This window comes from Azospirillum brasilense, from assembly GCF_003349955.1.
Taxonomy (GTDB): Bacteria; Pseudomonadota; Alphaproteobacteria; order Azospirillales; family Azospirillaceae; genus Azospirillum; species Azospirillum brasilense_B.
In genome coordinates this window covers 56,751-111,665 of sequence record NZ_QLKQ01000010.1, presented here as the reverse complement: position 1 = coordinate 111,665, position 54,915 = coordinate 56,751, and the positions used below count along the sequence as shown (strand labels likewise).

Genomic DNA, 54,915 nt, shown 5'->3' with positions numbered 1-54,915 from the left:
GCGGTCGGGGAGGCGGTCGGCTGACGGGCGATGCGCCGCGAGTTTGGTCTTACGCGCCCAGCACGCTGCGGTCGTTCTTGGCGACCAGCGCCTGGAAATAGGGGCCGAGCTTGGCGTCGTCGAGGCCGAAGGCCTGCTGGAAGCGCGCGATCAGGTCACGCTCGCCCTGTTCGGCCTGGCCGTCGGCCATGGCGCTGTCGATCATGTTCAGCAGGATGCACAGCCGCTGCTGTTCGCTCAGGTTCGGCGTGGCGGCGGCCAGGAAAGCGTCGGGCGGGGTGCTGCGCGCGTATTTGAAGCAGCGGTCCAGCTCCTCGCGCGTGGCGCTGCGGCCCATCACCGACAGCAGATGGCCGACCTCCTCCGGGTCCAGCTCCCCGTCCGCGCCCATGCAATAGATCAGCGAGACGACGAGCGTCCGGCGGGGGGTGAGATCCAGCGGTGCCGATCCCTTGAACATGTCGAAAAGGCCCATGGTGCTACCTCTGTGGTGACGAACGCCGCACATATGGGAGCGCCGGTCCGGGCGACAAGATGGGGCTGCAGGACAGGGTTGCGGCTACAGCAGGCCTTGGGCTTTGAAGCTGACAAGCTTGCCCTTGCCGACGATGAGGTGGTCGTGCACCGCGATGCCCAGGCTGTGGGCGGCGCGCAGGATCTCCTTGGTCATCTCCACGTCGGCGCGGCTGGGGGTGGGGTCGCCGGACGGGTGGTTGTGCACCAGGATGATGGCGCTGGCCGACAGCTCCAGCGCCCGCCGCACCACCTCGCGCGGGTAGACCGGGGTGTGGTCGACCGTGCCGGTTTGCTGCACCTCGTCGGCGATCAGCTTGTTCTTGCGGTCGAGGAAGAGCAGGCGGAACTGCTCCATCGGCTGGTGCGCCATGGCGGCGGTGCAGTAGTCGAGCAGCGACTGCCAGTTGGCCAGCACGGGCCGGTCCATCACCCGCTGCCGCATCCCGCGCAGCGCCGCCGCCCCGACCACCCGCAGCGTCGCGACGGCCTTGTCGGAGGCCAGCGAGACCTCCCCCACGCAATAGCCGCGCAGGCGGGGCGGCGGGGCGTTGACGACGCTCCAGAGGTCGCCGAAATCGCGGATCAGCGCCTTGGCCAGTGGCTTCACGTCGCGGCGCGGGTTGACCGCGAACAGGATCATCTCCAGCAGCTCGTAATCCTGGAGCGCGTCCGGTCCGCCGTCCAGGAAGCGGCTGTAGAGCCGCTGGCGGTGACCCTTGTGGTGGGCCTCCTCCACGGCGGCGTCAGGGGGAGAAACGTTAGGGGGAGAGACGTCAGGGGGCGGCTCCAGCCCGGGAAGCCCCTGAGCCTCCTCCGCTTCCCCCGACCGCTTTGCGTTTTTCCGTCCCGCCATCCCGACGCCACCATACGAATGTGTGCGTCGGGACTATACCTCTTCCGCGCGAAAATCACAGCCGCGGGAAACGTCAGACGGCCGCGGTCGCTTCCTCGGCCGGGACAGAGTAGGGGGGCTTGTGGAAGCCGGCGGGGGACAGGGTGAAGATCTCGCAGCCGTCCTTGGTCACGCCGATGGAATGCTCGAACTGGGCGGACAGCGACTTGTCCTTGGTCACCGCGGTCCAGCCGTCGCCGAGGATCTTCACGTCGTAGCGGCCGGCGTTGATCATCGGCTCGATGGTGAAGATCATGCCCTCGCGCAGGACGGCGCCGGTGCCGGGGTTGCCGAAATGCAGGACCGACGGCGGCTCGTGGAAGACGCGGCCCAGCCCGTGGCCGCAGAAGTCGCGGACGACCGAGTAGCGGTGGCCTTCCGCGAAGGTCTGGATGGCGTGGCCGATGTCGCCCAGCGTGGCGCCCGGCTTCACCTGCGCGATGCCGATCATCAGCGCGTCGTAGGTGACGTCGACCAGCTTCTTCGCCTTCACGCCGACGTCGCCGCACAGGTACATGCGGCTGCTGTCGCCGTACCAGCCGTCCAGGATGGGGGTGACGTCGATGTTCAGGATGTCGCCGTTCTGCAGCCGCTTGTCGCCGGGGATGCCGTGGCAGACCACATGGTTGACGGAGATGCAGTTGGCCTTCGGAAAACCGCGGTAGCCGAGCGGGGCCGGGACGCCGCCATGGTCGCGGATGTATTGCTCCAGCAGCCGGTCCAGCTCGCCGGTGGTGACGCCCGGCTGGACGTAGGGCGTGATGAAATCGAGCGTGGCCGCGGCCAGCCGTCCGGCCTTGCGCATGCCCTCGAAATCCTCCGGCCCATGAATCCGGATGCGATGGGAATCGAGGTCGTCGTGGTCCAAGAGAATCGTCCCTTACAGATCAGGTCCCAGGAAAACCCGCCGGCAGGCCCGGCGGCGAACAAAGAGCGGGGTCAATCCGTGCGGATCAGCCCATGCAGATTGGCAGCGGCCGTTCCAGTTCGATCGCCTGCGGGGTGATCCTACAGGACCAGCACACGGCTTCCACCCCCGATTCGAGCGCGAGGCGCAATCCGGCGGCGTAGGCGGGGTCGATGTCGGCGGCGACTCGGAAGTGGGTGCAGTCGGCGCGCTGCACAAGATAGACCATGACCGCCCGCGCGCCCTGGCGGACCATCCCGGCCATCTCCACCAGATGCTTGGCCCCGCGGGCGGTCACGCAGTCCGGGAACTCCGCGGCCCGCCCGTCGCCCCGCGCGGGGCGGCGCAGATGCACGTTCTTGACCTCGACATAGGCCGGCGGCCGGGCCTCGTCCTCCAGCAGGATGTCGATGCGGGAGTTGCTGCCGTATTTCACCTCGCGGCGCAGCCGGGCGTAGCCGGCCAGTTCCGGGATGGTGCCGGCGGCGATGGCGGCGGCGACCAGCCCGTTGGGATGCGACGTGTTGACGCCGACGAGGCAGGGCGCCTCCGGGTCGTCCAGCGCCTCGACCAGCTCCAGCGTGTGGGCGAGCTTGCGTTTTGGGTTGTCCGACCGCGACAGCCAGACGGCGGAGCCGGGGGCGTCCACCCCGATCATGCTGCCCGAATTCGGCACATGGGCGGTGACCATGGCGCCGTCGAGGTCCACGTCGGCGAGGAACCGCTTGTAGCGGCGGACGAGGCGGCCTTGCAGGAGGGGGGTGGGGAAGCGCATCTTGGGCCCTAGGTTAAAGCGCGCCCCCGCCGTCCGGCAAGCCCGCCGGTCCCGCCACCCCGCCTCAATCGAGAACGGAGCCGACTCCGCATGTCCACGCCCGCCACCTCCAACCCGACTGCCCCCAACCCGACCGCCGCCAACCCGACCGCCGCCGTCCTCGTCATCGGCAACGAGATCCTGTCGGGCCGCACCAAGGACGCCAACCTGCCGCACATCGCGGAAAAGCTGGCCGGCATCGGCGTCCGTCTGCGCGAGGCGCGCGTCGTTCCGGACGTGGAGGAGGAGATCATCACGGCGCTGGACGCCCTGCGCGGCCGCTACGGCTACGTCTTCACCACGGGGGGCATCGGGCCGACCCACGACGACATCACCTCGGCCTGCGTCGCCAGGGCCTTCGGCGTGCCGCTGGAGCGCAACGCCGAGGCGGTGGCCCGGCTGGAGCGCCATTACGGCGACCCGTCGAAGCTGAACGAGGCGCGGCTGCGCATGGCCAACATCCCGGTGGGGGCCTCGTTGATCGACAACCCGATCAGCGCCGCGCCGGGCTTCCGCATCGGCAACGTCTTCGTCATGGCGGGGGTGCCCAACATCATGCAGGCGATGCTCGACGGTGTCCTGCCGCAGTTGGAGGGCGGGCCGGACCTGCACGCCCGCACGGTGGCCTGCGAACTGGCCGAGGGGCAGATCGCCGCCGATCTCGGCGCCTTGCAGGACCGCTACGCCGACCTGGAGATCGGCAGCTACCCCTATTTCCGCAACGGCTTCTTCGGCGTCAGCCTCGTGCTGCGCGGCACCGACGAGACCCGCGTGACGGCGGCGACGGAGGAGCTGGCGGGCATCGTCCTGCGCTTGGGCGGTACGCCGAACGTCACGGTCGGAACCAAAGGCTAGGCAAGTCTCTAGGACGCCAAGCCGTCCTTGGTCATATTGTCGCTGCCATGGGTAATTCTATGTTGAGGACTGGGACGTGACGGTCATGAAAAGTCGTGCCATGAAACCCTTCGAAAAAGCGGCGATCCTGTTCTTGCTGAAGCATCTGGCCTCCGGCGTGGCCGGGGCTGTTGTCTTGGCGACCGGGCTTTTGATTCTCGACGTCGCCAATCTGGCGACTCTGATCGGAAACAGCGATCACGGCATCGTTGCCGCGATCATGCTGTACGCCAGCCTCATCCTGACCTTCGGCAGCGTGGCGATGGGCATCGGCATCATGACCCTGAACGAGGACACGCGGCCCTGACTCCTGGCGGATGGGCATCCGCCTAGACGCGGGCCGTTCAGAACGGCCCGAAGCTGTCATAAGCCCAGACCAGCGCCACGATGGCGGCGATCCAGACCGCCGCGTAGGGCAGCCAAGTGTTGCGGTTGCGGCGCAAAGCCGCCGGCACGATCAGCACGGCGACCATCAGCACACTCACGACACCCAACCAGTTGATCGATTCCAAGCTCACCTCCCTTGAACGCCAAGGTTGCGGGGATTTTTGCGTGTCCGGCGCTTTAAACGCGCTCAATCCTTGACCAAACGCCCGCTGATTGTCTAAGTCAATCCAGCGGAGCGGCGGGCTGCATACGATGATATGCAACTCCGGCGGGCGGGGGCAACCCGTCTACCAAGCCGATCCGCGACGGTGCGCGGGCGTGGCGGAATCGGTAGACGCAAAGGACTTAAAATCCTTCGCCAACGGCATGCGGGTTCGAGTCCCGCCGCCCGCACCACTTTGAATTATGATGATGTTTGTATTCGGCTCGATCTTGCGGCGAGGCGGGGTTAAGGCATCAGGACCCACCCAGGACCCACGAGAAGGCCCGGCTGCGAGGGCTGGCTGAGCCGCTGCCATATGACCGCGCTGTTTGTCGCGTGATCAAGCCGCCGCCTATGTCGGCGTCAGCCCAGGAAAGTTCGCCGAAGAGGCCGAGGCCGGTATCTGGCCGGCTGGAGAACAGCGCGGTGGGCGAGTTCTCTGGGATCGTTCTCTTCTCGACATCGCTCGAGACAGGCGCAGCGGGAACCAGCCGGCGCGAGGCCGGGTGTTCAGCGCCTGCAGGTCTGGCCAGGACTCGCACAGGACAGGCGGCATGCCGCGGGCGACCAACTCGCCGCAGAGACGATCACGCGCGGCGTCCAGCGCCGGGTGAGCGGGCCAGTGCCCAGCGACAGGGTTTCGACGAGGCGGAAGTCGGGCGCGACGGTGCGCGCCTGGAACATGGCGCTCACGGTGGATTCCTTGGGGCTGGTGGTGTTGAAGGGGATTGAGGGGCGGTGGATCAGGTCGTGAATGGGGTCCGAGCGAGGTCTGCGGAGTGTCGGTGCCGCATCTGGCGCCAAAGCCGGTTGCGCCTTGCGGTCCAGATATCATTCATCATAATATTCGCACGGGAAAAAATAACTCTTTAATGGAGTATCTTTAAAATGCCAATTACAGTTAGAGACGGCGGGAAAAATAACGTTGTGTGCATTAGTGAAGGTGATATGCAGAGCGGAAGTGCGTTTATAGAAATTCACGGTGATAACAATTATGTCTCCGTTGGGACGGCTCATGCGTGGGGAGGCGCGCATATTATTGTTCAGAACGATGCGCGCATAAGCATTGGAGCTGAGTGTGTGCTTAGTAGCCTCTTGGTATTCGCCGGCCAAGGCGCTGAGGTGGAGATTGGAGCAAAAACAGGCTTTAGCGGCCCCACATCCCTCCTGGCCCACGAACCAGCAAAAATCAGCATCGGCGAGGAATGTCTGTTTGGATCGGAAACACATGTTCTCGCGTCCGATATGCATTCAATTATCGACTGCGCGAGCGGGCAGCGCATCAACCCAGCACGCGACATCATCATAAGTAAAAAGGTGTGGATTGGATTTCGCTCCATTGTACTCAAAGGCGCGCAAATCGGGGAAGGCTCAATTATTGGGGCAAGCGCTATCGTAAGTGGAAATATTCCGGCCTACTGCTCGGCAGCTGGAAATCCGGCACGGGTTATTCGGGAGGGGGTGACGTGGGATAAGGCGCTGTTGCCGGTTGGATGAAAGCAGCAGCAATTTACCCGCATCTTCGGCTCTGACCTTGCCGCTGCAGCCAGGACGAACCCGCCGGACAGCGTCGGCCCGACTTTGGCGAACAGGGGCGGCAGCAGGTCGGTTCCGGCGATCTGGTCGACGATGCCGGCAACGACAACGAATCCGAGCAGGATCACCCTCTTGGATTTTAGGACGTTCGTGGTCATGCCCTTCCTTCGGGAATGAATAAGCTGCCGGGCGGCGTTGGGTAATCGATCGGTGGGTGTGTGCGTTGGTGGCTGCTCGTGGATGCCGTGCTGGGCTTCGAGGCCGGTGCCGGGCGAAAGCGCGGCCGATGATGAGGGTTCCGTGCTGGCGACGCGTGGGCAGCCACGGGTGGCGCTGCAACATCCGCTGCTTCCATTCCCCTTCAGGACCCACCGTAGCGGCATTTCCATCATAGGTCGGGAAAGCACGGGAAAGAAGGAAGGTGGGCAATGCATTGAAGAACATACGCTATCAGCGTCTCGCGCAAATTATGGAAAAGTCGCGGACATTCGTATGTGTCAGACGTAAAGTCCCTCACCCCACGGTGTGCGGGTTCGAGTCCGGCCGCACGCACCATGTTTCCGAGGGCGGGGCGCAGGCCGCTGCCCTTGCCCAGGGCGTGAGACAGATTGTCCCGGCACCTCCCCCCTGTTCGTCCAGCCCTGACCATGATGTATGCTCGCCCAGGTCGCAAAAAGGAATGATTGCGCACTTGTCGGGGGAGGGAGGCCATGGTTCGAGGGACGGTGCTGGCGGGATTGGCGCTGCTGTTGGCATCCTGCCAGACGGCAGGATACAACACTGGAGAGCGAGTGGAGATCGACTGCGACCGCTCGCCGATCCAATCCAGTTGGAGCAATGTCTACACGCCGACCTGGGGGAAATGTTACCGCGTAACGGCCGATCGGGCCGACGTTATGAGCACGGCTCATATTCGGCATTTCCAGATTCCCGGTGGGCACGCCGACGTCGTCCATCATGTGGCCGGGCACAACACCTTCATGACCCAGGGTGATCTGCGAAGCGCCGTCCGCATATACAACAACGTGGCGATGAACGGCACGGATTGGAAAGAGCCGCGGAACGAGGTTCTGGGCGGCCAGGAATACGAAACACAGACATTCCTGCTGAGTGGCAAGTCCTGCATGGCCTTTCGCGCCAAGGCCGCCCCGGCGGCCACCCTGCCTGGCTACCGAAGCGCAACCTACGGCTACGCCTGCGCCAACCGGCTGGATCGGGATTTGTGGGAGCGGCTACTGCCGTCCTTCAGCTATGATGTCGCCCGTGCGGAAAACGCTCCGGTGAAACCGATTCCCCCGGCGTCGGCGAAGCGGAACTGAGCGTTTGGTTTCTCAGCATGGCGGTGGCAAAACCGCCCGTCGTTCCCCCCACGCCATGTGGGCGGTCAGCATCAACGCGTTCCGCGCGCCGTTCCGCGCAGCCCGCCGATGCGCTTCTTGATCGCGGCCGTGTCGGGGGCAAGGAGAGGCGAGCCAACGGCAGCGGGTTCTTCGCAGGTATGTTCCCACACCGTCCGGCCTTGTATCTGCGGCCGGTGATCAGGTTGCGATGCCGGCTGTGCAAGTGGCAATGTCGATGCTTGATGTTGTTCATAAGAAAAAGGTTTGGAAAGATCCGCAACAATCGAATGGCGGCCTTTCCTGTCGCGGTCATCCGGTGGCTGCTTCTGATATTCACTCGCAATAGCAGGATGCCGCGTGATGTGAATGGGCGCGAATTCTCCAAATTCCGGCACTCAACCGGTTGCCAGCGGCCCATAATTCGGGCATGGTCTTTTGCGAAACCCGATAAACCGACAAACGAACCGCATGGAGGCAGGACGTGAAGGGCGATCCGCAGGTCATCACCCATTTGAACAAGATCCTGACCAACGAGCTGACGGCGATCAACCAGTACTTCCTGCATGCCCGCATGCTGAAGAACTGGGGTCTGAAGCGCATTGCGCACAAGATCTACGTGGAATCCATCGACGAGATGAAGCACGCCGACAAGATGATCGAGCGCATCCTGTTCCTGGAAGGTCTTCCCAACCTTCAGGATCTGGGCAAGCTGATGATCGGTGAGGATGTGCCGGAAATGCTCGGCAACGATCTGAAGGTGGAGCACAAGGCCCGCGCCGACCTGATCGACGCCATCGCCCTGTGCGAGCAGGTCCGCGACTACGAGACGCGCGCGCAGCTCACCGAACTGCTCGACGACACCGAAGAGCACATCGACTGGATCGAGACGCAGCTCGACCTGATCCAGCGCGTGGGTATCGTCGCCTACCAGCAGGAGCAGATCTACGGCGAGAGCTGAGCCGCTCGGAGCCGCCGGAGGCTGATCGGGGGGAGGCGTGGCCGCGGGCTGCGCCTCCCCCTTTTTCGTGGAGCGGCGGGGTGAAGTCGGCAACGCCTTGTTAACCATGTTCTCGTAGCGTGCCTGTTTCCGCTTCTGCTTGTACGGGAACCGCCATCATGCTCCCCATTACGTCCTTGCGGGTTGACGACCTGACGCCGGAGGAGACCGCCGCCGTCGCGCACGCCTATCTGGCGGCGCTGGACGGCAACAATCTGGACGAGAGCGATCTGGATCAGGGCGATCATGAGAGCGCCTTCGACCGGGCGCTGGAGACGCTGCGCGGTTACCGTCCCGGCCTGCCGCTGAACATCGCCGCGGCGGAGCTGGAACTGCTGTTGGCCTCCCTGCCGGCCACGGTTTCCACCGCCCCCGAGCCCGCCCTGGCGTAAGGCACGCCCGGCCGTCGTCTCGTCGGTTCAAGAAAAAGGCCCGCTCCGGTTTCCCGGGGCGGGCCTTTTCGTTGTCCGGGTCGGTTGTTCACAGGCCGGTCTGCGGCTTGCCGGTGTCGGCCGTCTTGGTCACGCCGGGGTCGATGAGGGGCTGCAGCGCCGGGGCGATGCTCTTCAGCAGCTGGGCGGGCAGGGCGCTGGTGAAGCGGTAGTTGTCGGCCTCCGGGCCATGGACGAAGGCGGTCATGGTGCCGAAGAAGCGGTCGCCGATGTAGAAGGCGAAGGTCGCCGTCCGGTTCACCGCCCGCGATTCGATCAGGCGCCCGCCGGGGCCGTAGCGGTCCAGCCGATGGTCACCCGTCCCGGTCTTGCCACCGATCGGAATCACCGCCCCCGCCGAGTCCTTGAAGGAGCCCCAGACCCGCTTGGCCGTGCCGTTCTGTGCCACGTCCATCAGCGCCTTGCGCAGGGTGGCCGCGACCTCCGCCTTCATCACGCGCTGGCCGCGCAGCTCGCCCAGCCCGACGACGGCCTCGTAGGGCGTGCCGGCGGCGAAATGCAGCTTGCGCACGCGCACGGTCGGCTGGCGCACCCCGTCGTTCTGAATGATGCCGACCAGCTCGGCCAGGGCCGCCGGGCGGTCGGCGGAGCTGCCGATGGCCGTGGCGAAGGACGGGACCAGCGTTTCGAAGGGGTAGCCCAGCTTGCGCCACTGCTCGGTGATGCGCTGGAAGGCTTCCTCCTCCAGCCCGATGCGGATGCGGGTGTTCTGGGCCGACTGGCCCTTCTTGAACAGCCAGCGGTAGCTTTCCTGGCGCTCCTGCACGCTGGCCTCCAGAACCTCCTGCCGCTTGGCGTCGGGGCGCTTCTGCAGGTAGGAGACCAGCCACAGCTCCAGCGGATGGACGCGCGCCAGATAGCCGAGGTCGTTCAGCGGGAACTTGTCCGGCCCGTATTTGCCGTAGAGCGACGCGATGTCGCCGTCGTCCAGCTTGGCGTCGGGCAGGCGGGCGCGCAGGAAGGCGCCGAACTCCTTCACCCCGGCCTGCGGGCGCACGGTGCGGAAGATCACCGACAGGCGGTGCGGCGTCGGCCGCGACCGGGCGGCCAGCATGGTCAGCATCTCGTCCGGCGTGTGCTTCCGGTAGCTGTTGTAGAAGCGGTTCAGGAAGTCGCTGCCTTCCTTGTCGGCGAAGCGGGCGAGATAGGCTTGGCGGGCGGGGTGGTCGGGGTTGTGCAGAATGTCGGTGCTGTCGTCGCCGCCTTCGGACAGATAGAACTGCACGACGTCGCGCATCATGCGGATGAAGGGCAGGTTGACCGAATTGCGCAGCGACTCGGTGACGGTCAGGATGCTGCCGTTGTCCTTGGCATTGAAGTTCACGAAGCTGTGCAGCCCGCCGCCGGTGAAGAAGGCCTCGCCGGGGTTCGCCGAATAGCGGCGCTCCATGGCCGCGTCGAGCATGGCGCTCAGACCGCGGTTGGCGGAGGTCGCCAGCCAGTTCGCCGCCCAGCGCGTCAGGTTGTCGGACGCCTCCTCCTCCACGTCGGCGAGGAAGTCCTTGGGCAGGTGGGCGTAGCGGGTGTGCAGCTCCGCCACGATCTCCAGATAGGTGGCCAGCGTGCGCAGCTTCGCCGTGGAGCCGAGGTCGAGCTTGGCGCCCTCGTTGATGTCCAGCGGCTGGTCGAGGTTGTCGGCCTGGACGCGCAGGTAGTTGGCGTCCGGCCCGCGCTCGTACAGCGTGACCGAGTAGATGATCTTCGACAGGTCGCTGCCCTTGGTGTCGAGCAGCCGTTCGCCGGTCAGCCCCATCTGCGCGGCGAAGGCCGGGTCGCCCAGCTTCGCCAGCACCTCCACCACGCGCTGCTGCGCCGGGGCGTCGAGCGTCGATTCGGCGGTCAGGTCGATGCGGTCGAGTTGGTAGAGGCTGGGCACGCCGAGCATGGAGAGCAGCCGGGCGCGGATGGCGTTGGGGGCCTTCTGCTCCACGAAATTGGCGGTCTGGGCCTGCGGCGGGTCCTCGCGGAACTTCAGCGTCAGGCCGAGCGCGGCGTCGCGCAGCGCGGTGTCGATCACGCCAGCACCATGCAGCACGCGCAGGTGGCTGTCGGCCAGCCGCTCCAGCGCTTGGCGGTCCTGGATCAGGTAATAGGAGGGGCGGCGCTGGGCGAGCAGAAGGCTCAGCACCTGCTTGTAGGCCAGCGCCTTCAATTGCAGGGCGCGGGCGTCGGCGGGCTCCTCCGACAGCACCTTCTCGGCCATGGCGAGGTCGGTGCCGAACCAGGCCCACAGCCCGTCGCCCAGCCCGTTCACCTCGCCGAAGCCGGGGCGCCCGGTCAGTGGGGTGGAGTTCAGATAGTCGATCAGGATGCGGCGGCGGTGGGCGCCGGTGTCCTCGCCGTCCAGATAGGCCCGCGTGCTGGCCGAGATCATCTGGCGCAGCTTCTCCGTGGCGCCGCTGGTCTGGCCGTCGGGGGAGTGCCGGTACTTCTCGATCTGGGTCGCCAGGGTCGAGCCGCCGGGGGAGCGCTGGCCGGGCTTGACCCACTGCACCGGCAGCATCGCCACGGCGCCGGCGAAGCGGTCCCACTCCACCGCGGGGTTGCGGCGCGGCTCGTCGGTGTTCAGCAGCTCGCGGTTCTCGATGAACAGCAGCGTGGCGGCGACCAGCGGCGGCACGTCCTCGAACTTGGCGAAGACCCGCTCCGGGTAGCGGGCGGAGAACAGCGCGGTGCCGTTGCGGTCGAGCAGGGTCAGGCCGGCGCGCGTCTTCTCGTGGTAGATCGGGAAGCCGCCGGCGGCCATGAACTGGTCGAGCGTCGGTGACAGATGCGCCTGCATCTCCACCGCGTACATGTCCGAGGTCAGCGAGCGCAGATAGCCGGGCAGCCCGACATAGCCCATCCGCTCATTGTAGGGGCCCTGGGTGGGGTGGCGCGCGGCGGGGTTCGGCCCCTCGCCCAGCGTGTAGGTCATGTCCTTGGCGTAGCCGGCGAGCAGGCGGGCCTGCAATCGCGACGTGCGCATCTCCTCCTGCGCCAGGAGGGCGCCGCCGCCCAGCGTCGCCGCCAGCGTCACACCCCAGATCGCGCGTCGCACCCACAACCGTGTCATGTCCGGCTCCAGCCATGACCGCGGGGCAAGACCCGCGAATTGGTTAAAATGCTCGGTAAAATGGCCGAGCGATAGGACCGGAATGTAGAGGTGGCTTGGTTAACAACCGGTGTAATCCCTGGCTCTTCGGGTGTGCGAGTCCGCCCCGAAATCGGTGTAACTCAAAATCGTAGCGGACCGTTGCGGCGGCGCCACGGATGCACCTCTCGGTTGTGTGGTTAAGAAACGTGACCGTGCGCCGCCACGAAATCCGTTAACGCCGCGCGCAGGCGGGCGACCACGCCGGACCAGTCGCCGGAGCGGTCCTGGCCGAACACGCGCATGGTCGGGTACCAGGGATTCGCCTCCCGGTTGCCCAGCCAGCGCCAGCAGGCGTCGGCGCGCGACAGCGTCCAGGTCGGCCGCCCCAGGCCGCCCGCGAGGTGGCAGACGGAGGTGTCCACCGTGATGACGAGGTCCAGCGTCTCGGCCAGCGCCGCCGTGTCGGCGAAGTCGTGGACGCCGCCCATGGGGTCCTCGATGTCCATGCCCGCCGGGGCCTCGGCCAACTGCGCCGCGCCCGGCCCCATCTGCAGGCTGACGAAGCGCACCCCCCGGACCTCGGCCAGGGGGGCCAGGGCGGCCAGCGGCAGGCTGCGCCGCCGGTCGATCGGGCTCGCCACCCCGCGCGCCGTGCGCGGCGACCCGGCCCAGACCAGCCCGACGCGCGGACGCCCGTCCATTGGCAGGCGCTCGCGCCACGCCGCGACGTCGGCGGGATCGGCGCGCAGATAGGGCACCGCGGCCGGGACGCTGTCGAGATCGGTTCCGAAGGCGCGGGGCAGGCTCATCATCGGGATGTGAAGGTCGAAGGCCGGAAGCGCGCCGCCCCAGGCGACGGCGGCGGCGACGCCGTCCACCCGCTCCATCAGCCGCACCAGCGCGGGGGAGCAGCCGACGATCACCCGCGCCCCCCGCGCGGACAGCAGCGGCGCGTAGCGGACGAACTGGAGGGTGTCGCCGAGCCCCTGTTCGGCGTAGAGCAGGATGGTCCGGCCCGCCACATCCTCCGCCCCGGTCCATTGCGGCTGGGGGAAGTTGCGGTGCACGGGGTCGAGCTGCCGGGTCTCCCAGCGCCACTCGAACTCCTCCCACCCCTCGCGGAGCCGGCCGGAGGCGAGCAGGGCGACGGCGAGCGCCAGATGGGCGTCGGCGTCGGCGGGGGCGAGGCGGATGGCCTCCCGCCCGGCGGCGACGGCCTCGTCGTGGCGGCCCTCGTGCAGCAGAAGGGACAGGCGGTTGCGGTGGAAGGCCGCGCGTTCCGGGGCGATGCGCGCCGCCCGCCCGCACTGGCGCAGCGCCTCCGCGACGCGGACGGTCTGCTCCAGCAGCGGCACCCTGTTGCCGTAGGCGTCGGCGTTGCCGGGGTCCAGCGCCACCGCCCGGCGCCCGGCCCGCTCCGCCTCGTCGAAGCGGCCCAGCGTCACCAGAAGATGGATGAGGTTGGTCTGCGCGTCGGCCAGCATGGGGTCGCGCCGCAACGCCTCGGTCAGCGCTTCCACGGCGCCCTCCGGGTCGCCCGTCTGGGCCAGCGCGGCGCCGAGCATGCGGTGCGCCTCGGCCCGCTGCGGGGCGAGGCCGCTGGCCTTGCCGAAGGCGTTGGCGGCGCCCGCCCAGTCGGCGGCGGCGTAGAGCAGCAGGCCGGCCCGCTCGAAGGCCTCGGCCAGCGGCTCGCTGCCGGTGGCGGCGCTGGCCGTCAGGGCGCGGGTCAGGGCGTGGAAGGCGGCGGGACCGTCGCCGGCCTCGGTCAGGGCGCCGCCCAGGGCGAACCAGTCACCGGCGCCGTCGGGTTGCAGGACCAGGAGGTTGCGGAAGGCGGCGGCGGCCCGCGCCGCGCCGTCCGGCGTGCCCAGCGCCATCAGCGCCTTGCCGAGGTTGCCGTGGATGTCGGCGGCGAGCGGCAGGAGGGCCGCCGCCTTGCCGATCATCGCCACGCCATCCGCCACCGCGCCGGTCTGGGCCGCCAGCAGCCCGGCGAAATGCAGGGCGTGGGGGTTGTCCGGGTCCACGTCCAGAATGCGACCGTAGAGCAGCCGCGCCTCCTCCAGCCGCCCGGACAGATGATGATCGAGCGCGAGGTTCAGGGCTTCGGCGACGGTGGCCATGGGCGGGGCCTTCTGTGGTGGGGCGCTATGCCCCCAGCAGTTCCTTCGCCTTGGCGGCGAGGTCGGCCAGCGGGACTTCGACCTGCTCGCCCTTCACCAGATGCTTCAGCGTCGCCGTGCCGCGGGCCTTCTCGTCGGAGCCCATCAGGACGACCAGCGGAATCCCCGCCTTGTCGGCGTATTTCATCTGCTTGGCGAGCTTGCCGCCGTCGAGCTGGATTTCCGTGTTGATGCCCGCCGCCCGCAGCGCCGTCGCCAGACCGTAATAGTCGGCGGACAGGGCCGGGTCCATCTGCGTCACCAGGACCTGGGCGGTGGCGCCGCCGTCCTTGATGATGCCGGCTTCCATCAGCTGGTAGAACAGCCGCGTCGCGCCGATGGAGATGCCCACACCCGGCAGCTTCGACTTGGTGTAGTGGCTGGCGAGGTTGTCGTAGCGCCCGCCGGAGCACACGCTGCCGATCCCCGGGTGGTCGTTCAGGAAGGTCTCGTAGACCGTGCCGGTGTAGTAGTCGAGGCCGCGCGCGATGGCGAGGTTGATGCGCACCACGCCGTCCGGCACCTGGAGAGCCTTCAGCCCCTCGATGACCGTGGTCAGCTCCGCGACGCCTTGGCGGAAGGTCTCGTTCTCGATGCCGAGCGTGCCGAGCGCGGCGAGCGTCTCCTCGTTCGTGCCCTTGGCGTCGATCAGGGACAGGATCTTTTCCGCGGCGTCGGCGGTCATGCCGAGGCCGGTCAGGCTGGCCTGCACCTTGTCGCGGCCGATCTTGTCGAGCTTGTCGATCTCGCGCAGGACCAGGACGCGCTTCTCCGCGTCGTCCACGCCCAGCCCGTCGAGCAGGCCGAGCAGGACCTTGCGGTTGTTCACGTTGATGGTGAAGCCGCCGAAGTCCAGCTCGCTGAAGACGTGGTAGATGACCGCCGGGATCTCGGCGTCGTAATGGGCGGACAGGCTGTCCTTGCCGATCACGTCGATGTCGCACTGGTAGAATTCGCGGAAGCGCCCGCGCTGCGCCCGCTCCCCGCGGTAGACGCGCTGGATCTGGTAGCGGCGGAAGGGGAAGGCGAGGTCGCGCTCATGCTCCGCCACGTAGCGGGCGAGCGGCACCGTCAGGTCGAAGCGCAGCGCGATGTCCGGCTTGTTTCCCTGCTGGAGTGCGCCGGTGGACTGCACGAAATAGACCTGCTTCTCGGTCTCGCCGCCGGACTTGGTCAGCAGGGTGTCCACCGTCTCGAACACCGGTGTTTCCACCGGCACGAAGCCGAACCGCTCGTAGCCGCGGCGGATGGTGTCGAGAAGACGTTGGAAAGCCACCTGCTGGCGCGGCAGCAGCTCCATCGTTCCGGGCGGGGTGCGGGGGGTAATGAGGCTCATCGGCGCGGGTCCGGCTTCGAATGTCCCTAGGGATTCGGCTAGGGTTCTAGCGGCTTTCGCGGGTCCCGTCACCATTGCAGTGGCCGGATACCGCCCCGATACCCCCCTGATATCGTTGAGCGGGGGGCCGTAAGGGGCTAGAACTCCGGCAAACCCCATACATCCGCGCCCGGAGCCGCCATGCCCACCGACCGTCTCGTCCTCCGCCGTCCCGACGACTGGCATGTGCACCTGCGCGACGGCGCCATGCTGAAGGCGGTGCTGCCCTTCACCGCCCACCAGTTCGGCCGCGCCATCATCATGCCGAACCTGAAGCCGCCGGTGACCCGCACGGCGGACGCCGTGGCCTACCGGGAGCGCATCCTGGCCGCCCTGCCGGAGGGCCACGCCTTCACGCCGCTGATGACCGCCTATCTGACCGACGGCACCGACGCCGACGATCTGGCCCAGGGCTTCGAGGACGGCGTGTTCGCCGCCGCCAAGCTCTACCCGGCCAACGCCACCACCAACAGCGCCCACGGCGTGACCGACCTCGGCAAGATCGCTCCGGTGCTGGAGCGCATGGCGGAGATCGGCATGCCGCTGCTGATCCACGGCGAGGTGACCGACGCCCACGTCGACATCTTCGACCGCGAGGCGGTGTTCCTGGAGCGCACCCTCGGCCCGCTGCTGGAACGCTACGCGGCGCTGCGCGTGGTTCTGGAGCACGCGACCACCGCGGAGGCCGTGGCCTTCGTGCGCGAGCACGCCGCCTCGGGCCGGGTCGGGGCGACCATCACCGCGCATCACCTGCTGATCAACCGCAGCCACCTGTTCGCCGGCGGCATCCGTCCGCATCTCTACTGCCTGCCCATCGCCAAGCGCGAGACGCACCGCGTGGCTCTGGTCGAGGCGGCGACCTCGGGCGAGGGGCCGTTCTTCCTGGGCACCGACACCGCCCCGCACACGGTGACCGCGAAGGAGAGCGCCTGCGGCTGCGCCGGCTGCTTCACCGCCGCCAACGCCATGGAGCTCTACGCCGAAGCCTTCGAGGAGGCGGGCGCCCTGGACAAGCTGGAGGCCTTCGCCAGCCTGAACGGCCCGCGCTTCTACGGGCTGCCGGCCAACGAGGACAAGGTGGTGCTGGAGCGCACGCCGTCCACGACGCCGGACATCGTGCTGACCGCCGACGGCGAGGCCGTGCTGCCCTTCCGCAGCGGCGAGACGACCCGCTGGACCTTCGCCGGCGCGGTCTGAGGCCGGTTTTCGACGCCGCCGCCGACGACGACGGTCAGTCGCCGGCGTCGGACAGGGCCGGAAGCGGAGCCCGGCCTGCCTGGCGCTGGTCGTCCAGCGCCAGGCGCAGCGCGGCGACCTCCGCGCGCAGGCTCCTCAACTCCTCCACCACATGGTGGGATTCATCGAGGATGGCGTCGCCGACCTCCTTGCTGTCCTGGTCCTGAAGGGATTGCAGCGCGTTCACGATCACCGCGACGAACAGGTTCAGCATCGTGAAGGTGGCGGCCAGGATGAAGGGCAGGAAGAAGGCCCAGGCGTAGGGATAGACCTCCATCACCGGGCGCACGATGCCCATCGACCAGCTTTCCAGCGTCATGATCTGGAACAGCGAATAGAGCGACGCGCCGAGCGTGCCGAACCAGTCCGGGAAGTCCGCGCCGAACAGCTTGGTCGCCATCACCCCGGCCACGTAGAACAGCAGGAATTGCAGCAGGACGATCATCGCCAGCCCGGGCAGCGAGGAAACCAGGGCGTGGACGATCATCCGCAGACGCGGCATGACGGTGACGAGGCGGAAGACGCGCAGCACGCGCAGGGTGCGCAGGACCATGATTTCCGGGCCGACCGGGGCCAGCGTGATCATGACCACCGCGAAGTCGAACAGGTTCCAGCCGTCGCGGAAGAAGGCGCGCCCCTGGTGGCCGATGCGCAGGGCCAGTTCCACGGTGAAGGCGATCAGGATCAGGCTGTCGAGCGTGCCGAGCAATGGCCCGATGGCGTCCGACACCGTGGAGGACGTGTCCAGCCCCAGCACGACGGCGTTCAGCAGGATCAACCCGAAGACGGTCTTCTGTCCCCGCTCGCTGTCGATCCAGTCTCCGGCCCGCGCCAACGGGCCGGTCGAGGCGGCGCGCTGCTCCATATCCTTTCCCCTCCGCTATCGCCGGGCGTCGGTCCGGCGGCGCACCACTATAGGTGATGCGGGGAGGGGGCTCGCGGTGGAAGTGCCCATGCCGTCCGGCAGTCCGCTCCAGTCCGGTGCTCCGGAATGGAGCAAATCCACCGTGGAACCGACGGATTAGAACAGGCTCCCCTGTGTCGGCGGGCGGTTCGGCTTCTTCGGCTCCGCCTTTGGCCGGGGGCTCCTGGGCTTCGGTTCCGATGCGGCGGGAGGCGGACCATCGACCCGCGGCCCGCCGTCCACCGTCGCGGCGGCTTTGCCGTCGGCGAAGACCAGCGACACCGCCAAACCCGGCGTGGCCTGGGCGGCGCTGGTCAGCGGCTTGCCGTCGCCGGACTGCACCAGGGCGAAGCCGCGCTCCAGGACGCCCTTGTAGGAATAGCTTTCCAGAAGCTTCCCCACCGCCGTCAGCCTCGCCGCGCGCTCCTCCACCGCCTTGCCATAGCTGCGCCCCAGGCGCGGCGACAGGTCGGACAGCCGCCGGCTGCCGTCGCCGAACTTCACCCGGATCGGGCCGAGCGACAGCCGCCCGGCAACCCGCTCATACTGGCCGCGCGCGGCGACGACGGCGTGGCGCAGCGCGCCGTCGAGCGCGCGGGACTCCGACGCCAGCCGCTGCCCGGCCTCGGCCAGCTTCTCGCGCGGGTGGCGCAGCGCCGCGCCCAGCTCGTTCAGGCGGGTGCGGCGGCGGTCGAGGAGCGAGGCGGCGGCCAGGGCCAGCCGCTCCGCCCGGTCGTCCAGCCGCTGGGCGTGGCTTTCCAGAAGGGCGCGCGGGTCGCCGAGGCCGCGGGCCAGCCCCTCCACCCGCGTCCGCCGCTCGGCGAGCAGGCGGGTGGCGGCGCCGACCATGCGCCGCTCGTCGTCCAGCACCTGGGCCAGCAGCTCCGCCCGCACCGGAACGGCCATCTCCGCCGCCGCCGTGGGGGTGGGGGCGCGGCGGTCGGACGCGAAGTCGATCAGGGTGGTGTCGGTCTCGTGCCCGACCGCCGAGATCAGCGGGATGCGGCTGGCCGCCGTGGCGCGGACGACGTTCTCCTCGTTGAAGGCCATCAGGTCCTCCAGCGAGCCGCCGCCGCGCGCCACGATCAGCAGGTCCGGGCGCGGCACCGGGCCGCCGGGGGGGATGCGGTTGAAGCCCTCGATGGCCGCGGTGACCTCCGCCGCCGCCCGCTCCCCCTGCACGGCGACCGGCCAGAGCAGGACCCGGCGCGGGAAGCGGTCGTGCAGCCGGTGCAGGATGTCGCGGATCACCGCCCCGGTAGGGGAGGTGACGACGCCGATCACGTCGGGCAGGAAGGGGATGGGTTTCTTGCGGCCGGCGTCGAACAGCCCCTCCGCCGCGAGGCGCTTCTTGCGCTCCTCCAGCATCTTCAGCAGGGCGCCCTCGCCGGCCAGCTCCATCGACTCGATGATGAGCTGGTATTGCGAGCGGCCGGGGTAGGTCGTCATGCGCCCGGTGACGATGACCTCCAACCCCTCCGCCGGCTGGACGGCCAGCTTCGACGCGGTGCCGCGCCAGCACACCGCCTCGATCACCGCCGTGTCGTCCTTCAGGCGGAGGTAGCAGTGGCCGGAGCTGTGGCGCTTGGGCTGGGAGATTTCGCCGCGCACGCGGACGAAGCCGAACTCCTCCTCGATGCTGCGCTTCAGGCGCCGGGCGAGGTCGCCCACCGAGAATTCCGGAAGGTTCGAGCCGGGGCGCGGCTCGGGGGCGATCAGCGGAGAGGTCATATCAAGGTCTTGAGTCATGGCGGCACCATGATACAAGGCGCGGTGTCGGCAACAAGCGTGGAAGGACGAGGTGCCATGAAAGTCCTGGTGGTCGGGTCGGGTGGGCGCGAGCATGCGCTGTGCTGGGCCATTCGGAACTCGCCGCTGTGCGACACGCTCTACTGCGCGCCGGGCAACGCCGGCATCGCGGACGTGGCCGACTGCGTCGCCATCGGCGCCGAGGACGTGGACGCCCTGGTCCGCTTCGCCCAGGACAAGGCCATCGACTTCGTGGTCGTCGGGCCGGAAGGGCCGCTGGTGCTCGGCCTCGTCGACAAGCTGACCGCGCTTGGCATCAAGGCCTTCGGCCCCAGCGCCGCGGCGGCGGAGCTTGAGGGCTCCAAGGGCTTCATGAAGGACATCCTGGCCAAGTACGGCGTGCCGACCGCCGCCTACGGCCGCTTCAAGGACGTCGAGGCCGCCAAGGACTTCGTCCGCCAGAACGGCGCCCCCATCGTGGTCAAGGCCGATGGTCTGGCCGCCGGCAAGGGGGTGACCGTCGCCCGCACCCAGGAGGAGGCCTTCGCCGCCATCGACGAGGCGCTGGTCGAGGGCCGCTTCGGCGCCGCCGGGGCCGAGGTGGTGGTCGAGGAGTTCCTGGACGGCGAGGAGGTCAGCTTCTTCGCGCTGTGCGACGGCGAGTCGGCCCTGCCGCTGGCCTCGGCCCAGGACCACAAGGCGGTGGGCGACGGCGACACCGGCCCGAACACCGGCGGCATGGGCGCCTATTCCCCGGCTCCGGCGCTGACCCCGGACCTCCAGGCCCGCGTGATGCGCGAGATCGTCGAGCCGACGGTCAAAGGCATGGCGGCGGAGGGGCGCCCCTTCAAGGGCGTGCTGTTCGCCGGCCTGATGATCGGCAAGGACGCCGCCGGCAACCCGGTGCCGAAGACGCTGGAATTCAACGTCCGCTTCGGCGACCCGGAATGCCAGACGCTGATGATGCGCCTGAAGTCCGACGTTCTGGCCGCGCTGATCGCGGCGGCGGACGGCCAGTTGAAGAACATCGACCTGCGCTGGCACGACGAGACGGCGCTCTGCGTCGTCATGGCGGCGAACGGCTATCCCGGCGATTACGTGAAGAACACGGAGATCAAGGGCTTCGCCGCCGCCAACGCGGTGGAGGGCGTGACCGTCTTCCACGCCGGCACGAAGCGGTCGGACGATGGGCGGGTGCTGTCCACCGGCGGGCGCGTGCTGGGCGTGACCGCCAAGGCCCCGACGGTGGCCGAGGCGCAGAAGCGCGCCTACCAGGGCGTGGACGCGCTGGACTGGCCGGACGGCTTCTGCCGCCGCGACATCGGCTGGCGGGCGGTGGGGCGCTGACGGCGCCTATTCCCGCTGTTCCGCGGAGGAAGTGAGAAGGTCCGCGACGCGGTCGACGAAGGCTTCGGCGTCGGCCACGGCCTTCTCCGCCCGCTCCAGCGGGAGAATGGAATCAGGACCAAGCTCGTAATCGGCCACAGCCTTGAGGTTGTAGGCTTGGGCCAGGAAGCGACGAACCTCCGCGGGCAGGCGGGGGTCGTCCTTGGTCAGCCGGGTGAACTCGGCTTGAACGCCCTGGTGGGTTTTCGCGACTTTCCCGGTCCGTTCGAAGATCAGGGACTGTGCCGCATGGAAGGCCGCGAGGTAGGCATTGCGGCCTGCGTCGTTGCCCAAATCGACCGTCAGATTGATGCGGGCATAGCCAAGGCACTGACGGGCTTTGTCCAGATAAGCAGCGGCTTCCGGACTCACAGGTCACGCCCTTCGCGACGCATCTCGTGCATCAGAGGTGTGCGGTCGGTGTAGGAGCCGGCCCGGTACGGCATGGCGTGTATGAAGACGCCGGCGTCCTCCATGACGGTGGACGCGATGTCCGCGATGCGGTCGGCCTCGTCCCAGCGATCCGGCATGTCCTTCAGAAACACGGCGATGTCGTAATCCGAGTCCGGCCGGGCATCGCCGCGAGCGCGCGATCCAAACAGCACGACGCGCTCCACACGGTCGCCGTAGGCCTGGTCGAGAGCGGCACGAAATCGGGTCAGGACGGGATCGGCGCTGGCCATGACCTTAATGTACCATGAGATGGGCCGTTGGCGACGGGCGTCTTTAACGCCGCCCCGCTTCGGCGCTATAGTGGGGGCATGGCAACGTCGCTTCAACTGCCGGCTGGCGTGTCAGCTGAGGATATCAAGGCTCTGGCTTCCCGCTTTGGGGCCAGCAACCTGCGCGTCTTCGGCTCCCGTGCCACGGGGAGGGCGCGGCCCGACAGCGACCTGGACCTTCTCGTAGAGTTGGAGCCAGGGCGGGATTTGTTCGACCTGATCGAATTGAAGCACGCTTTGGAGGAACGAACAGGCGCTGCCGTTGATGTGGTGACGGAGCGTGGCTTGTCGCCTTACATGCGCGACGGAATTCTTCAGTCGGCGCGATCCCTGTGACCGCAGACCGTGCTTATCTTGAACACATCCACGAGGCCATCCGCCGTGTGATGGAGTATACGACCACCGGGCGCGATGACTTTTTCACCCGTACGCTCCTTCAGGACGGTGTTATCCGCAACCTGGAGATTATCGGTGAAGCGACGAAGAAGCTTTCGCCGGAGCTGCGGTCGCAACATTCCGACCTTCCATGGAAGAACATGGCGGCGCTTCGCGACGTGCTGATCCACAATTACCTGGGCGTCGATCTGGCCATCGTATGGGACGTGGTCGTGCACCGGCTTCCCGATGTGGATCGCCGGATCGCAGCCATCTTGAACGAGAGTGTGAAAGACCCTAACGCCGCCCCCTGAAAAACGCCTTCAGCATCTCCCCCGCCCGCGTCTCGTCGATGCCGCCGTAGACGTCCGGGGCGTGGTGGCAGGTCGGCTGGTGGTAGAAGCGGGGACCGTGCTCCACCCCGCCGCCCTTGGGGTCGTAGGCGCCGAAATAGACCCGCCGCAGCCGGGCGAAGCTGATTGCCGCCGCGCACAGCGCGCAGGGCTCCAAGGTCACATACAGGTCCAGCCCCGGCAGGCGCGGCTCACCCAAGGCCGCGCAGGCGGCGCGGATCGCCAGAACCTCGGCGTGGGCGGTGGGGTCGTTCAACTCCTCGGTCCGGTTGCCGGCGCGGGCCAGAACGGCGCCGGTCGCCGGATCGACCACAACGGCACCCACCGGCACCTCCCCGCGGGATGCGGCGGCTTCGGCCTCGGCGAAGGCGATGTCCATGGGGGAGGGGGGGCGGCTCATGCGGGGCACCCTGCCCGGCGGTCCCTGTTTTCGTCAAGCCGCGGAACGCCCTCCGGCGTTGTTAAGCATCGGACGAAACAGGGAGGACGGTCATGAGCAACCATGTCTACAAGAAGGTGGAAATCGTCGGCACCGCCGAGACCACCATCGACGACGCCATCCGCAACGGCATCGAGCGGGCGTCCAGGACGCTGAAGAACGTGGACTGGTTCGAGGTAGGCGAAATCCGCGGCCACGTCAGCGGTGGCAAGGTCGCCCATTTCCAGGTGGTGATGAAGGTCGGCTTCCGCCTCGAAGAATAACGGCGGGGACCCCGTGCCGTGGGTTGCGGGCGGGGCTTGCAAGCCCTATGGTCCGTGCCCATGGACACCCCCGATTACGAACATTCCAAAGCCACGCCCGGCGCCGCCGATGCGGACGCGGGCGAGCCCGATGCCGGCGAGCGCATCGCCAAGCGGCTGGCGCGCGCGGGCCTGTGCTCGCGCCGCGACGCCGAGCGCTGGATCACCGACGGCCGCGTCGCCGTCAACGGCACGACCCTGGACAGCCCGGCCTGCGTCGTGCGGTCCGGCGATGTCGTCCAGGTGGATGGCAAGGTCATCCCCGAGCCGGAGCCGGCGCGGCTGTGGCGCTATTACAAGCCGTCCGGGCTGGTCACCACCGCCCGCGACGAGAAGGGGCGCACCACCGTCTTCGAACGGCTGCCGCCGGACATGCCGCGCGTCATCTCGGTCGGTCGGCTCGACCTGACGACCGAAGGGCTGCTTCTGCTGACCAACGACGGCGAGCTGGCCCGCTTCCTGGAGCTTCCCGCCACCGGCTGGACCCGCCGTTACCGCGTGCGCGTCTTCGGCGAGGTGAACGAGGTGAAGCTGGCCGAGCTGGCGAAGGGACCGACCATCGAGGGGGTGAAGTACGGTCCCATCGAAGCCGTTCTCGACCGCATCCAGGGCCGCAACGCCTGGCTGACCGTCAGCCTGAAGGAAGGCAAGAACCGCGAGATCCGCAAGGTGATGGAGGCGCTCGACCTTCAGGTGAACCGGCTGATCCGCGTCGCCTACGGCCCCTTCCAGCTCGGCAAGCTGGAGGAGAGCGCCGTCGAGGAGGTGCCGAAGCGCGTCGTGCGCGAGCAGGTGTCCCGCTTCTTCACCGGCGCCGATCCGGCGGAGGAGGGCAAGGCCAAGGGCAAGACTTCTTCCGCCAAGACCTCTTCCGCCAAGACCTCTTCCGCCAAGACCGCCGCCAAGAGCGAGAGCGCCGGCACCGAAGGCGCCAAGGGCCGTTCCGCCGCTCCGGCGAAGGCGTCCAAGCCGCGCGACGCCAAAGCCGGCTGGGCCAAGGCGGAGCCGAAGGCCGCGTCTGACCGGCGCGGCCCGGCCAAGCCGGCCTCGGGCGGCTTCGCGTCCGGCAAGCCCGCTTCCGGCAAACCGGCCTCCGCCAGGACGGACGGCAAGCCGGCGGGCAAGCCCGGCACGCTGACGCTGAAGGGCGGCAAGCCCGGCGGCGGCCCAGGCGGCGGGAAGCCGGGGCCGAAGCCGCGCGGCGCCGGTGGCGCTGGCGGCGCCTCGGGCGGCGGTGCTTCGGGCGGTGGCGCCTCGGGTGGCCGGGGGCCGGAGCGGACCCGTGCGGATCGTCGGCGGTAAGCACCGCGGGCGGCGGCTGGCCGCCCCGGCGGGGAGCGACACGCGGCCGACCACCGACCGCACCCGCGAATCCCTGTTCAACATCCTGTCCCATGCCGACTGGGGGCCGGACGGCGCCGACCTGCTGGAGGACGCCGTGATCGTGGATGCCTTCTGCGGAACCGGCGCCCTGGGGCTGGAGGCGCTGTCCCGCGGGGCCGCCCACGCCAGCTTCCTCGACATGGGCCGCGCCGCCCTGGACGCCGTGCGGGCCAACGTCGCGGCGCTGGGGGAGGGGGCGAACGCCGCGGTTCTGCGCGCCGACGCCACCCGCCCGCCGCCTCCGCCGGGCCGCCCCTGCACGCTGGCCTTCCTCGACCCGCCCTACGGCCAGGATCTGGCGCCGCGGGCGCTGGCCGGGCTGGCGAAGGCCGGCTGGCTGGCCCCCGGCGCCGTCCTGGTGGTCGAGGTCGCCGGGCGCGACCCGCTGCCCCTGCCGCCCGGCTTCGCGGAGCTGGACGAGCGCCGCTATGGCGACACCCGCGTCCAGTTCCTGCGCTACGGGGGGACTCAGCCGTAGGTGAAGAAGGCCGCGGTGACCTGGTTCGGAGCGATGCCGGCCAGGGTCAGCCGGTCGCCGCCGCCGAAGTCGAGCAGGGCGCTGCCGCTGCCGTCCGATCCCAGCCGGTAGGTCATGTTGGAGGCGATCTGGATGCGGTCGTTCTGCGCGCGGCTGAAGTCGGCGATGCGGTCCTGGCCGCCGCCGCGCGTGAAGACGAACAGGTCCGCCCCGGCGCCGCCCCACAGCGTGTCGTTGCCGGCATCGCCCCACAGCGTGTCGTTCCCCTCGTCCCCCATCAGCAGATCGTTGCCGGCGCCGCCGTGCAGCGCGTCGTTGCCGGCCTGCCCGCGCAGCGTGTCGTTTCCGGCGTCGCCCCACAGCAGGTCGTTTCCGGCGCCGCCGAACAGCTGGTCGTTGCCGCTCAGCCCGAACAGCGTGTCGTTGCCCGCCCCGCCATAGAGGCTGTCGGCCCATGTGTTGCCGGTCAGCGTCAGGTTCTTCGGAATCTCCACGATCTGGAAGGTCTTGCCGGTGAACTGCTCGGCGTAATAGTCGATGGAGTTCATGTAGTTGGGACGCAGCGTCGGGGTCAGGTCCGACATGATGGTGCCGGTGGCGGCGAAGTTGCCGTAGGTGGCGCCGCCCGCATACTCGTCGAAGGCGCCGATCATGTGCCCGAACTCGTGGGCCGCCAGCTCGTCCTGGTAATCGGGTCCCCAATCGGTCTGGGTGCACCAGTTCAGCATGTCGCAGCGCCCGTAGCTGTTGCTGACGTTCACGTTGTAATGCTGGTTCCCGGCCGCCACGAACTGCACGTCGAAGCGGATGGCGTAGCTGTTGGCGCCGTCCGACAGGCTGTACTTGTCGCTCCAGATTCCCTCGATCCCCTGCTCCCAGACCTGCTTCAGCGCGCCGGCGTCGTCGCCGGTCAGATGGATGCGGGTCTGCACGACGAAAGCCGTGCCGTCGAAGGCGAGGTCGTACTTCACGTCCCAGCCGAACCCGCCATCCGCCCGCGTCTCCGCGTAGTTGATGGTCACCGGGGCGAAGCTGGTGGGAACCGGCGCCGCGGGAGCCGCCGCCAGGGCGCCGGCGTTGTTCCCGTAGCTGTAGCTGACGGCCTGCGTCGTGGTGGTCTGGGTGGCGGGGCTCTGGGCGGCCCCGTTCCGGGCGGCCCCGTTCCGGGCGGCGTGGTGGCGCATGGCACGCTTCATGGCACGATTCCCCTGGTTCTGTGCGTCTTGGGGGACATCATGCGGGCAGGATTGAAGGCTTTCTTGTGACTTTAACTATACATTAACCTTTTTCCTAAGGGCGTAGGACACCCCCTTACGGTTGGCTCGGCGGAGTGGCGGGACCTCGGCCGGTCGGCCCTGTTAGGGCCTAGGACGAGCGGCGGCGGGCGCCGCGTCCGGTGCGGGGGCGGGCCATGATCAAGGATCTCTGGTACAAGAACGCGGTCATCTACAACCTGTCGCTCGGCAGCTTCATGGACGCCAACGGCGACGGGATCGGCGATTTCCAAGGGTTGCAGCGCCGGCTGGACTATCTGCAGGGGCTGGGCGTGACCTGCCTCTGGCTGGGGCCGTTCCAGCCGTCGCCGATGCGCGACCACGGTTACGACGTGGCCGACTACTACAACGTCGATCCGCGCTACGGCACGCTGGGCGACTTCGTGGAGTTCAGCCACGCCTGCAAGCAGCGCGGCCTCCGCGTCATCATCGACCTCGTGGTCAACCACACGTCGGATCAGCATCCCTGGTTCCAGGCGGCGCGCCAGGACCCGGACTCCCCCTACCGGGACTGGTACGTCTGGTCGGACAGGAAGCCGGCCGACGCCGACCAGGGCGTCGTCTTTCCCGGCGTGCAGAAGACGACCTGGAGCTGGGACAAGGAGGCCCGCGCCTACTACTTCCACCGCTTCTACGAATTCCAGCCCGACCTGAACACCGCCAACCCGGAGGTGCAGGCCGAGCTGCTGAAGGTGATGGGCTTCTGGATCGAGCTGGGCGTGTCGGGCTTCCGCATGGACGCCGTGCCCTTCGTCATCGCGGCCAAGGGGCCGGAGGTCAAGAAACCCAAGCAGCAGTTCGACATGCTGCGCACCTTCCGGGAGTTCGTGCAGTGGCGGTGCGGCGACGCCGTGCTGCTGGCCGAGGCCAACGTGCTGCCGTCCGTCGACCAGGAGTATTTCGGCGACGACGGCGACCGCATGCAGATGGTCTTCAATTTCCAGGTCAACCAGACCCTGTTCTACGCCCTGGCGACGGCGGACACGCGGCCGCTGGCCAAGGCGCTGGATGTCACGCGGGTGCCGCGGCCCGGCACCAACCAATGGGGCCTGTTCCTGCGCAACCACGACGAGCTTGACCTCGGGCGCCTGACCGAGGCGCAGCGCAAGCGCGTCTTCGACGCCTTCGGGCCGGACAAGGACATGCAGCTCTACGACCGCGGCATCCGGCGGCGGCTGGCCCCGATGCTGCGCGGTGACCAGCGCTGGCTGGAGCTGGCCTACAGCCTGCTGTTCACACTGCCCGGCACGCCGGTGCTGCGTTACGGCGACGAGATCGGCATGGGCGACGACCTGTCCCTGCCGGAGCGCGAGTGCGCCCGCACCCCCATGCAGTGGTCGGACGAACCGCAGGGCGGCTTCACCAAGGCGAACGACCCCGTGCACCCGGTCATCAGCGGCGGCGCCTACGGTTACGAGCGGATCAACGCCGCCCACCAGCGCCGCGAGCCGTCGAGCTTGCTGAACTGGACCGAGCGCATCATCCGCATGCGCAAGGAGTGCCCGGAAATCGGCTGGGGCGACTTCCAGCTGCTGCCCACCGGATCGAACGCGGTGCTGGCGATCCGCTACGACTGGCGCAACAACTCGGTGCTGGTCGTGCACAACCTCGACGACCGTCCCCACGAGGTCGTGCTGGCGGTCGACGGCACGGGGGAATCGCCGCGGCTGGTCAATCTGCTGGCCGAGGACCACAACGATCCCGAGGAGGACGGGCGGCACCGGCTGGTGCTGGAGCCCTACGGCTACCGCTGGTACCGGCTGGGCGGGCTGGACTACCTGCTGCGCCGGACCGAGGGGCCGGTGGGCGGGGCGAAGCGGTCTTGACTTTGCCCGGCCCGCTGGGGGACGCTGGTCACGCCGTCCCCCAACGTCCCCCAGCGGGCCGGGGGCGGCGCAACAGACGCTTGTTCTCAGGGCAGGGTGAAAATCCCGACCGGCGGTAGCCCCTCGCAAGAGGGGGAGCCCGCGAGCGCTCCCGGCCGTCAGGCCGGGAGGTCAGCAGATCCGGTTCAAGGCCGGAGCCGACGGTGACAGTCCGGATGGAAGAGGACGAGCCGGTCATCGACCGTGGTCCGCCCGCAACGCATGGCGTTGGGCGCGGTCCGCGTGCGCTGGCCTGCGACGGCGGTCCGCGCGGGGCATCCCGCGCGCCGCCGGATGTCTCTTTGCGCCCTGATTCAGGCTCGCCCCAACCGGAGTGAGAACCGTGAATCAGACCTTTGCCAGCACCCCCGCCTCCACCGCTTCCTCCACCGGCCTTCTCGACCGCTTCGGCACCGCCGAGGAGCGGGTGATGCGCGCCGTGGAGGCCATCCGCCAGGGCGGCGGGGTGGTCGTCGTGGACGACGAGGACCGCGAGAACGAAGGCGACGTGATCTACGCCGCCGAAACCATCACCGCCGAACAGATGGCCCTGCTGATCCGCGAAGGGTCGGGGATCGTCTGCCTGATCCTGACCGACGCCGACGCGCGCCGCCTCGACCTGCCGCCCATGGTCGGCAGCAACACGGCGCGCTTCGGCACCGCCTTCACCGTCTCCATCGAGGCGCGGGAGGGCGTGACGACGGGCGTGTCGGCGGCGGACCGGGTGACTACCATCCGCACCGCCATCGCCGACGGCTGCCGGCCGGAGGACCTCGCCCGGCCGGGCCATGTCTTCCCGATCCGCGCGCACGCCGGGGGCTTGGCGGCGCGGCGCGGCCACACCGAGGCGACCATCGAGCTGACCACCCTGGCCGGCCGCCGTCCGGCGGGGGTGCTGTGCGAGGTGATGAACCCCGACGGCACCATGGCCCGCCTGCCCGAGCTGGTCGCCTTCGCCGAGCGCCAGGGCATGCCGGTGGTGACCATCGAGGATCTGGTCGGGGCGATGCGGTTGCGCGCCGCCGCCTGACCGGCGTGGTGAGCGGGACCGGCCCCCTCCATCGCGGGGCGGGGCCGGACCGCTGCGCCGTCTCCGGTGCGATATCACACCCGCCCGCTCTTTTCCCATTGAGGGCGACCGGATTGCCCTGTACGCGGTGCCCGGCGACAGGCGATGTCGGGATGCGAGCGGAGAGGGTTGATGAGGACGAGGGTGCGCGCGTGTTTGGCGGGGGTGGCGCGGTTGCTCGCCGCCGCCTTGGTTCTGGCCCCGCTTATGGCCGTGGCCCCGGCGCGCGCGGAGAACTGGACGGTCGCGTCCGAGGACTATTTCCCGCCGTACAATTTCACCGAGCGCGGCAAGCGGACGGGAATGGACACGGAGATCGTCGATGCCATGCTGAAGGACATCGGCGTCTACCCGGTTCACCGCCCCATGGCCTGGCCGGAGGTGGTGCGCGCCCACGACGAGAACGAGGTGGACGTCGCCTTTCAGTTCTTCACGTCGCCGCGCCGTCTGGAGCGCGGGCACCTGGTCGGACCCTACCGTGTCGGGGCGACCGTGCTCATGGTCCGCAGCAATTCGGAGATCACCTACGCGCGCATCGACGATTTGCAGGGTCTGCGGATCGGCGTCGTCGACGGGTTCGAGTACACCCCCGAGTTCGACAAATCCCCCCTGTTCGAGCGGGTCCGCAGCAGCAGCAACGTCGTGTCCTTCCGCCGCCTGCTTCTCGGCCGTGTCGATGCCATCGCCGGCGATCTCCAGGTGCTCCGCTATCTGGCCGACAGCGAGGGCCGGACGGGTTCGGTGAAGATCCTGCCCAAGCCGCTGGCCATGGTGCCGCGCTACATATCCGTCCCCAAACTGCGGGCGGAAAAGGCCGAGCGGTTGCGGGCGGCCTACGAGAAGCTCACGCGGGACGGCACCATCGAAGCCATCGTCCGCCGGTGGGAGCGGTAGGGGAGGCGATGACCGCACCCCCGTCCCGCCTGGACCAGCGTTGCGGCCGCCGGCGATGGGGCCGTCTCACCCCGGCGTGACGCCGTTCAGAAGGTGATAGCTGCGGATCACCTGGCTGTCGTCCATGGTGCCCTCGCCACGCCCTGAGGCCGAGAGGAACATCTGGTGGGCGACGGCGGCCAGCGGCAGGGCGGCCTTGGCGCCGCGCCCGGCCTCCAGGACGATGCCGAGGTCCTTGACGAAGATGTCCACCGCGCTGGTGATGCCCGGTTCGGCCTCCAGCATGCGCGGGCCGCGGTCCTTCAGCATCCAGCTCGACGCGGACGAGCCGCTCATGATCTCCAGCAGGACCGCCAGATCGACGCCGGCCTTGGCGGCCAGCGAGAAGGCCTCCGCCACCACGGCGATGTGGACGCCGCACAGCAGCTGGTTGACGGTCTTCACCGTGGCGCCTTGCCCCGGCGCCTCGCCGACGTGGAAGACCTTGTCGCCCATCGCCGCCAGGACCGGGCGCACCCGCTCCACCACCGCCGCCGGGGCCGCCGCCATGATGGAGAGCGTTCCGGCCACCGCCCCGACCGTCCCGCCCGACACCGGGGCGTCCACGAAGCGCCGCCCCGCCGCCTCGACCCGCGCGGCGAGCGCGGCGACGGCGTCCGGCGGGCAGGTCGCCATCAGGATCACGGTGGCGCCCTCCGGCAGGCGGTCCAGCGCGCCCTGGGCGAACAGGACGGACTCGGCCTGGGCGGCGTTGACCACCATCAGGACCAGCGCGTCGGCCCCTTCGGCGGCGGCGGCGGCGCTGTCCGCCCCCCGTCCGCCGTGGGCCTCCATGGCCGCGACGCTCTCGCGCCGCACGTCGAAGCCCTGGACCCGGAAGCCTTGCGCCAGCAGATTGCGCGCCATGGGCATGCCCATGGAACCGAGGCCGATAAAGCCCACCGTCATCATGGCCGTATCACTTTCCTGAACGGAAGAAGGAGAGGAAGGCCCGGTCCACCCATCGGAAACGCAGGGGACCGGGCCGGAAGGCGGATCAGAGGAAGCCGATGGAGATCCAGGGCACCGCCGCGACGACGATCAGACCGATGGTCAGCGCCACCAGATAACCGATGATCGGCTTCATGCCTTCGTCGGGGTTGATCCGGCTGATGGCGCAGGCCGCGTAGTAGCCGACACCGAAGGGCGGGGCGAACAGGCCGATGCCCATGGCCAGGATCACGATCATCGCGTAATGCACCTCATGCACGCCGAGCTGGCGGGCGATGGGGAACAGCAGCGGTCCGAACAGCACGATGGCGGGGATGCCCTCCAGCACGCTGCCCAGGATGATGAAGGCGATGATCGACACCACGATGAAGACCGGCACCCCGCCCGGCAGGGCCCGCATCGCCTCGGCCAGCGAGCTGGAGAAGCCGGACTGGGTCAGCGCCCAGGCCATGCCGGTGGCGGCGCCGATGATCAGCAGGATCGCTCCGGACAGCGACGCCGTCTCGACCAGCATCGGGTAGATGCGGCGCCAATCGAACTGGCGGTAGATCAGCAGGCCGGCGACCACCGCGTAGACGATGCCGATGGTCGAGACCTCGGTCGCGGTCGCCACACCCTCGATCACCGCGGCGCGGATGATGAAGGGCAGCGCGATGGCCGGCAGCGCGATCAGGAAGGCCCTGCCGATCTCCGCCTTGCTGGCGCGGCGGACGTGGGACAGATCCTCGTGGCGGTAGCGCCACCAGACCAGCGCCGCCAGCGCGGCACCCAGCACGACGGCCGGCAGCAGGCCGCCGGTGAACAGGGCGGCGATGGACACGCCGGTGACCGAGCCGATGGTGATGAGGACCAGCGACGGCGGGATGGTCTCGGTCTGGGCGCCGGTGGCCGACAGCAGGGCGACGAGGTCGCCGGGCTTGGCGCCGCGCGCCTTCATCTCGGGGAACAGCACCGGGGCGACCGCCGCCATGTCCGCCGCCTTCGACCCGGAAATGCCCGAGACGAGGTACATGGCGCCGATCAGCACGTAGGACAGGCCGCCGCGGACATGGCCGAGCAGGCTGGCCAGGAAGCCGACCATGGCGCGGGCCATGCCGGTCATCTCGATCAGCTGGCCGAGGAAGACGAACAGCGGCACCGACAGCAGGATCAGATGGCTCATCCCCTCGTCCATGCGGCCCACCATGACGATGGCCGGGGTCGAGGTGGCGAGCGCCAGATAGCCGAAGGTCGCCAGACCGAAGGCGAAGGCGATGGGCAGGCCGAGGAACACCATCGCGCCGACGCCCACCACGAAGAAGAGCAGCAGGTTGTAGTTGCCGAGCCCGGCGAACAGCGGCGCCGCCAGCGCCATGACGCCGACCACCGCCGTCACCGCCACCACCGCCCGCAGCACGTCGGACGGGCGGCCCAGCCGCGCCAGCCGGAGCAGCGCCACCGCGATCATCAGGACGAAGCCCACCGGCAGCGCGCTCGCCCGCCAGGAGTTGGGAATGTCCAGCGCCGGGGTGGTGACCCACACCTCCTCCACCGCGAATTCATAGGCCGGCTCGGCCATCAGCAGAAGGAATGCCAGCGCCGCGGTGATCGCCACCACGTCGAGGAACGCCTGGGTGCGGGGCTGGAGCATGCCGACGATCGCGGTCATCCGCATATGCTCGCCCCGGCGCAGCGCCACGACGGAGCCGAACATGGCGAGCCAGAGGAACAGGATGGAGGCCAGCTCGTCCGACCAGATGATCGGGCTGTGCAGGAGGTAGCGCCAGATGACGCCGACCAGCAGGACGCCGACCTCGGCGAGCACCAGCAGAGCCGCCGGCGTCTCGACCAGCAGCCCGATGCCGCGGTCCAGCCGGTCGAGCCAGCCGGTGCCGGCGCCCGATGGCCGCCCGGCGCCGTGAACGGCGGCGTCCGCCGTGTTGACGGGAGTGTTCATGGTAACCAGCCCTTCGCATGGACGATCGGTGATGGGGAGGCGGCCGGCCCTGCAGCTCCTTCGGGAACCGGAGGGCCGGCCGCGTCGGCGGACCGCGTCAGCCCAGCTTGCCGGTCACCTTCTCAAGCAGGTCCCAGGCGGTGGCCCCGTACTTCTCCTTCCACTCCGCGTAGAAGTTCGTCCCGGCGAGCACCTTGCGGAACGGTTCGCGGTCGATGGTGTGGAAGGTCAGCCCCTTGGCGGACAGGTCCTTCTGCAGCGATTCGGTGAGTGCGGCGATGTCGGCCCGCTGGTCGTCCGCCGAACGGTCCAGTTCGCGGCTGACGATGGCCTGGATGTCGGCGGGCAGGCGCGCGAAGGCGCGCTTGTTGCCGAGCACCCAATAGCCGTCCCAGACATGGCCGGTCAGGCTGCAGGACTTCTGCACCTCGTACAGGCGGGCGGTGGCGATGATCGCCAGCGGGTTCTCCTGCCCCTCCACCACGGTGGTTTGCAGGGCCGAGTAGAGTTCGTTGAAGTTGATCGGCGCCGGGGCGGCGTCGATCGCCTTGAACAGCGAGGTCAGGGCCGGCGCCGGCGGCACCCGCATCTTGAAGCCCTTGATGTCCTCCGGCGTCTTGATGACGCGGGTGGAGGAGGTGACGTGGCGGAAGCCGTTGTCCCAGATCTTGCAGAGCGTCATGATCGGGGTCTTGGCGATCTCCGCCCGGACATGCTTGCCCAGCTCGCCGTCCATCGCCTGCCAGACCGCGTCGTAGTCCTTGAAGGCGAAGCCCATGCTGGTGATGCCGGACAGCGGGACGAAGGTGGCGAGGATCAGCGAGGAGAGGTTGAAGATCTCCACGCCGCCGTTGCGCACCTGCCCCAGCAGGTCGGTGTCGCTGCCGAGCTGGTTGGCCGGGAACAGCTTGATGTCGAGCCGGCCGGAGGTCGCCTCGCGGATGCGGTCGATGGCCTCCTGCGCGCGGATGTTGACCGGGTGGGTCGGGTCCTGGCCGGTGGCGTACTTGAACTGGAACTCGGCGGCGTTGGCCGGGCGCTTCAGGATGGTCACCAGCGGCACGGCGGCGGCGGCGGCCAGAACGGCGCGGCGGCTCGGGCGAAGAAGGCCCAGGGTCGAGTGAGCGGGGGTTTGGGGCGGCTTCTTGTCCATTGTTTCCTCTCCTGTGGTCTTTTGTCGTTCAGCGTATCGGGAACGGGCGCGGCGCGGTTCTTCGGTGTCCTCGCTTCTGCGACAGCCGGGATGGGGTGAGCGACGGGGGGTGAGGGGCGGCTTACAGCCACCCCTTGATGCTGGTTACCATGGCGTCGGTGGAAATGCCGTAGAGGTCGTGCAGCGTCGGCAGGGCGCCGGCCTTCAGGAATTCGTCGGGCAGGCCGATCTGGCGGAAGGCGCTGGGAACGACCCCGGCGCGCAGCAGCGTGCCGGCCACCGCCTCGCCCAGACCGCCGATGACCGTGTGGTTCTCGGCGACGACGACCATGCGGCCGCTGCGCCCGGCCTCGGCCAGGATGGTCTCGGTGTCGAGCGGCTTGATGGTCGGGACGTGCAGCACGGCGACGTCGACCTTGTCGGCCTCCAGGGCCTTCGCCACCTCCAGCGCCCGCATCGTCATGATGCCGGAGGAGATGACCAGCACGTCGGCGCCGTCGCGCAGAAGCTTCGCCTTGCCGAGTTCGAATTTATAGTCGTACTCGTCGAGCACCAGCGGGACGTTGCCGCGCAGCAGGCGCATGTAGACCGGCCCCTGGTGAGCGGCCATGGCGGGCACCGCCTGCTCGATCTCGAGGGCGTCGCAGGGGTCGATCACCACCATGTTCGGCATGGCGCGCATCAGGGCCAGATCCTCCGCCGCCTGATGGCTGGGGCCGTAGCCCGAGGTCAGGCCCGGCAGGGCGCAGGCGATCTTGACGTTGCGGTTCTCCTCCGCGATCGTCTGGTGCACGAAGTCGTAGGCCCGGCGCGAGGCGAAGACCGCGTAGGTGGTGACGAAGGGCATGAAGCCCTCGTGGGCCAGACCGGAGGCGGCGCCCATCAGCAGCTGCTCGGCCATGCCCATCTGGTAGAAGCGGTCCGGGTTGGCCTGGGCGAAGATGTGCAGGTCGGTGTATTTCGCCAGATCGGCGGTGAGGCCGACGATCTCCGGCCGGGCCTTGGCCAGCTCGACCAGGGCGTGGCCGAAGGGGGCGGGCTTGGTGCGCTGCCCTTCGCCCGCGATCGAGGCGATCATGGCGGAGGTCTTCAGGCGCGGCTTGGCGGCGGCCGGGGTGGTGGTGGTGCTCATGCGGTCCTCCCGGCGTCCAGCGCGTCGAGGGCGAGCTTCCACTCGTGCGCGTCCACGCGGATGAAATGATTCTTTTCGCGGGCTTCGAGGAAGGGCACGCCCTTGCCCATCCTGGTGTCGCAGACGATCATGCGGGGCTTGGGCTCCGGATGGTCGCGGGCGGCGTCGAAGGCGGCGACCACGGCGTCCATGTCGTTGCCGTCCACCCGCTGGACGAACCAGCCGAAGGCCTCCAGCTTGTCGACCAGCGGCTCGAAGGCCATCACCTGGGTGGAGGGGCCGTCGGCCTGCTGGTTGTTGACGTCGACGATGCCGATCAGGTTGTCGAGCTTGTGATGGGCCGCCGACATGATGGCCTCCCAGACCGAGCCCTCGTCCAGCTCGCCGTCGGAGAAGAGCGTGTAGACGCGGTTGTCCGACGCCTTGCGCTTCAGGCCCAGCGCGATGCCGACCGCGATGCTGAGGCCGAGGCCGAGCGAACCGCCCGACATCTCCATGCCCGGCGTGTAGGCGGCCATGCCCGACATCGGCAGGCGGCTGTCGTCGCTGCCGTAGGTCTCCAGCTCCTCGGCCGGGACGATGCCGGCCTCGATCAGGGCGGCGTAGAGCGCGATGGCGTAGTGGCCGTTGGACAGCAGGAAGCGGTCGCGGCCTTCCCAGTGCGGGTCCTCCGGCCGGTAGCGCAGGGCGTGGAAGTAGGACACGGCCAGCACGTCGGCGATGTCCAGGGCCTGCCCGATGTAGCCCTGGCCCTGCACCTCGCCCATCAGCACGGCGTTGCGGCGGATGCGGTAGGCGCGTTCGGTCAGGGGAACGTTGTGGCCCAGTTGGGTGGTGTCCACGGGAGTCGTCTCCAGCGTTTCGGGATCAGTGGATGAGCATGCCGCCGTTGACGTCGAGCGTGGCGCCCGTGACGTAGGACGACAGCTCCGACGCCAGGAAGAGGCAGGAGCGCGCCACGTCCTCGGCGTCGCCCAGGCGGTTCAGCGGGATGCCCTTGAGGATGTCCGCCCGCAGCTCGGGCGTCAGCTTGCCGCCGGTGATGTCGGTCTGGATCAGGCCGGGGGTGACGGAGTTGACGCGGACGTTGTCCGGACCCAGCTCGCGCGCCATCGCCTTGGCGAGGCCGAGCACGCCGGCCTTGGCGGCGCTGTAGTGCGGGCCGCCGAAGATGCCGCCGCCGCGCTGCGCCGACACCGAGGAGATGCAGACGATGGAGCCGGACTTCCGGGCGCGCATGTGCGGGACGACCGCCTGGCTCATGTAGAGCGTGCCGCGCAGGCTGACGTCGGTCACCGCCTCGTAGTTCTTCGGCTCGATGTCCATGAACTTCAGCGGCTGGGTGATGCCGGCGTTGTTGACCAGCACGTCGATGCGGCCGAACTCCTCGACCACGCGGGCGGCGGCGTTGACGCAGGCGGCCTTGTCGGTCACGTCGCAGGCGATGCCGCGGTGCGCCTCGCCCAGCTCGGCGGCGGCTTCGGCGGCCTGACCGCCGTCGAGGTCCAGGATGATCGCCCGCCCGCCGTGCAGCGCGAACAGCCGCGCCGTGGCCCGGCCGATGCCGCGCTGGGACGCCGCTCCGGTGATCACGCACACCTTGTTGGACAGCAACATGCTCGCTCCCTTTGTTCGAAGCTGGCTCCGCCATGGCGGCCGTGGGCGTGGCGGCCCTGGGGATGCCGCGGCGGAGCGTCGTTTTCGCTCGGTTTTGATGATTTTTCGGTACGGAGGGCGGATGGTTCGGCACCCCGATCGTTGCAACAATCCTATGGTCTTGAGATGAATTCGACAAACGAATAAGATTGTCGAATGCTGAAATGAATTCATGATTATGGTGCGATGCGGAAACGGATTTCCATCAAGGCTTTGCAAGCCTTTGAGGCGGCGGCGCGGCTCGGTTCCTTCGCAACGGCGGCGCAGGATCTCGGCCTGACGCCCTCGGCGATCAGCCATCAGGTGAAGATTCTGGAGGAACAGCTCGGCCTCCGGCTGTTCCATCGTGTTCACCGGTCGGTCGCGCTGACCGACGACGGGCGGGCCTACGCCGCGGAGATCATCGCCGCCTTCGCCCGCATCGACACGGCGACCCGCAACGTCACGACGACGGGCAGCGGCACCGCGATCCTGACCGTGCGCTCGATGCCCAGCTTCGCCGCGCAATGGCTGATGCCGCGGCTGGGGCGGGTGAAGGAGATCCACCCCGCCATCGACATCCGCCTGCGCGCGTCGGTCTCACCCATCGACCTGACGACGGGGGCGGTGGATGTGGACATCCGCTACAACCCCGGTCCGCCGCCGGCCGGCTGCGTGCTGGAGCTGTTTCCCGACGACGTCATCGTGCCGATGTGCTCCCCGGCGTTGGCGAACGGGCTGAACCCGATCCGCAAGCCGTCGGACATCAGCCGACACATCCTGATCCATTCGGAAATCAACCTCGTCGGCTGGCGCGACTGGGCGAACCGGCATCGCGGCGTCGAGCTGGACATGGAGCGCGGCCTGCGCTTCGACCGTTCCTTCATGGCGATCAACGCCGCGGCGAACGGTATGGGGGTGTGCTTGGACAGCCTGCTGCTGGCCCGGCAGGAGTTGCTGTCGGGCCGGCTCATCGTCCCCTTTCCGACCCGCGGCCTGCGGGCGCAGGGGCATGGCTTCGTCACGTTGAAATCGACCGCGAACCTTCCAAAGATCCGGCTGTTCCGCGAATGGCTGTTCAGCGAACTGGAGGCAGGGCGGCAGTGGGAGGACGAGTTTCTCTCGTCACTGAACAAGAGCGCGTAGGGCGGCGACCGCGAGCGACCGATTGTTTTCGCCACAGGCTGCAAAAATTGCTCCGGCCCTGCGCAGGAAGGCGGCGGAGCGTCCCGTATCAAGGGCGGGAACATTCTTGGCAATCGGGGGCATGGGCATGGCGGCAGGCCGGCGCGGCGGGCACCGCTCGCCTTGGGAAGCGGTCCTTTACGACCCGGCACGGGCGGAGGGCGCCTTCCTGCTCGGGTTGGCGGCGGCGCGGCTGGGGCGGGCGGAGGCGGCCATCCGCTGGTTCCGGCGCGCCGTCCGGCTGCAACCCGATTGGACGGACGGCTGGGCGGCGTTGGCCGACGCGTGCCGCAGCGCCGGACGCCGAAAGGAGGCCGCGGAGGCCTTCGCCGCGTTGCTTGCCCTATCTCCCGCCGCCGGTGCGGCGTTGGTCAACCTTGCGGTTCTCGAACGGGCCGCCGGTCACCCGCGGGGGGCGGTGCGCCGGCTCCGCCGCGCCCTGGCGCTCGATCCCCGGCAGGCCGGGACCTGGAACAATCTGGGCAACGCGCTGCGCGACCTGGGCGCGACCGGTCGGGCCATGGCGGCGTGGCGGACGGCTTTGGCGCTCGACCCGGGCCAGGCGGATGCGCTCGGCAATCTGGGCGGCGCGCGGCGCGACCAGGACCGTTTCGCCGAGGCGGGGGTTCTGCTGCGCCGGGCTCTGGTGCTGGCGCCGCAGCACGCGGCGCTTCACGGCGTTCTGGCCTACACGCTGAGCGGCGAAGGCCGGCTGGAGGAGGCGGAGCGGGCCTGCCGCCGCGCGCTGGCGCTGGCGCCGGCCCTGGCCGACCCGCTGTGCACGCTCGGCCTGACGGTTCAGCGGCGCGGCGGTGCCGATGCCCTGCGCTGGTTCGACCGGGCCGCGACGGCGTCGCCGGGCCACCCGCTCGCCCGCTTCAACCGCGGTCTGGCGGAGCTGGAGAGCGGTGCGCTCGCCGAAGGCTGGGCCAACTACGCCTGCCGCTTCGCCGCCGGCCGCGCGGGGCGGGAGCGGCGCTTCGCCATCCCCGAGTGGCGCGGTGAGCCGCTGGCTGGCAAACGGCTGTTCATCTGGCGGGAGCAGGGGGTGGGGGACGAGTTCCTGTTCGCCTCCTGCTACGCCGACGCCATCCGGCAGGCCGGCGGGGTGGTCATCGAGTGCGAGCCGCGCCTGCTGCCGCTGTTCGCCCGCTCCTTCCCCAAGGCCACCGTCCGGGCCGAGCAGCCGTTGCGCGGGCGGGCGCTGGTGGAGACGGTGGACTGCGACCTGCACATCCCCGCCGGCTCGCTGCCGCGTTATCTGCGTGGGGGGCTGGCGGACTTCCCGCCGCGCTCCTCCTGGCTGTTTCCCGACCCGGCGCGGGTGCTGGAACGGCGGCGGCAACTGGACGGCATCGGCGGGGACCTGCGCGTGGGCATCGCGTGGCGCAGCCAGCTGATGACCATGGAACGGCAATGGGCCTATCTGCCGCTGGACGACTGGGGGCCGGTGCTGGGCGTGCCGGGGGTGACCTTCGTGAACCTCCAGTACGACGACTGCGAGGCCGAGATCCTGCGCGCGGAGGCGCGCTTCGGCGTGCCCATCTACGAGTTGGAGCGGCTCGACCTGAAGAACGATTTCGAAGGAACGGCGGCGCTCACCGCCAACCTGGATCTGGTCATCGCACCGGCCAATTCGGTGGCGGAGCTGGCCGGCGCCCTCGGTGTCCCGGTCTGGCGCTTCGGCGCGCGGGACTGGACCCATCTCGGCAGCGGCGTGCGCCCCTGGTACCCGTCCATGCGGGTCTTCCATCCCCACGCGGGCGAGCCGCTGTCCGCGGCGCTGGGGCGCATCGCGGCGGAGCTTCGCCGCGCCGCCGCCCTGGCGCGCCGGGCGGGTGCGGAGGCGCCGGGGCCGCGTCTTCCCGCCCGTCCGGTCCGGCGCGCCCATCCCCAGGCCCCCTCGCTGCGGCGGCATTGAGCAGGCGCGGCCGGATGACGCCGCCGCCGCGCATTCACGCTTTCTGAAGAAGAAATCAAACCGGGCGGATCGTGCCGCGCAACGGAGCGACGTCGGGCGCCAGGGCGTCGGAGGACGCCGTCCTGGTGCCAAAAGCCCGTTCGAAGATGCGGTCGGCCAGATCGGCGGGGGGCGCGGCGTCGCCGTCGGTTTCCGTCAGGGCGAGTTCGACCGCCACCAGCTCGTCCAGCATGGCCTGGGCCGCGACGGACTGGGCGAGGAGGCGGCGCGCCTCCCGCAGCGTCGCGCGGGGCCAGCGCTCCAGATCGCCGCCGTGGCGGTCCAGAAGCTCGCGAAACTGGTCTTCGGTCATCGCGTCATCCGTCTTCGAACGAATCCCTGGCGGCTTGCGCGCTGGCGCGCAGCAGCGTGCGGAGCTGCTGGCGGGCACGTTTCAGCAGCGATTCTACAGCAGTCACGCTGATTTGCATAATGGTTGCAACCTCGGCGTTGCTCAAACCCTCGTTATAATACAGAGCGAGGGCGGCGCGCTGCTGCGGCGGCAGGCGGTCCTGGGCGTCGCGCAGCCGGGCGGCCACCTGCCGGCGCTGGATGTGGGTGACGGCGTCGGGCGCGTGGTCCGGCGGCTCGGGCACCGAGTCCAGATCCTCCCCCGCCGGGCGGCGCTTGTGGTCGATGCAGCGGTTCAGCACCACGCGGTAGAGCCATGTGGTGAACTTGGCCCCCTCGTCGGTCCAGTGGTCGCGCCGCTGCCAGACCTGGAGGAAGGCGTCCTGGGCGATGTCTTCCGCCTCGGCGTCGCTGCCGCACATGCGGCGGGCGAGCGCGTAGGCGCGCTTCAGGTGGCGGTGGACGAGCGTGCGGTAGGCCGCCTGGTCCCCGGCGCGGATGCGCGCCATCAGGACCTCGTCGGTCTCCGCCGCCAAGCCGCTCACGCCCCTGCCGGACATGGAGTTGTGAAGGGTGCCGGACGGACGCGTGCCGTCCTCAGCCAAACAGGCCGCCGCGCGCATGATCCATGGATCTCCCGATCACGGATGCGTGCGACCCTTTGGTCGAAGCACCGGTTGAACTGGGGACCACGCCGCGTTCTGCGGCGATGGTCTGCCACGCCTTCGTCATGAAGGACAGCTGGCGGATGATGGCCTCGGTCGCGGCCACGGGATCCCGGCGCGCGGCGGCCAGACCGGCCTGCCGGACCAGGGACCGGTAGAAGCGCCGCAGCGTCGCCGCGACATCCCCACCTTTATCCAATTTCAGAATGGAATCAAGCCCCAAGAGGATGGTGATGGCGCGGTCCATGGCCTGGAAATGGGCGTCGAAACGGCCGTCCTGCGCGGCGTCGCGCGCCTGGTGCAGATGCGCCGCCGCCGTCTCGTACAGGCGGACGACGGCGACCACGGGCGGCAGCGCCGCGCTGTTGGCGGAAGCGTAGGCGGACAGGGCCTTGGTCAGGGTCGGGTTGCGCATGGCGCGGCTTCTCCGGATGGGGACGCGGGGACGTCGACGGGCGCGCGGCGCCGTCAATCGTCGCTGCTTTCCTTGTATTTCAACTGCTGGAGCAGAAGGTTCGCGGCCTCCGCCTTGGCCTCCAGCCGGGCGTAGTAGGCGGTCAGGCGGGTGCGATAGTCCTCGGCCTTGGTCTTGATGTCGTCGGACCGCCGGGTCATGTCGGTGTTGTCGGCTTCGAGCTGCGAGACGATGCGGGCGATGTCGCCGCTGTCCGTCGCCGCGATGCCGTTCAGTGTGGTGTAGAGCCGGTCGGCCAGCCCTTGCGAGAAGCTGAGGTCCACCGATCCGGTCTGGCCGGTGTAGACCAGCACCAGCCCGGCGAAGGCGGTCCCGTCGTTGCCGATGATGCGGTTGCCGCTGACCCGGAACAGCGACGCGTCGCCGTCCACCGACGCGCCGGACAGGGTTCCGTCCTCGGCCACCGTGATGTCCAGCGTGAAGTCCGTTCGGCCGAGGCTGCGGTCGTAGCGCAGCAGCTTCAGGTCGGTGGAGGAGCTGGTCATCTCCAGCCCCAGCAACGTGCGCACCGCGTCGATGTCGCCGGTCAGCGCGGCGTTCAGCGCCGTCTCGTCCACCTTCAGCGTGTTGTCGCTGGCGAAGGTGATGCCCAGGCTGGCCAGCGACAGAGTGCCGCCGTCGTCCGTCGTCACCTTCGCGTTCAGGGCGTCGTAGACCGACTTCGTGACCTGCCGCAGCAGGCTGTCCGCGAACAGGGTGGCGTCGCTGCCGGCGGTGCCGCCGCTGCTGACCGTCTGATGGGTCTGGGCGAAGGCGCGGAAGGCGTTGTAGGCGTCCACGAAGCCGGTGATGGCGCTCTTGATCGACGACAGGTCGGTGCCGATCTCGACCCCGATCGTCTGGCCGGGCAGGGCGGCGTAAAGGTCGAAGGTCAGCCCGTCGACGGCGTCGGCGATGGTGTTGCTGCTGCGCTCCACCCGCACCCCGTCCACGGTGACCATGGCGTTCTGGGCTGCCACCAACTCGTTGGCGTAGCCGCCGTCCGCGTCGGTCAGGCCGAGGCCGGTGAGGACGCCGCTGCCGCCGTCGTCGAGGGTGATCGCCTTGCCGGTGTCGTTGGCGGTGAGGATGAGCTGGTACTGGCTGTCCGTCACCTTCACGATGCTGGCGGTCACGCCGCTGGTGGATTTCCGCGCGTTGATGGCGTCGCGGAGGTCGGTCAGCGAATCCCCGGCCTCCACGTCGATGGACACCGCGGTGCCGCCCGCGACGCCCAGCGTCAAGGTGCCGGACTGGCCGAGCGCGGCGCTCTGGCTGGCGGTGGTCGCCGCACCGATCTTGTGGCGGGTGGCGAGCTGCTCCACCACGATGGAGTAGGTGCCGGTCTCCGCCCCGTCCGCCGCGGTCACCGACAGCACGCTGTCCGCCGCGGTGGAACCGCCGCCCGACAGATAGGCGGTGCGCTCCTCGAACAGGTTGCTGCCGGCGCCCGTCGAGACGCTGCGGTTGCGCAGCCCGTCCAGCGACGTGTTCACCGCCAGCAGCAGCGACTGCATGTCCTCGTAGGCGGCGATCCTGGCCTCGTTGGCGGTGATCGTCGTGTCGATGCGGTCGGCGCGGGACAGGCGCTTCTGAACCGACGCCTCGATCAGCGCCGAATAGTCGATGCCCGTGCCCGACCCGCTGGCGATCAGCGACGAACTGCCGGTCGATGCGGCGGTCGAGGATGAGGTTGAGGACACCGTCGTCATGCGGGTCTCCGGGGGCGGGAAGCCCTCTCCCCTCTGGGGAGAGGGTGGCCCAAAGGGCCGGTGAGGGGGTCGTGCGTGGCGGTGCGTTCGGCGACAGCCCAACCCCCTCACCCTAACCCTCTCCCCGGAGGGGAGAGGGAAGGAGTGGGTAGACAGCCTTACCGCAGCAGCGACAGCAGGTTCTGCGGCATCTCGTTGGCCTGGGACAGCACGGCGATGGCCGCCTGGGTCAGCACCTTGGTCGAGGCCAGCTCCGCCTGCTCGGCGGCGACGTCCACGTCCATGATCGCCGACTGCGCCGCCTCGGTGTTCTCGATGGAGGTGTCCAGCACCTGGCCGCGGAACTCGAAGCGGGAGATCAGGGCGCCCACGTCGGCCCGCGCGCTCGACAGCGTGGTCACCGCCGTGTCAAGCGCGGTCAGCGCGGCGCTCGCCGTGGCGGAGGTGCCGACGTCCAGCGCGTTGATGGCGAGCCCGGTCGCGTTCACGTTGGCGATGGTGACGGTGATCTTGTCCGTGCTTTCCGTGCCCACGCGGAAATCCACACCGTTGGCCCAGGCGCCGTTGCCGTCCAGCAGCGGGTCGTCGTTGAAGCGGGTGCCCGACGTGATGCCGTCGATCTCTTCGATGAGCTGCTGGAACTCGGCGTCCAGATAGCCGCGCTCGGTGTCGGTGACGGCGCCGGACAGCGACTGGGTGGCCAGCGAGCGCATGCGCTGCACGATGTCGGAGACGCGGGACATGCCGCCGTCCGCCGCCTGAAGGATCGAGGAGCCGTGCGAGGCGTTGGTCGCCGCCTGCTTCAGCACCGTGATGTCGGAGGTCAGCGAGGTGCCGACGGCCAAGCCCGCCGCGTCGTCCGACGCCTTGGTGATGCGCGAGCCGCTGGCGATCTTGGAAACCGAGCTCGCCTGGTTCTCGGAGTTGATGTTCAGGTAGCGCAGCGCGGAGTTCGCCGCCGTGTTGGTGGAGATGACGGGCATGATGTGCCTCCTGGTCGGAGCCTGATCGGATGGTGGGGCCGCCTGTGCATCAGCCCTCAGTGCGTCTCACGGCCGGCGCGGCGAAAGCTGGCGCGGAATTTTTCGGTCAGAGGAAATCGCTGAGCTTGGTCTGCTGGAGGATCTTCATCAGGCTCAAGGTCGATTCCAGATTGGCCTGAAGCTGCGACAGCCGCGTCGTCGCCTCCGCGAGGTCGATGTTGCGGATGTCCTCGACGTGGGTCTGGAGGACGAGCTGCTCCTCCAGGTGGCGGTCGATGGTCCGCTCCAGCGTGGCGGAGGCGGAGCCGAGCTTGGTCTGCACCACGGTCAGCCCGTCCGCCGCCGCGTCGGCGAGGTCGGACGCCTCGTCCACCAGGGCGCTGTCCACCGGGTTCGTGGGCATGTTGGCGATCAGGCTGATGGAGCGCAGCGCCTTCTCGATGGACGGGTCGTCGGCGGTGACGCCGTACTGGACGATCAGGTCGTCGGCGGCCTGGAAGTAGGAGACGCTGCCGTCGCCCTTGTAATAGGTCGTGTCGGCGGCGGAGGGGCTGGTCGCCGCCGGCAGGCCGTCCAGCGACACCGCCGCGCGGTCGGTGCGACCCCCGGCGAACAGGTAGCGGCCTTCCTGCTGGGTGTTCAGCAATCCGGCGAACTCCGTCATCAGGGCCTGCGCCTCGCTTTTGATGCCATCCGCGGCGCCGCTGCCGGCCCCCTGGAGGCTGGCGACGAGGCTGCGCACCCGGTTGGCGAGGTCGATCATTCCACCCACGGCGTCGTGCATGGTCTGGATGCGGCCGTTGACCACCTCCCCCTCGTCGACGTAGCGCTCGGAGCGGCGGTAGTGGCTCTCCAGGTTGACGAGACGCCCGCTGTCGCCGGCGATGCCCTTGTAATCGACCGACGCCTCGCGGGTTGCCGCCTGCACCTGGGCGGCGGCCACCTGCGACTCCGCCGCCAGCATGTAGCGGACGAGCTGGTTCTGGTGGTTGAAGGTCGCGATCCGTTCCATGCCGGCTCCCTTTCATATGCCTCATGCGCCGGCTCTCGGCGGATGCCAGCGGCATCCGCCTGCCGCCAGCGGGAACACAGTTCCCGCGAGAGGCGGGCTCCGGTCGCATGCGCGACCGGGACCGCAGTCGCGGTCCAAAGCGGATTGCAATCCGCTTTAGCGGACCAAATTCAGCGCCGTGTCGAACATCTCCTGCACCGCCTTCATGACCGCGGCGGCGGCCTGATAGGCGGATTGCAGGTTGCTGATCGCGGCGGTTTCCTCGTTGACGTTCACACCGCTCTGCGAGGCCATCGCCGACTCCAGCCCGCTGGCGTAGGAGTCCTGGTCCTCGTAGGCGGTGGCGGCGCGGGAGGCGGCGGTCGCCGCCCCCTGGATGATGGCGCCCGCATACTGGGAGAAGGTGCCCATCCGACCGGACAGGCCGCCCGCCGTGTCGAAGGACTGCGCCCCGGAGAAGGCCGTCTTCAGCGCCTGCGCCACCGAGCCCTCCCCCGCGGACAGCGCCGATCCGCCGGCGGCCAGCGTGGCGGCGGTGGAGAGCGCGCCGGTCGCCAGACGCCCGCTGTCCTGAGCGATCACGTCGCTCACCTTCAGGTCGGCGGCGCTGGTGCCGGTCAGCAGGTCGTTCAGCCCGAAGCGGGCGGAGAAGCCCTTGCCGTCCGCCCCCACGGTGCCATCGCCGCCCAACGCCACGCCGTTCGCGGCGTCGTCGGCCTGGATGACCAGCCGCCCCTGGGCGTCGAGATGGGCCGAGAGCGAATCCATGGCGTCGATGGCGTCCACCGCGTCCTGCACGGTGGCGTAGGCGGAGAGGTCGAGGTCCAGAACTTCCACCGCCGTGCCGTCCGCCGCTGTGACGGCGACGCGCAGCGTGCCGTTGCCGTTCAGCGCGTCCGTTCCGGCGGCCGTGGCCGTGCCGGTCAGCGCGTTGGGCGGGGGAAAGGCGGTGCCCTGGTTGTGGATGCCGTTCAGCGTGTCCTTCAGCGTCAGGGCCAGCTCGTCCAGCCGGGCTTGCTGCGCCGGCAGGTCCCTGTCGCGGACCTGGATCAGCCCGCCCAGCGTGCCCGAGGCGACGGAGGCGGTGACGTCCTTGCCGTCGATGGTGATCGGGCCAAAGCTCGTCCCGGCGCCGACCGTGGATGCGGGCGTGTAGGACAGCCGGTGCACCGCGGAGTCCAGCAGCGACGTGCCGGAGGCGGTGGAGACCCGGACCATGCCGTTGGCGTCGGTCTGGTAGCGGATGTCGATGTCCCCGGCGAGGCTCTTCAGGGCGGTGTTGCGCTGGTCCTCCAGGTCGCCGGTGTCCTGGCCGAGCGCCTTGCCGGTCTGGATGCGGTCGTTCAGGTCCTTCAGCTTGTCGAGCGTGCCGTTGATGCGGGTCACCGTGTCGGCGATGGCGTGGTCGGCCTCGCCGCGCAGGTCCTGCACCGCCTTGGCGGTGGAGCGCAGGGTTTCGGCCACCGCGGTCAGGTCGTCCACCGCCGCCGCCTTGGCGCTGCCGCTCTCCGGGGAGGTCGCCAGCGTGGCCATGGTTTCGCCCAGCGTGTCGATGACCGAACCGAGCGACGATGCGGAAGTGGTGGCGCCCAGCCGCTCCTGGAAGCGGTCCAGATAGTCGCTGACCGTCCGGCTGAGGCCCAGCCCGGACTGCGCCGACACCAGCGACGTCAGCAGGTAGCGGTCCACCGTGCTGCCGATGCCGACGACGTCCACCCCGGTGAAGCCGACGGCGGTGTCGCTCGCCGTCGGCTTGGCGGTCTTGCGGGTGTAGCCCTCCGTGCCGGCGTTGGCGACGTTGGCCGAGGCGACCGCCATGCCCACCTCGTTGGTGCGCAGCGCGGAGGTGGCGATGCTGCCGGCGACGCGCAGGGACATGATGGCTCTCCTGTGCGGTGGGTCAGGCGGTGACGGCGAAGTGCTTCGCCCCCGCCATCCGGCCGAGCGCCGCGTAGGAGCGCGCCGGGGCGGAGACGGAGGCGGCGGCGCGCAGCGCGGCGCCGATGGCCGCCTGCCGGGCCTGCCGGGCCTTGGCCTGCGCCTCCAGCGCGCGCACCGACCGGCCGAGCGGGGCCAGCGCGCGGTCCAGCGCCTTGCGCACCGCCAGCCGGGTTTCCAGCGGCACGCGCTTGCTCTGCGCCGCGGCCAGCGCGTCGCGCAGCGTTCCGGTCTGGCTGTGCAGGAGCATTTGCATGGCGCCGGCCGCCCGCAGGGCGTCCACCGCGCGCCCCTCCCGCGCGGCGCTGGCGGCGCGCTCCGCGTGGTCTTCCAACTCCGCGACGAAGCGGGCGATGACCGCCACCGGGTCCGGGCGGGCGGCGGTAGACGGGACATGCGGGGTGGGGAGCATGGCGGTCTCCTTGATGTGTTCCCTCTCCCCTCTGGGGAGAGGGTTAGGGTGAGGGGGTTGAGCTTTTGCCGGACGTACCATCGCGCGCAACCCCCTCACCGGCCCTCCGGGCCACCCTCTCCCCAGAGGGGAGAGGGTTGGGAAGGGCGAATGCGGGCATCCTTGGAGGCGTCAGCCGCGCAGGGCGCCGGTGCGGCGGTAGGCGGTGGCGGCGCGCTGGGCGCAGCCGGTCTGGCGGATCGCCGCCTGCACCGCGGCCCGCGCCGTGGCGATGCGCGCCCGCAGGCCCAGCAGGTCGTCGATCAGCGCGAGGCGCTCCGCCGGGACCGGGACCGGCTGGGACCGGTGACGCTCCACCCGCCGGGCGAGGCGGCGCAGCTCGGCGTCCAGAGCGGCTTCGCCGTCGAGAAGCGGTTGCGGCGGGTGCATGGCCGTCACCGTCAGCGCTTCATGGCGATCAGCGTGTCCATCATGTCCTGCGAGGTCGTGATGACCTTGGAGGCGGCGGAATAGGCCTGCTGGGCGACGATCATGCGGCTGAACTCGTCGGTCAGCTCGACGGTGGAGCTTTCCAGAGCGCCCGCCGTCACCGTCCCGGCCTTGGCGTCGCCCGCCGTGCGGAGCTGGTACTGACCGGCCTCCGCCGTCTGGGTGAAGGTGGTGCCGGTGACGCTTTCCAGCCCGTCGGCGTTGGCGAAGGTGGCGATGGGGATCTGGTAGATCGCCCGCGTCTCGCCGTTGTCGAAGACGGCGCGGACGATGCCGTCCTTGCCGATGGTCGTGCCGGTCAGGGAGCCGGGCTTGTAGCCGTTCTGCGTCGTGGTCTCGACGCTGACCGAGGGCGTGCTGTCGCCCGACGCGTGCTGCGTCAGGCCGTTGTTGCTGTTGGCGGTGCCGAGGTTCAGCGCGACCGCGCTGCCGCCGGCCCCGGTGGTCCATCCGTCGACGGTGAAGGAGAGGGCGGACAGGTCGGCGGGGGTCGTCGTGCCGTCTGCGGCCACCGTGGCGGCGGAGGCCAGCGTGCCGTCGGTGTTGAAGGAGAGCTGGATGGGGAACCCCGCGATGGTGCCGGTGGTCCGGGTGGCGTCGGAGGACAGGACGGGGTCGGAGGCGTCCAGCTCCCACGTGTTCTCGCCGGTCTTGGTCCAGCTCAGGGTGATGGAGTGGCTGACGCCCAGGCTGTCGAACATCTCCATGTCGGTGGTGAAGCTGTCGCCGGTGTCCGCGTCCGAGGGCAGGTTGGCGTCGATGCCCATGGTCGAGGTCGCCTTGGGCGTGCCTTTGATGTTGGCGACGTTGACCGGGACGAGGCTGTCCACCGATCCCTTGTTGCCGGCGGCGACGGTGCCGTTGGCGTTCAGCGCCCAGCCGTAGAGATAGTAGCCCTCGCTGTTCGACAGGTAGCCCTGGGCGTCGGTGGAGAAGGAGCCGTTGCGGGTGAAGGCGACGGTGCCGTCCGCCGTCTCCTCCGACACCACGAAGAAGCCCTCGCCGTTGATCGCCATGTTGGTGGAGACCGACGAGGACTGGATCTCGCCCTGCGCGCTGATGTTGCGGTAGGTGGTGGCGAGCACGCCGCCGGTCTGCTCGTCGATGGTCGAGGTCTTGTTGATGTAGGAGTTGAAGTTCGTCCCGGTGCTCTTGAAGCCGGTCGTGCTGGAATTGGCGATGTTGCTGGAGATGGAGGCGAGCGCCTTGCTCTGCGCCATCAGGCCGGACGTGGCGCTGTACATCGCGCTGGTGATGCTCATCGTCGCACCTGTCGCAAGAAAGGGGAGAGGGCTGGGAGGAGGCCGGGAAGGGGCGGCGGCTCAGCTCAACGACAGCACGTCGTCGGCGGGCACGCTGACGCCGCCGATGCCCAGCGCCGCGCTGGTGCCGGAGGTGTCCACGGAGGTGACCGTGCCCTTGATCCGCGTCTCGGTGGCGACGGCGGCCTTGCTGGAGTCCAGCGCGGTGACGGTCAGGCTGTAGGTGCCCGACGTGTGGACCGCGCCGTCGCGCCCCGTGCCGTCCCAGGTGAAGGAATGGCTGCCCTGGCCGGTGGCGCCGCTGTCCTGGTAGACGATGGCCCCGTCCTCGTCGCGCACCGTCAGGGTGACCGACGCGGCCTCGCTGTTCAGCGAATATTCCCAGTTCGCCGCGCCGTTCTGCAGGGCGGTCGTGTCGCCCTCCGCCGTCACCGTCCGCCCGAGATAGCCCAGCGCCGAACTGCCGGTTCCCAGCGCCTGCACCGCCGAGGTCAGCTCGTCCAGCTTGTCGCTCATGGACATCTGCTGCTCCAGCGAGGAGAGCTGCACGAGCTGGCTGGTGTACTGGGCGGTGTCCACCGGGTTGGTCGGGTCCTGCACCTCAAGCTGCTTCAACAGCAGCGTCAGGAAGGACTGGTAGCTGCCGGCCAGCGAGGCCGAGGAGCTTTTGGCGGACGAGGTGGTCGTGACGGTCGAGGAGCTGAGCGAGTCAACCTGCATGGCGGCCTCCGGGATGCAGCCTCCCCGTCGCGGGAATCGGGGACTCCGCGTCCGTTTCGGCGTGATGATCCAGCGTGTGGTCCGGGAGGAGGCGCCGCAGGGCGGAGCGTTGTCCCGTTCTGTGGCTATCCACGGACGGGAACGGAAAAGCTGGCGGACTTTTTCGGCGAGGCTGAAAAAGAGGAGGGAAAGGGCCCAGCGGGGCGCACGGCGCTGTGCCGCCGCTGTTCCGTCGCACCATCGGCCCCGATCGTGCGACAGGGGAAAACGGAATCGTCGCTGTTTGGTTTGCTAAGTTTGGATCACGTCCGCCTTGCGGCGGGCGCGGTCAGGCCAGTCGGGCGAGCAACGCATCCAGCATGCGATCGCAGGCGGCCAGCTGGTCCTCGGCGACGAACTCGTCCGGCTTGTGGGCCTCGCCGATGCTGCCGGGGCCGCAGACGACGGTGGGAATGGACAGACGCCGCTGGAACAGCCCGCCCTCGGTGCCGAAGGAAATCTTGCCCAGGCTGTTGCCGCCGGTGAGCGCCTTGACGAAGGACACCACCTCCGCATCCTCGTCGGTGTCGAGGGCGGGGTAGCTGGACAGCTCCGTGATGTCCACGGCGGCGGCGGGGAAGGCGGTGCGCAGACGCTTCTCCATGGCCTCCGCCTCGGCGCGGACGGCGTCGAGCAGAGGGTCCACCGGGTCCTGCGGCAGGTGGCGGATCTCCATGTCGAGGCGGCACTGGTTGGGCACGATGTTCAGCGCGGTGCCACCCTGGATGACACCGGCGTGGATGGTGGTCCAGGGGACGTCGTAACCGGCGTCGCGCGCCCCCTCGGTCTGCACCCGCTCCTGAAGGCGGCGCAGGCCGGTGAGCATGTCGCAAGCCATGTGTATGGCGTTCAGCCCTTGCGGGGCGAGGCTCGAATGGCACTCGGCGCCCCGGCAGTCGATGCGCAGCGCCGTCTTGCCCTTGTGGGCGGTGACAACCTGCATCAGCGTGGGTTCGCCGACGATGCAGAAGCGCGGGCGGACCGGCAGGGCGGCCATCATGTCGATCAGGCGCCGCACGCCCAGGCACCCCACCTCCTCGTCGTAGGACAGCGCGAGATGAAGCGGCTGGCTGAGCGTCCGCCCGGAGGCCCGCTCGGCCAGGGCCATCGCCGCGGCGATGAAGCCCTTCATGTCGGCCGTGCCGCGGCCGTAGAGATTGCCGTCCCGGCGGGTCAGGCGGAAGGGATCGCAGGTCCAGGACTGCCCGTCCACCGGCACCACGTCGGTGTGGCCGGACAGCAGGATGCCCGGACGGTCGGCCGGGCCGACGCTGGCGAAGAGGTTGGCCTTGCGCCCGTCCTCGCTCGGCACCAGCCGCGTGGCGGCGCCGGCCGCCTCCAGCCGCTCCTTGGCCCACAGGATGAGGTCGAGGTTGCTGTCGCGGCTGACCGTGGGAAAGGCCACCAGCCGCTCCAGAATGTCCAGCGTCGCACCCATGGCGGGATGGTCCTTCTTCCTTGGTCGTCGATCGGCTTCGGCTTCTCCGCGCCGACGGGACGGAGGCGGCCGTCGGCCGGCCTCCCCCGTTTCTCGTCAGGCCGCTCCGCTCACTTGGCGTCGAAGTAGCCGGCCTGGATGGTCTTGCCGATCAGGTTGCAGATGATGCGGCCGGCGGTGATCGCGGTGATGCCGTTCACGTCCTTCTTGGGCGTGATTTCCACGATGTCCATGCCGACCACACGGCCCTTCTTCACCAGACCGTGGATCAGCGTGCGGATCTGGGGGTAGGTCACGCCGCCCGGCGCCGGGCCGTTGACGGCCGGCATGATGGTCGGGTCCATGCCGTCGGCGTCGATGGTCAGGTAGTAGCGCCCGCCGTCGGGAATGCGGTCGAGCACCGCCTTCATGCCGACGTCCTGCAGCTCCACGTCGGGGATCAGCACGGCGCCGTAGGCCTGGGCCGCCTCGACCTCCTCCGGCCGGGCGCTGCCGGCGGAACGCAGGCCGATCTGGAAGATCTGGCCGACATGGTCCATCTCCGCGGCGCGGCGGATCGGGCTGGAATAGCCGCCGCGGGCGCCGTTCACATGGTCGCGCCAGTCGAGGTGCGCGTCGATGTGCACGAGCGTGATCGGGCCTTGGTCGTCGTAGGCGCGCAGCACCGGGATCGGGATGCCGTGGTCGCCGCCGATGATGATCGGCAGCATGCCCTTGGCGAGCATCGCCCGCACCACCGCCTCGGCGTTGCGGTAATGCAGGTCGAGGTCGCGCGGGTTCGCCTTCACGTCGCCGCAGTCCACGACCTTGATGTCCTTCCCGCCGAGCAGCGGACCGCCGATGTCGAAGTCCCAGCGCTCCAGCTGGCGCAGCGCCCGTTCGGTGTAGCGGCGGACCCAGGTGGGGGCGTTGGTCTGGTCGTTGGTCACCTCGTCGATCGAGTAGGGATCGCCGTAGGGGATGCCGAGGATGCCGATGTGGCCGTCGAGCTGGTCGAGATCCGTGCAGATGGGGAAGTCGAGGAAGCTCTGCAGTTCGCGGCGCGGCGGGTTGGTCAGGGTGCTGCTCATGGCGGGCGTTCCAGGTTTCTTCTGTGGGATGCGGGAAATCAGGGAGCGTCGGGGATCACGGCAATGGCGTCGACCTCGACCACCCACTCCGGCCGCGCCAGGGCGCTGACGACGATGCCGGTGGAGACGGGATGGACGCCCTTCAGCCACTTGCCGATGGTGCGGTAGACCGGCTCGCGGTAGCGCGGGTCGGTGATGTAGACGGTGATCTTGCAGATGTGCTCCATCTTCGCGCCGGCCTCGTCCAGCAGCATCTTGATGTTGCTCATGGCCTGCTCGGTCTGGCCGGCGGCGTCGCCGATGGCCACGCTCTCGCTGGTGTCGAGGTTCTGGCCGATCTGGCCGCGCACGAAGACCATCGCGCCGCGGGCCACGACCGTCTGGCAGAGGTCGTTGTCCAGCGCCTGCTCGGGATAGGTCTTCTTGGTGTTGAACTTGCGGATGCGGGTGTGGGTGGTCATGGGTCGGTTCTCTCTTGGGTGAGGGGTGGCGCCGGGCATGGGGAGGGCGTATCCGGGAGGCCGAAGCCGTCCCGGTCGTCACGCTGCCCGGAAAGGGTTGCGGATCAGACGGTCAGTGCAGGGCCGCCAGCTCGGGGAAGACCGACGCCCGTTCCGCCAGCTCGGCCAGCGGGATGTGGCAGGCGATGCGGTGGCCGTCGGTTGCCGTCTGCACCGGCGGCGCGCGCTCGTCGCAGATGGTGCCGAGCTTGCGCGGGCAGCGGCCGCGGAAGGCGCAGCCCCCGCCGCCGGGCGGTGCCGTGGAATCCTCCAGCAGGATGCGCTCCGGCTCCGGCCCGTCCTCCGCCCCGCTCAGCCGCGGCACGGCCGACAGCAGCGCTTCGGTGTAGGGGTGGTAGGGCGGGCGCAGGACCCGTCCGATCGGACCCTCCTCGCAAATCGTGCCGCCATAGACGACCAGCACGCGGTCGGCGATGTGCGACACCACGGCGATGTCGTGGGTGATGAACAGGTAGGACAGCCCCAACTCGTCCCGCAGGTCGGCGAGCAGGTTGAGGATGTTCGCCTGCACCGAGACGTCGAGCGCCGACACCGCCTCGTCGCAGACGACGAATTCCGGGTCGGTGGCCAGGGCGCGGGCGATGTTCACGCGCTGGCGCTCGCCGCCGCTCAGCTCGTGCGGGTAGCGGTCGGCGTAGGCGGCGGGCAGGCCGACGCGGGTCAGCAGGGCCGCGATCATCTCCCGGCGCTCCGCCTCGCCCTGGCGGCCGGCGAGGACGAGCGGGCGCTCCATGGCCGCCCCCACCGTCTTGCGCGGGTTGAGCGAGGCGGCGGAATTCTGGAAGACCAGCTGGGCGCGGCGGCGCAGGTCGCGGTCGCCCTCCTTGGCCTGCTTGACGAAGTCGGCGCCGTCGAACAGCACCGTGCCGGCGGTCGGCTCGATCAGGGCCAGCAGCGAGCGGCCGATCGTGCTCTTGCCGCTGCCGCTTTCGCCGACCACGCCCAGCACCTCGCCGCGCTGGATGGTGAAGGAGACGTCGTCGACCGCCACCGTGCCGTCGCGGCGCAGCCACGGCAGGATCGACCGGCGCTCGCCGAAGACCTTGCGCAGCGCATCGACCTGCACCAGCGGGGCGGTGCGGGCCGGCGGCGTCGCCGGCGGCCGGGACGCGGTCGACTCCTCCGGCCACGGGGTGCCGGACAGGGCCTCGGCCTTCCAGCAGCGCACGCTGTTGCCGGCGGCGTCTCCGCGCAGCGCCTGGGGCAGGCGGCGGCAGGTCTCCTCGGCGAACGGACAGCGCGGCGCGAAGACGCAGGAGTCGGGAGGACCCGACAGCTTGCTGACCGTGCCGGGGATCGAGGACAGGCGGTGCCGGCGGTCCGTGGTGATGCGCGGCAGCGCCGCCACCAGACCCTTGGTGTAGGGATGGACCGGCCGGGCCAGCACGTCGCGGGTGCGCCCGGTCTCCACGACCTCGCTGCCGTAGAGGACGCAGACCGAATTGCAGATGCGGTTGACGATGCCGAGGTTGTGGGAGACGAACAAGGCGCTCAGATGGTGGCTCTCGCACAGGCCGGCGAGCAGCTCGATGATCCGCGCCTCGACCGTGACGTCGAGCGCCGTCGTCGGCTCGTCGAGGATCAGCAGCTTGGGGTCACAGCCGAGCGCGGTGGCGATCAGCACGCGCTGCTGCATGCCGCCCGACAGCTGGTGCGGGTAGGACTGCGCGATGCGCCGCGGTTCGCGGATGCCGACCTCGGCCAGCAGCTCCTCAACCCGTGGTGCTGCCTGCCGGGGGGTGAAGCCCTTGTGCTGGACCAGCGGCTCGGCGATCTGCCGCCCGACGGTCAGCGCCGGGTTCAGCGAGGTGAAGGGGTCCTGGAAGACGGCGGCGATGCGGTCGCCGCGCAAGCTCCGGCGCTGCCCGGCGGACAGGCG

At 69.2% G+C, this 54,915-nt stretch carries 56 protein-coding genes, 1 tRNA gene, 1 pseudogene and 1 riboswitch (2 of these 59 running past the window's edge); of the genes and pseudogenes, 19 read left to right on the top strand and 39 right to left on the bottom strand.

What is annotated here, in order from left to right:
* A protein-coding gene (locus tag DXK32_RS07005; RefSeq protein ID WP_114857852.1) for a bifunctional diguanylate cyclase/phosphodiesterase crosses the window boundary here: on the top strand, positions 1–24 show its 3' end. Its footprint begins 3,231 nt before the window's first position; the window shows 24 of its 3,255 coding nt (coding positions 3,232–3,255); its start codon lies off the left edge, out of view; the stop codon is at positions 22–24.
* A gap of 25 nt (positions 25–49) precedes the next feature.
* Here DXK32_RS07005 and DXK32_RS07000 read toward each other — a convergent pair whose 3' ends face one another.
* The 4 genes from DXK32_RS07000 to sfsA form a co-directional block, all read right to left on the bottom strand.
* Complete coding sequence (locus DXK32_RS07000; protein WP_114857851.1) at positions 50–475, bottom strand: TerB family tellurite resistance protein; 426 nt, start codon at positions 473–475, stop codon at positions 50–52.
* Between the two features lie 84 nt (positions 476–559).
* The gene (gene radC / locus DXK32_RS06995) at positions 560–1,369 is read right to left on the bottom strand and encodes a RadC family protein (protein WP_114857850.1); all 810 of its coding nucleotides are present in this window, start codon (positions 1,367–1,369) and stop codon (positions 560–562) included.
* A 73-nt stretch (positions 1,370–1,442) separates the two neighbouring features.
* Positions 1,443–2,276, bottom strand: a complete 834-nt coding sequence (gene map / locus DXK32_RS06990) for a type I methionyl aminopeptidase (RefSeq protein WP_114857849.1) — start codon at positions 2,274–2,276, stop codon at positions 1,443–1,445.
* Between the two features lie 85 nt (positions 2,277–2,361).
* Complete coding sequence (sfsA, locus tag DXK32_RS06985; RefSeq protein WP_114857848.1) at positions 2,362–3,090, bottom strand: DNA/RNA nuclease SfsA; 729 nt, start codon at positions 3,088–3,090, stop codon at positions 2,362–2,364.
* Positions 3,091–3,180: 90 nt separating this feature from the next.
* On the opposite strand from sfsA, the gene DXK32_RS06980 reads away from it, so the two are divergent.
* Both DXK32_RS06980 and DXK32_RS06975 read left to right on the top strand, forming a co-directional pair.
* On the top strand, positions 3,181–3,984 hold the full coding sequence (locus DXK32_RS06980; protein ID WP_114857847.1) for a competence/damage-inducible protein A: 804 nt from the start codon (positions 3,181–3,183) through the stop codon (positions 3,982–3,984).
* 85 nt (positions 3,985–4,069) lie between these two features.
* On the top strand, positions 4,070–4,330 hold the full coding sequence (locus DXK32_RS06975) for a hypothetical protein (RefSeq protein ID WP_247877018.1): 261 nt from the start codon (positions 4,070–4,072) through the stop codon (positions 4,328–4,330).
* A 37-nt stretch (positions 4,331–4,367) separates the two neighbouring features.
* Here DXK32_RS06975 and DXK32_RS32590 read toward each other — a convergent pair whose 3' ends face one another.
* Entirely contained in the window at positions 4,368–4,535 is a 168-nt protein-coding gene (locus DXK32_RS32590; protein WP_205215657.1) for a hypothetical protein, read from the bottom strand.
* Between the two features lie 187 nt (positions 4,536–4,722).
* Between DXK32_RS32590 and DXK32_RS06970 the strand changes: the two genes are divergently transcribed.
* Positions 4,723–4,806: transfer RNA gene (locus DXK32_RS06970), tRNA-Leu, on the top strand.
* A gap of 316 nt (positions 4,807–5,122) precedes the next feature.
* Here the strand turns inward: DXK32_RS06970 and DXK32_RS32055 are convergent.
* From DXK32_RS32055 to DXK32_RS32050, 3 genes are all read right to left on the bottom strand, one after another.
* Positions 5,123–5,305 (bottom strand): hypothetical protein, encoded by a 183-nt coding sequence (locus DXK32_RS32055; RefSeq protein WP_162801108.1) that lies wholly within the window; start codon positions 5,303–5,305, stop codon positions 5,123–5,125.
* A 138-nt stretch (positions 5,306–5,443) separates the two neighbouring features.
* Positions 5,444–5,842: a hypothetical protein gene (locus DXK32_RS32585; protein ID WP_205215662.1), complete on the bottom strand. Its 399-nt coding sequence runs from the start codon at positions 5,840–5,842 to the stop codon at positions 5,444–5,446.
* Between the two features lie 185 nt (positions 5,843–6,027).
* Entirely contained in the window at positions 6,028–6,306 is a 279-nt protein-coding gene (locus DXK32_RS32050) for a hypothetical protein (RefSeq protein ID WP_162801099.1), read from the bottom strand.
* A gap of 552 nt (positions 6,307–6,858) precedes the next feature.
* On the opposite strand from DXK32_RS32050, the gene DXK32_RS06960 reads away from it, so the two are divergent.
* Complete coding sequence (locus DXK32_RS06960; RefSeq protein WP_162801107.1) at positions 6,859–7,467, top strand: hypothetical protein; 609 nt, start codon at positions 6,859–6,861, stop codon at positions 7,465–7,467.
* 71 nt (positions 7,468–7,538) lie between these two features.
* Here DXK32_RS06960 and DXK32_RS32045 read toward each other — a convergent pair whose 3' ends face one another.
* Positions 7,539–7,883 (bottom strand): hypothetical protein, encoded by a 345-nt coding sequence (locus tag DXK32_RS32045; RefSeq protein WP_162801106.1) that lies wholly within the window; start codon positions 7,881–7,883, stop codon positions 7,539–7,541.
* An 86-nt stretch (positions 7,884–7,969) separates the two neighbouring features.
* Between DXK32_RS32045 and bfr the strand changes: the two genes are divergently transcribed.
* Positions 7,970–8,446 carry a bacterioferritin gene (bfr, locus tag DXK32_RS06955; protein WP_114857843.1) on the top strand — a complete coding sequence of 159 codons (477 nt, stop codon included), beginning with the start codon at positions 7,970–7,972 and terminating at the stop codon, positions 8,444–8,446.
* 158 nt (positions 8,447–8,604) lie between these two features.
* Entirely contained in the window at positions 8,605–8,877 is a 273-nt protein-coding gene (locus tag DXK32_RS06950) for a hypothetical protein (protein WP_162801105.1), read from the top strand.
* 88 nt (positions 8,878–8,965) lie between these two features.
* Here DXK32_RS06950 and DXK32_RS06945 read toward each other — a convergent pair whose 3' ends face one another.
* From DXK32_RS06945 to hisS, 3 genes are all read right to left on the bottom strand, one after another.
* A complete protein-coding gene (locus DXK32_RS06945) occupies positions 8,966–11,992 on the bottom strand; it encodes a transglycosylase domain-containing protein (protein ID WP_114857841.1) in 3,027 nt (1,008 codons plus the stop codon).
* 218 nt (positions 11,993–12,210) lie between these two features.
* On the bottom strand, positions 12,211–14,136 hold the full coding sequence (locus DXK32_RS06940; protein WP_114857840.1) for a tetratricopeptide repeat protein: 1,926 nt from the start codon (positions 14,134–14,136) through the stop codon (positions 12,211–12,213).
* Positions 14,137–14,161: 25 nt separating this feature from the next.
* Entirely contained in the window at positions 14,162–15,511 is a 1,350-nt protein-coding gene (hisS, locus tag DXK32_RS06935) for a histidine--tRNA ligase (protein ID WP_114857839.1), read from the bottom strand.
* Between the two features lie 180 nt (positions 15,512–15,691).
* Between hisS and pyrC the strand changes: the two genes are divergently transcribed.
* A complete protein-coding gene (gene pyrC, locus DXK32_RS06930; RefSeq protein WP_114857838.1) occupies positions 15,692–16,747 on the top strand; it encodes a dihydroorotase in 1,056 nt (351 codons plus the stop codon).
* Positions 16,748–16,781: 34 nt separating this feature from the next.
* Here pyrC and DXK32_RS06925 read toward each other — a convergent pair whose 3' ends face one another.
* A complete protein-coding gene (locus DXK32_RS06925; RefSeq protein WP_114857837.1) occupies positions 16,782–17,651 on the bottom strand; it encodes an ion transporter in 870 nt (289 codons plus the stop codon).
* A gap of 156 nt (positions 17,652–17,807) precedes the next feature.
* A complete protein-coding gene (gene xseA, locus DXK32_RS06920; protein WP_114857836.1) occupies positions 17,808–19,421 on the bottom strand; it encodes an exodeoxyribonuclease VII large subunit in 1,614 nt (537 codons plus the stop codon).
* A gap of 75 nt (positions 19,422–19,496) precedes the next feature.
* Here xseA and purD point away from each other — a divergent pair, with 75 nt between their 5' ends.
* Positions 19,497–20,786: a phosphoribosylamine--glycine ligase gene (gene purD, locus DXK32_RS06915; RefSeq protein ID WP_114857835.1), complete on the top strand. Its 1,290-nt coding sequence runs from the start codon at positions 19,497–19,499 to the stop codon at positions 20,784–20,786.
* A 6-nt stretch (positions 20,787–20,792) separates the two neighbouring features.
* On the opposite strand, the gene DXK32_RS06910 is transcribed toward purD, so the two are convergent.
* Both DXK32_RS06910 and DXK32_RS06905 read right to left on the bottom strand, forming a co-directional pair.
* A complete protein-coding gene (locus DXK32_RS06910) occupies positions 20,793–21,197 on the bottom strand; it encodes a HEPN domain-containing protein (protein WP_114857834.1) in 405 nt (134 codons plus the stop codon).
* Positions 21,194–21,508 carry a nucleotidyltransferase domain-containing protein gene (locus DXK32_RS06905; RefSeq protein WP_114857833.1) on the bottom strand — a complete coding sequence of 105 codons (315 nt, stop codon included), beginning with the start codon at positions 21,506–21,508 and terminating at the stop codon, positions 21,194–21,196. The genes DXK32_RS06910 and DXK32_RS06905 overlap by 4 nt, the downstream gene beginning before the upstream one ends.
* A gap of 27 nt (positions 21,509–21,535) precedes the next feature.
* On the opposite strand from DXK32_RS06905, the gene DXK32_RS06900 reads away from it, so the two are divergent.
* A complete protein-coding gene (locus tag DXK32_RS06900) occupies positions 21,536–21,883 on the top strand; it encodes a nucleotidyltransferase family protein (RefSeq protein ID WP_247877014.1) in 348 nt (115 codons plus the stop codon).
* Complete coding sequence (locus tag DXK32_RS06895) at positions 21,880–22,236, top strand: HepT-like ribonuclease domain-containing protein (RefSeq protein WP_114857832.1); 357 nt, start codon at positions 21,880–21,882, stop codon at positions 22,234–22,236. Before DXK32_RS06900 ends, DXK32_RS06895 begins: the two co-directional genes overlap by 4 nt.
* Here DXK32_RS06895 and DXK32_RS06890 read toward each other — a convergent pair.
* Positions 22,220–22,654 (bottom strand): nucleoside deaminase, encoded by a 435-nt coding sequence (locus DXK32_RS06890; protein WP_205215660.1) that lies wholly within the window; start codon positions 22,652–22,654, stop codon positions 22,220–22,222. The two genes, DXK32_RS06895 and DXK32_RS06890, sit on opposite strands and share 17 nt — an antisense overlap.
* 113 nt (positions 22,655–22,767) lie before the next feature.
* Between DXK32_RS06890 and DXK32_RS06885 the strand changes: the two genes are divergently transcribed.
* Genes DXK32_RS06885 through rsmD form a run of 3 tightly spaced genes read left to right on the top strand, consistent with a single transcriptional unit; the run spans position 22,768 to position 24,877 of the window.
* Positions 22,768–22,977, top strand: a complete 210-nt coding sequence (locus DXK32_RS06885; RefSeq protein WP_114857830.1) for a dodecin — start codon at positions 22,768–22,770, stop codon at positions 22,975–22,977.
* Positions 22,978–23,037: 60 nt separating this feature from the next.
* A complete protein-coding gene (locus DXK32_RS33615) occupies positions 23,038–24,318 on the top strand; it encodes a pseudouridine synthase (RefSeq protein WP_114857829.1) in 1,281 nt (426 codons plus the stop codon).
* The gene (gene rsmD, locus DXK32_RS06875) at positions 24,299–24,877 is read left to right on the top strand and encodes a 16S rRNA (guanine(966)-N(2))-methyltransferase RsmD (protein ID WP_114857828.1); all 579 of its coding nucleotides are present in this window, start codon (positions 24,299–24,301) and stop codon (positions 24,875–24,877) included. The genes DXK32_RS33615 and rsmD overlap by 20 nt, the downstream gene beginning before the upstream one ends.
* Here the strand turns inward: rsmD and DXK32_RS32575 are convergent.
* Positions 24,868–26,073, bottom strand: a complete 1,206-nt coding sequence (locus DXK32_RS32575; RefSeq protein ID WP_114857827.1) for a calcium-binding protein — start codon at positions 26,071–26,073, stop codon at positions 24,868–24,870. The two genes, rsmD and DXK32_RS32575, sit on opposite strands and share 10 nt — an antisense overlap.
* 215 nt (positions 26,074–26,288) lie before the next feature.
* On the opposite strand from DXK32_RS32575, the gene DXK32_RS06865 reads away from it, so the two are divergent.
* From DXK32_RS06865 to DXK32_RS06855, 3 genes are all read left to right on the top strand, one after another.
* Positions 26,289–27,977: an alpha-amylase family protein gene (locus tag DXK32_RS06865; protein WP_114857826.1), complete on the top strand. Its 1,689-nt coding sequence runs from the start codon at positions 26,289–26,291 to the stop codon at positions 27,975–27,977.
* Between the two features lie 78 nt (positions 27,978–28,055).
* Positions 28,056–28,208, top strand: a riboswitch (FMN riboswitch).
* 238 nt (positions 28,209–28,446) lie between these two features.
* The gene (gene ribB / locus DXK32_RS06860) at positions 28,447–29,046 is read left to right on the top strand and encodes a 3,4-dihydroxy-2-butanone-4-phosphate synthase (RefSeq protein WP_247877016.1); all 600 of its coding nucleotides are present in this window, start codon (positions 28,447–28,449) and stop codon (positions 29,044–29,046) included.
* Between the two features lie 171 nt (positions 29,047–29,217).
* Positions 29,218–29,979, top strand: a complete 762-nt coding sequence (locus DXK32_RS06855) for a substrate-binding periplasmic protein (RefSeq protein WP_114857824.1) — start codon at positions 29,218–29,220, stop codon at positions 29,977–29,979.
* Positions 29,980–30,045: 66 nt separating this feature from the next.
* Here the strand turns inward: DXK32_RS06855 and DXK32_RS06850 are convergent.
* The 6 genes and pseudogenes from DXK32_RS06850 to DXK32_RS06825 all read right to left on the bottom strand — a co-directional run.
* A pseudogene (locus DXK32_RS06850) lies at positions 30,046–30,966 on the bottom strand (NAD(P)-dependent oxidoreductase); the annotation flags it as partial.
* 49 nt (positions 30,967–31,015) lie between these two features.
* Complete coding sequence (locus DXK32_RS06845) at positions 31,016–32,905, bottom strand: TRAP transporter large permease subunit (RefSeq protein WP_014198864.1); 1,890 nt, start codon at positions 32,903–32,905, stop codon at positions 31,016–31,018.
* A gap of 97 nt (positions 32,906–33,002) precedes the next feature.
* Entirely contained in the window at positions 33,003–34,058 is a 1,056-nt protein-coding gene (locus DXK32_RS06840; protein WP_114857823.1) for a TRAP transporter substrate-binding protein, read from the bottom strand.
* A 121-nt stretch (positions 34,059–34,179) separates the two neighbouring features.
* A complete protein-coding gene (locus DXK32_RS06835) occupies positions 34,180–35,190 on the bottom strand; it encodes a transketolase family protein (protein ID WP_114857822.1) in 1,011 nt (336 codons plus the stop codon).
* Positions 35,187–36,032 carry a transketolase gene (locus DXK32_RS06830; protein ID WP_114857821.1) on the bottom strand — a complete coding sequence of 282 codons (846 nt, stop codon included), beginning with the start codon at positions 36,030–36,032 and terminating at the stop codon, positions 35,187–35,189. The genes DXK32_RS06835 and DXK32_RS06830 overlap by 4 nt, the downstream gene beginning before the upstream one ends.
* A gap of 25 nt (positions 36,033–36,057) precedes the next feature.
* Complete coding sequence (locus DXK32_RS06825; protein ID WP_114857820.1) at positions 36,058–36,807, bottom strand: SDR family NAD(P)-dependent oxidoreductase; 750 nt, start codon at positions 36,805–36,807, stop codon at positions 36,058–36,060.
* 225 nt (positions 36,808–37,032) lie between these two features.
* On the opposite strand from DXK32_RS06825, the gene DXK32_RS06820 reads away from it, so the two are divergent.
* A complete protein-coding gene (locus tag DXK32_RS06820) occupies positions 37,033–37,971 on the top strand; it encodes a LysR substrate-binding domain-containing protein (RefSeq protein ID WP_114857819.1) in 939 nt (312 codons plus the stop codon).
* Positions 37,972–38,098: 127 nt separating this feature from the next.
* Positions 38,099–39,931 carry a tetratricopeptide repeat protein gene (locus DXK32_RS06815; protein ID WP_247877013.1) on the top strand — a complete coding sequence of 611 codons (1,833 nt, stop codon included), beginning with the start codon at positions 38,099–38,101 and terminating at the stop codon, positions 39,929–39,931.
* Positions 39,932–39,986: 55 nt separating this feature from the next.
* Here DXK32_RS06815 and DXK32_RS06810 read toward each other — a convergent pair whose 3' ends face one another.
* From DXK32_RS06810 to DXK32_RS06735, 15 genes are all read right to left on the bottom strand, one after another.
* Positions 39,987–40,283 (bottom strand): hypothetical protein, encoded by a 297-nt coding sequence (locus DXK32_RS06810; RefSeq protein WP_114857818.1) that lies wholly within the window; start codon positions 40,281–40,283, stop codon positions 39,987–39,989.
* Between the two features lie 4 nt (positions 40,284–40,287).
* Positions 40,288–40,944, bottom strand: coding sequence for an RNA polymerase sigma factor (locus tag DXK32_RS06805; protein WP_114857817.1), 657 nt, complete (start codon positions 40,942–40,944; stop codon positions 40,288–40,290).
* Complete coding sequence (gene fliS, locus DXK32_RS06800; protein WP_114857816.1) at positions 40,919–41,401, bottom strand: flagellar export chaperone FliS; 483 nt, start codon at positions 41,399–41,401, stop codon at positions 40,919–40,921. The genes DXK32_RS06805 and fliS overlap by 26 nt, the downstream gene beginning before the upstream one ends.
* A 53-nt stretch (positions 41,402–41,454) precedes the next feature.
* The gene (gene fliD / locus DXK32_RS06795; protein WP_114857815.1) at positions 41,455–43,152 is read right to left on the bottom strand and encodes a flagellar filament capping protein FliD; all 1,698 of its coding nucleotides are present in this window, start codon (positions 43,150–43,152) and stop codon (positions 41,455–41,457) included.
* 158 nt (positions 43,153–43,310) lie between these two features.
* On the bottom strand, positions 43,311–44,135 hold the full coding sequence (locus tag DXK32_RS06790; protein WP_114857814.1) for a flagellin: 825 nt from the start codon (positions 44,133–44,135) through the stop codon (positions 43,311–43,313).
* Between the two features lie 106 nt (positions 44,136–44,241).
* Complete coding sequence (locus DXK32_RS06785; protein ID WP_114857813.1) at positions 44,242–45,147, bottom strand: flagellin; 906 nt, start codon at positions 45,145–45,147, stop codon at positions 44,242–44,244.
* 156 nt (positions 45,148–45,303) lie between these two features.
* Positions 45,304–47,025, bottom strand: coding sequence for a flagellar hook-associated protein FlgK (flgK, locus tag DXK32_RS06780; protein WP_114857812.1), 1,722 nt, complete (start codon positions 47,023–47,025; stop codon positions 45,304–45,306).
* A 22-nt stretch (positions 47,026–47,047) separates the two neighbouring features.
* Positions 47,048–47,497: a hypothetical protein gene (locus tag DXK32_RS06775; protein ID WP_114857811.1), complete on the bottom strand. Its 450-nt coding sequence runs from the start codon at positions 47,495–47,497 to the stop codon at positions 47,048–47,050.
* Positions 47,498–47,668: 171 nt separating this feature from the next.
* Positions 47,669–47,926 carry a hypothetical protein gene (locus tag DXK32_RS06770; protein WP_162801103.1) on the bottom strand — a complete coding sequence of 86 codons (258 nt, stop codon included), beginning with the start codon at positions 47,924–47,926 and terminating at the stop codon, positions 47,669–47,671.
* A gap of 11 nt (positions 47,927–47,937) precedes the next feature.
* Positions 47,938–49,248 carry a flagellar hook protein FlgE gene (gene flgE, locus DXK32_RS06765; RefSeq protein ID WP_114857809.1) on the bottom strand — a complete coding sequence of 437 codons (1,311 nt, stop codon included), beginning with the start codon at positions 49,246–49,248 and terminating at the stop codon, positions 47,938–47,940.
* Between the two features lie 60 nt (positions 49,249–49,308).
* Positions 49,309–49,968, bottom strand: coding sequence for a flagellar hook assembly protein FlgD (locus tag DXK32_RS06760; protein WP_114857808.1), 660 nt, complete (start codon positions 49,966–49,968; stop codon positions 49,309–49,311).
* A gap of 328 nt (positions 49,969–50,296) precedes the next feature.
* On the bottom strand, positions 50,297–51,445 hold the full coding sequence (gene argE, locus DXK32_RS06750) for an acetylornithine deacetylase (protein ID WP_114857807.1): 1,149 nt from the start codon (positions 51,443–51,445) through the stop codon (positions 50,297–50,299).
* 110 nt (positions 51,446–51,555) lie between these two features.
* Positions 51,556–52,515: an agmatinase gene (locus DXK32_RS06745; protein ID WP_014199764.1), complete on the bottom strand. Its 960-nt coding sequence runs from the start codon at positions 52,513–52,515 to the stop codon at positions 51,556–51,558.
* A gap of 38 nt (positions 52,516–52,553) precedes the next feature.
* Positions 52,554–52,976, bottom strand: coding sequence for a RidA family protein (locus DXK32_RS06740; protein WP_014199765.1), 423 nt, complete (start codon positions 52,974–52,976; stop codon positions 52,554–52,556).
* 112 nt (positions 52,977–53,088) lie between these two features.
* Positions 53,089–54,915: the 3' portion of a dipeptide ABC transporter ATP-binding protein gene (locus DXK32_RS06735; RefSeq protein WP_247877012.1), read on the bottom strand. Its footprint extends 294 nt past the window's final position; 1,827 of the gene's 2,121 nt are visible here — the last part of the coding sequence; its start codon lies off the right edge, out of view; it ends in the stop codon at positions 53,089–53,091.

Bases quoted from the DNA above. Each gene is read 5' to 3' on its own strand.
- DXK32_RS06890 (WP_205215660.1), bottom strand. From the start codon at position 22,654: ATGGACATCGCCTTCGCCGAGGCCGAAGCCGCCGCATCCCGCGGGGAG.
- DXK32_RS06775 (WP_114857811.1), bottom strand. From the start codon at position 47,497: ATGCTCCCCACCCCGCATGTCCCGTCTACCGCCGCCCGCCCGGACCCG.
- pyrC (WP_114857838.1), top strand. From the start codon at position 15,692: ATGCCCACCGACCGTCTCGTCCTCCGCCGTCCCGACGACTGGCATGTG.
- DXK32_RS06815 (WP_247877013.1), top strand. From the start codon at position 38,099: ATGGCGGCAGGCCGGCGCGGCGGGCACCGCTCGCCTTGGGAAGCGGTC.
- DXK32_RS33615 (WP_114857829.1), top strand. From the start codon at position 23,038: ATGGACACCCCCGATTACGAACATTCCAAAGCCACGCCCGGCGCCGCC.
- DXK32_RS06855 (WP_114857824.1), top strand. From the start codon at position 29,218: ATGAGGACGAGGGTGCGCGCGTGTTTGGCGGGGGTGGCGCGGTTGCTC.
- hisS (WP_114857839.1), bottom strand. From the start codon at position 15,511: ATGAGCCTCATTACCCCCCGCACCCCGCCCGGAACGATGGAGCTGCTG.
- flgK (WP_114857812.1), bottom strand. From the start codon at position 47,025: ATGTCCCTGCGCGTCGCCGGCAGCATCGCCACCTCCGCGCTGCGCACC.
- ribB (WP_247877016.1), top strand. From the start codon at position 28,447: ATGCGCGCCGTGGAGGCCATCCGCCAGGGCGGCGGGGTGGTCGTCGTG.
- DXK32_RS32585 (WP_205215662.1), bottom strand. From the start codon at position 5,842: ATGTGTTTCCGATCCAAACAGACATTCCTCGCCGATGCTGATTTTTGC.
- DXK32_RS32050 (WP_162801099.1), bottom strand. From the start codon at position 6,306: ATGACCACGAACGTCCTAAAATCCAAGAGGGTGATCCTGCTCGGATTC.
- argE (WP_114857807.1), bottom strand. From the start codon at position 51,445: ATGGGTGCGACGCTGGACATTCTGGAGCGGCTGGTGGCCTTTCCCACG.
- fliD (WP_114857815.1), bottom strand. From the start codon at position 43,152: ATGACGACGGTGTCCTCAACCTCATCCTCGACCGCCGCATCGACCGGC.
- DXK32_RS06865 (WP_114857826.1), top strand. From the start codon at position 26,289: ATGATCAAGGATCTCTGGTACAAGAACGCGGTCATCTACAACCTGTCG.
- DXK32_RS06945 (WP_114857841.1), bottom strand. From the start codon at position 11,992: ATGACACGGTTGTGGGTGCGACGCGCGATCTGGGGTGTGACGCTGGCG.
- DXK32_RS07000 (WP_114857851.1), bottom strand. From the start codon at position 475: ATGGGCCTTTTCGACATGTTCAAGGGATCGGCACCGCTGGATCTCACC.
- DXK32_RS06960 (WP_162801107.1), top strand. From the start codon at position 6,859: ATGGTTCGAGGGACGGTGCTGGCGGGATTGGCGCTGCTGTTGGCATCC.
- xseA (WP_114857836.1), bottom strand. From the start codon at position 19,421: ATGACCTCTCCGCTGATCGCCCCCGAGCCGCGCCCCGGCTCGAACCTT.
- DXK32_RS06950 (WP_162801105.1), top strand. From the start codon at position 8,605: ATGCTCCCCATTACGTCCTTGCGGGTTGACGACCTGACGCCGGAGGAG.
- radC (WP_114857850.1), bottom strand. From the start codon at position 1,369: ATGGCGGGACGGAAAAACGCAAAGCGGTCGGGGGAAGCGGAGGAGGCT.
- flgE (WP_114857809.1), bottom strand. From the start codon at position 49,248: ATGAGCATCACCAGCGCGATGTACAGCGCCACGTCCGGCCTGATGGCG.
- DXK32_RS06810 (WP_114857818.1), bottom strand. From the start codon at position 40,283: ATGACCGAAGACCAGTTTCGCGAGCTTCTGGACCGCCACGGCGGCGAT.
- DXK32_RS06835 (WP_114857822.1), bottom strand. From the start codon at position 35,190: ATGAGCACCACCACCACCCCGGCCGCCGCCAAGCCGCGCCTGAAGACC.
- fliS (WP_114857816.1), bottom strand. From the start codon at position 41,401: ATGCGCAACCCGACCCTGACCAAGGCCCTGTCCGCCTACGCTTCCGCC.
- DXK32_RS06840 (WP_114857823.1), bottom strand. From the start codon at position 34,058: ATGGACAAGAAGCCGCCCCAAACCCCCGCTCACTCGACCCTGGGCCTT.
- DXK32_RS06980 (WP_114857847.1), top strand. From the start codon at position 3,181: ATGTCCACGCCCGCCACCTCCAACCCGACTGCCCCCAACCCGACCGCC.
- sfsA (WP_114857848.1), bottom strand. From the start codon at position 3,090: ATGCGCTTCCCCACCCCCCTCCTGCAAGGCCGCCTCGTCCGCCGCTAC.
- DXK32_RS06790 (WP_114857814.1), bottom strand. From the start codon at position 44,135: ATGCCCGTCATCTCCACCAACACGGCGGCGAACTCCGCGCTGCGCTAC.
- DXK32_RS06925 (WP_114857837.1), bottom strand. From the start codon at position 17,651: ATGGAGCAGCGCGCCGCCTCGACCGGCCCGTTGGCGCGGGCCGGAGAC.
- purD (WP_114857835.1), top strand. From the start codon at position 19,497: ATGAAAGTCCTGGTGGTCGGGTCGGGTGGGCGCGAGCATGCGCTGTGC.
- DXK32_RS06770 (WP_162801103.1), bottom strand. From the start codon at position 47,926: ATGCACCCGCCGCAACCGCTTCTCGACGGCGAAGCCGCTCTGGACGCC.
- DXK32_RS06820 (WP_114857819.1), top strand. From the start codon at position 37,033: ATGCGGAAACGGATTTCCATCAAGGCTTTGCAAGCCTTTGAGGCGGCG.
- DXK32_RS06845 (WP_014198864.1), bottom strand. From the start codon at position 32,905: ATGAACACTCCCGTCAACACGGCGGACGCCGCCGTTCACGGCGCCGGG.
- DXK32_RS06905 (WP_114857833.1), bottom strand. From the start codon at position 21,508: ATGGCCAGCGCCGATCCCGTCCTGACCCGATTTCGTGCCGCTCTCGAC.
- DXK32_RS06805 (WP_114857817.1), bottom strand. From the start codon at position 40,944: ATGCGCGCGGCGGCCTGTTTGGCTGAGGACGGCACGCGTCCGTCCGGC.
- DXK32_RS06940 (WP_114857840.1), bottom strand. From the start codon at position 14,136: ATGGCCACCGTCGCCGAAGCCCTGAACCTCGCGCTCGATCATCATCTG.
- DXK32_RS06745 (WP_014199764.1), bottom strand. From the start codon at position 52,515: ATGAGCAGCACCCTGACCAACCCGCCGCGCCGCGAACTGCAGAGCTTC.
- DXK32_RS06740 (WP_014199765.1), bottom strand. From the start codon at position 52,976: ATGACCACCCACACCCGCATCCGCAAGTTCAACACCAAGAAGACCTAT.
- DXK32_RS06785 (WP_114857813.1), bottom strand. From the start codon at position 45,147: ATGGAACGGATCGCGACCTTCAACCACCAGAACCAGCTCGTCCGCTAC.
- DXK32_RS06975 (WP_247877018.1), top strand. From the start codon at position 4,070: ATGAAAAGTCGTGCCATGAAACCCTTCGAAAAAGCGGCGATCCTGTTC.
- DXK32_RS06825 (WP_114857820.1), bottom strand. From the start codon at position 36,807: ATGTTGCTGTCCAACAAGGTGTGCGTGATCACCGGAGCGGCGTCCCAG.
- DXK32_RS06760 (WP_114857808.1), bottom strand. From the start codon at position 49,968: ATGCAGGTTGACTCGCTCAGCTCCTCGACCGTCACGACCACCTCGTCC.
- DXK32_RS06885 (WP_114857830.1), top strand. From the start codon at position 22,768: ATGAGCAACCATGTCTACAAGAAGGTGGAAATCGTCGGCACCGCCGAG.
- DXK32_RS32575 (WP_114857827.1), bottom strand. From the start codon at position 26,073: ATGAAGCGTGCCATGCGCCACCACGCCGCCCGGAACGGGGCCGCCCGG.